The sequence below is a fragment of the Falsiruegeria mediterranea M17 genome (assembly GCF_900302455.1).
Taxonomy (GTDB): domain Bacteria; phylum Pseudomonadota; class Alphaproteobacteria; order Rhodobacterales; family Rhodobacteraceae; genus Falsiruegeria; species Falsiruegeria mediterranea.
The window spans coordinates 1-55,147 of sequence record NZ_ONZG01000008.1; the positions used below are offsets into that span (position 1 = coordinate 1).

Below are 55,147 nucleotides of genomic sequence, written 5' to 3' on the forward strand. Positions count from 1 at the left end.
TACAAATCCACGTGCTTCAATCCCGCCCTCCGTCAAAACGAAGAGCCTAACAGGACAGGCCAATCAGCCCATCTGCAGCAAGACAATCTCGCCGCTTACGTGGTGCAGTATTCCACCGGCGTTCTCAACGGCCTTTGAACTGGATTTCAACAGTAGGGTTTGGGTGTGTTTTGCCCTTGCAAGGGGCTGTAGTGGCGCTGGTCTCGACCTATGTCGAGACCAGCAGAGGAGATGACTTGATGTTGGAATTTCGGATCAAGAAACACCGCAACGGGACCTTTGAAGTGGACGGCCAGACCTTTCCAGACGAGGCCACAGCAGTGAACATGTGCATCCGGATGGCCCAGGACCTGGATAAGCCGTACCGCATCTACTACCCCCTCTGAAGCTCAGCCTTCAGCTCATTGAACGCGCGCGCTGCAGCCAGTGGCATCACCCCGTTAACGGCCGCAGCGGATCGGTCCAACCCGAAGGCCAACCCATCAACAGGTCGGTAAAGCGAGGGTTTAAGGACAGGCCATCGGTCGAGTGTTTCGCCCCACAGCTCACATTCACCCAGGCCCGGTGCGAAGGGCAGGGTGCGACGTGGTTGCTCAGGTGGCGCTTCCGGGCGTTATCGCATTGACGCGGGCGGCGGGGGATGGTCACCCTGCGGGCATGACCACACCGCTGCATATCTCCCGCACGCCCCGACCTTTTGACCCTGACCTTGGCACCGAGACGCTCGACCGGTTTCCTGCATTATCGTCTGAACGCGCGGCGCTTATATCGGGCACTGCGGGCAGCAGCCCGTATCTGAAAGGTGTGCTGGAACAAGAGGCCGAATGGCTGGCCGAGGCGCTGGATGACCCAGAGGGCGCGGTGGCGCGGGTTTTTGCGGACTGTCGGGCGTTGCCCTTCGATCAGCTCAAGCCGGGGCTGCGGCGGGCCAAACGGCGGATCGCGGGGCTGACTGCCCTGGCCGATCTGTCCGGCGGCTGGCCATTGGAGCGGGTGACAGGCGTTCTGACCGACTTTGGCGCCTTGGCGGCGGATGTGGCAGCCAAGGCCGAGATTGCCAATCTGATCCGGCGCAAGAAACTGCCGGGGCAGACCGAGGACGACATCGAGACGGCGGGCGGCATGGTTATTCTGGCCATGGGCAAGATGGGGGCGCATGAGCTGAACTACAGCTCGGACATCGACCTGATCGTGCTCTTTGACGAGACCCGCTATGACCCCGATGATTTCTATGAGGCGCGGCAGGGGATGGTGCGGGCGACGCGGAATTTTTGCGCCGCGCTCAGCGACCGGACGGCGGATGGCTATGTGTTCCGCACCGACCTGCGCCTGCGCCCCGATCCGGCGGTGACGCCTGTGTGCCTGGCGACCGAAGCCGCCGAGCGGTATTACGAGAGCCTGGGCCGCACCTGGGAGCGGGCGGCTTATATCAAGGCGCGGGCCTGCGCCGGTGACATCGCGGCGGGGGAGCAATTCCTGAAGACGTTGACACCCTTTGTCTGGCGGCGGCATCTGGATTTCGCCGCTATTCAGGACGCCCATGACATGCGCCTGCGGATCCGCGAGAACAAAGGCACTGGCGGGCCGATTACCGTGCCGGGTCACGACATGAAGCTGGGTCGGGGCGGCATACGCGAGATCGAGTTTTTCACGCAGACTCGTCAGCTGATCGCCGGTGGGCGTGATCGGGACCTGCGCGTGCGAGGAACTGTGCCGGGGTTGGCGGCATTGGCAGCCAAGGGGTGGATCCCGCAGGATGTGGCCGAAAAGCTAACCGATCACTATCGCGCGCATCGCGACGTCGAGCACCGCATTCAGATGGTCCACGACGCGCAAACCCACCGTGTGCCTAAGTCTCAGGACGGGATGGAGCGGGTGGCCTGTCTGATGGATCTGGACCTTGCTGGCCTTCAAACCGACCTCAAGGAACGCCTGACCGAGGTGCATGACCTGACCGAAGGGTTCTTTGCGCCTGACGCGGCGCCAGCCCCCGCACATGACCCCGCGCCGGTGGAGTTTGACACCGATGTCATTGCCCGCTGGCCGACGTATCCCGCACTCCGGTCCCAACGCGGCGCGCAGATTTTCGAACGAATCAAGCCCGAGTTGCTGTCGCGCCTGTCGCGCACGGCCAAACCGGACGAGGCGCTGATGGCTTTGGACGGGTTCCTGGCGGGGTTGCCTGCCGGGGTGCAGCTTTTTTCCCTGTTCGAGGCCAACACACAGCTCATCGACCTGCTGGTCGACATTGTCGGCACCTCTCATACTTTGGCCAGTCACCTGTCGCGCAACGCATCCGTGTTCGACGCGGTCATTGGCGGGTCGTTCTTTGATGACTGGCCGGGGGAGCAGCTGTTGCAGGCCGAGCTGTCTGACGCATTGGGCGCAGAGGGAGACTATGAACGCCAACTCGACATGGCGCGGCGCTGGACCAAGGAATGGCATTTCCGCGTCGGTGTGCATCATCTACGCGGGCTGATCGACGGAGCTACGGCAGGGCGGCAGTATTCGGACCTGGCGAGTGCCGTGATCGCTGCGATCCTACCGATCGTCACGGCCCAGTTCGAGGCCAAGCATGGGCCCGCACCGGGGCGGGGCATGGCAGTTCTGGGCATGGGATCGCTGGGGGCCGAACGGCTCAACTCGACATCCGATCTGGATTTGATCGTGATCTATGACCCGCAAGGGGTGGAAATGTCCGACGGCAAGCGTCCGCTGTCGACACGGCCCTATTTTGCGCGCTTCACCCAGGCGTTGATCACGGCGCTGACGGCGCCGATGGCGCAGGGCAGGCTCTATGAGGTGGACATGCGCCTGCGCCCCTCGGGCAGTCAGGGGCCGGTCGCGACCAGTTGGAGCAGCTTTACCAACTATCAGCAGAACGAGGCCTGGGTGTGGGAGCATCTGGCCCTGACCCGCGCGCGCGCGGTGGCCGGTGACGCAAGCCTTGGCGAAGATATCGAGGCGTTCCGCCAAGAGGTGCTGAAAGAGCCACGTGACCGCACGAAAGTTCTGACCGAAGTGATTGAGATGCGCGCGCGTCTGGCCGCTGCCAAGCATCCCACGGGTATCTGGGACGCCAAAACCGGGCCAGGACGGATGCTGGACATCGAACTGATGGCCCAAACCGGCAGTCTGCTGGCGGGCAATTCGGCGCGGGACGTGCATTCCGGTTTGGACGCGGCGGTCGCTGTTGGGGCGCTGAATGTCGCGGATGCCCAAACCCTCAAAGACACCTATGACCTATGCTGGTCGGTGCAAACGGCGGCGCGGCTGCTATCGGGGCAAGGCATCGAGGTCGAAAAGATCGGCGAAGGCGGCGGCGCATTCCTGTGCCGCAGTGCCGGGTTTGATCAGATCACGGATCTTGAGGCGGCGCTGGCCGATGGGTACGCAAAAGCGGACGCCGCGATCACTGCGACATTGGAGAAGGGGCAGGGATGACAGGTGAACGGGACATGCTGGACCCCAAGGGGTTGATCCGAGAGTCTTATCGGATCGAGGGTATCGTGGCATCGCAATGTCGCAGTATCTTTCTGGATTGGGCGCTGAGCCTGCCAGACGGTCAGGATTCCCGCGATGCCATCGCTGCGCTTCTGGATCGCTATGCAGACCAGCCCGAGGACCATCCGATGTCCGTCGTTCTGCGTCAGGGGCTGGCTGAAATGAAATCTCCTAAGCGTCGAGGCGGGTGGCGTTCTCGACCAAGAGACAATGTTTGAGTTTGTTTATCACTCCGGAAACAATCCTTTAGAAGGTCCGAAATTGTTCCAAAACCTCTAAATCGGTCGGAAATTGTCTCAAAGTTGCCTCAATTGAGGACGAAACCTTGATGCATCAAAGGTGCAAAGAGTCTCAGTGAGGGGCTCGTTCAAGGAGAAGAGACAATGAAATCCATGCGACTGATTATGCTGATGGGTTTGGGACTGACTGTCTCGGCATGTGCTGCTGTCGACGTGCCGACGCGCAACGCCCCTTACGAGCAACTGCCCGATGGCGCCGTTGCGGCCCCCGCAGGCTATGAACTCACACAAGTTGAACGCCAGCCCATTCCCACCGCTGCCGTAGGGCAGGTGGCCATCGCCGCATCGCGGGCTGCAACCGATGATGCCTCGACCGGTCTGGCCAATGCGCTTACCATCGTACCGGGCCAGGCTCCGGTGTCCGTCAATACCGTGACCGTGCTGGTCCCGCGCGCGCTGAAAGTGTCCGAAGCAAACCGGTATCTGCCGCGTGGCGACATCGTATGGCGCGAAGATCCCATTGGTGACCGTCACGCTCAGGTCCAGAAAATCGTGCAGGCTGCCATCGTTCAGGGTGTGACCCCGCTGAACGGTCCCGCGTCGGTTGACGTTGTCATTCAAGTCAAGCGTTTCCACGCGCTGACAGAAAAGGCCCGTTACACCACCGGCGGTGTCCACTCGATCACATTCGATCTGGTGCTGAAGAACCCTAAAACCGGCGAGAATGTCGTGCCGGTCCGCGAAGTGCGCGCCGATCTGGACGCATTCGGCGGTCAGCAGGCCCTGCAGGCCGAAGCCCGTGGTCTGACCCAAAAGGTCCGTATCACCAACCACCTGGCCGAAGTGATCCGCCAAGAGCTGACCAACCCCGAAGGTTACAAGAACGCTTCGCTTGGCTTCTTCCAGGTGCTCAACAACATCTGAGCCTTTCACAGCCAGACCAATCTTAGTAAGAGGGCGCCATGACAGCGCCCTCTTTTGCATCTCAAAGCCCCGCAGATCGCCCAACCGTCCGCATGAAGCCCAAGACCAACGCCCGCGCCGTGCGGCATGGTTTCCCTTGGGTTTATGCCAACGAGATAGTCACTGACCGCCGGACCAAGAAACTGGCCCCTGGGACGCTGGCCGTTCTCGAGGATGAGACGCGCCAACCTCTGGGGCTGGTCTCGGTCAATCCGAACTCTAAAATTTTCGCGCGGATGCTGGACCGCGATCCAGCTGCCGAGCTGACCGCCGCCTGGTTCGAGGCGCGTTTGAGCAAGGCACTGAACCTGCGCGAACAGCTCTACGATGCACCGTTCTATCGTCTGGTTCACGCCGAGGCCGATGGGTTGCCGGGCGTGATCATCGACCGCTTCGGCGATGCCTGCGTTCTGCAACCCAATGCCGCCTGGGCTGACGTACATCTCGATCTGCTGTCTGAGGCACTGGCCAAGGTCACCGGGGTCACCACCATCCTGAAGAACGCTTCGGGTCGTACACGTGGTTTGGAAGGGTTGGATGATGTGAATGCGGTGCTCAAGGGCGCCGCGCCGGACGCGCCGGTACATGTGCCGATGAACGGGGCGACTTATATGGCGGACCTTACTGGCGGTCAGAAGACAGGTCTTTTCTTTGATCAGCGCGAAAACCACGCCTTTGCAGCGCGGTTGGTACATCCTGGCGCCAAGGTGCTGGATGTCTTTTCGCATGTGGGCGGTTTTGGCCTGGCCATGCTTGCCGGTGGAGCAGGCGAGGCGCTGTCGGTTGATGGTTCGGCAGCAGCCTTGAGCTTGGCAGAGCAGGGCGCTGAGGCGAGCGGGGTGGGTGATCGTTTCACCACGCGCAAGGGGGATGCCTTTGACGTGCTGACTGCGCTAGCGGATGAAGGGCGAAGCTATGACGTCGTGATCTGCGACCCGCCTGCCTTTGCACCGTCGAAACAGGCGTTGGAGGCCGGACTGCGCGCCTATGAACGTGTGGCCCGACTGGCCGCGCCTCTGGTGCGAGAGGGGGGATATCTGGGCCTTTGCTCCTGTTCCCACGCTGCTGACCTGGGCAAGTTCCGCACCGCATCGGCGCGCGGCATCGGACGAACCGGGCGCAGCGCTCAGCTGCTTCACACTGGATACGCTGGCCCGGATCACCCGCAACTGCCGCAACTGGCCGAAAGCGGATATCTCAAGGCGGTCTTCTTCCGCCTATGAAGGCTGTTCTGGACACCTGCGTCATCTACCCCACTGTGATGCGCGAGATGCTGTTGGGCGCGGCCAAGGCGGGGTTCTACACCCCGTTGTGGTCGGCCCGGATCCTGGAGGAATGGGCACGCGCCAGCATCAAGCTGGGTCCCACGGGTGAAGCGCAGGCCCGGTCCGAGATTGCGCTTGCCCGCGCGAATTGGCCAGGGGCCGAAGTTGCGCCGGCACCGGGCATTGAACAACGCCTCTGGTTGCCTGATGCGGCGGATGTCCACGTGTTGGCCGCAGCGGTTGCTGGATCCGCAGATCTGATCGTTACCGTCAATCGCCGCGACTTTCCGCGTCACCTGTTGGCGGAAGAGGGGCTGGACCGCATCGACCCCGATACATTGCTTATGCAGTTTTGGCAGGACCAGCCCGATCAGATCGCCTTGGTCGCGGCAAAAGTGCTGGACGAGGCCAATCGCCTGTCCGGGGACGCATGGGAAATGCGCCCGTTGTTGAAAAAGGCGTGCCTGCCGCGATTGGCAAAAGCTCTGTCGATCTGATCGCAGTTTCCGGGCCTTTGGGTGCCTCATTCGCCAATTGGCGGAAAACTGGTTAAGGTGTCACTATTTGACACTTTGTTAGTCAGGGGGACTCCATGTCTACCAACGCAGCCAATTTTGTCGGAGATATCCCACACCACTATGATACGGGTTTGGGACCAGCGATTTTTCACGACTATGCGGATCGCTTGGTCGAGAGATGCACCGCAACAGGGGCCACTGATGTTATCGAGATGGCGGCCGGCACCGGAATTGTTAGCCGCAAGCTTCGCGATCACCTTGACCCGGACGCAGCACTGACAGTTACCGATCTGAATGCGCCCATGTTGGACATTGCGCAATCCAAGTTTTCAGAGGGCGAGAATGTTCTGTTCCAAACGGCCGATGCGATGCAACTGCCATTTGACGACGACAGCTTTGATTTAATGCTGTGCCAATTCGGCGTGATGTTTTTTCCTGACAAGCCCGCGTCCTTCCGTGAGGCAAAGCGTGTTCTAAGACCCGGTGGACGCTATGTGTTCAACGTTTGGAGCGCGATGTCTGAAAACCCGTTTTCCGAGGTCGCGCATACGGTTGCAGCCAGCTTTTTTCCTGATGATCCGCCAGGCTTCTACAAGGTTCCGTTCCATTATGGTGACCCGGATGTCGTTCGTGCGGATTTGGCTATTGCAGGCTGGTTGGACGTGGAGCATTTGACCACGAGGATAGACAAGGTGGTGGCAGACCCCCAGGGTTTTGCGACCGCTTTGGTCTATGGCAATCCCCTGATCGAACAGATCAGGGAGCGGGGCGGCGTTGATCCGGATGAGGTGGCAGATGCAATGTTGAGCGCGCTTCAGGGCCAGTTCGGCATGGGCGAAATGACGATGCCCTTGTCCGCAACCTTGTTTGACTGCCGTATGCCCTGACCGCAGCAGTCGCACAAAATACGACACCCGCGCCAAGGCTGGCGCGGGTGTACGAGCGTTGGGGGGCTGTTTTACGACCCTGCGCCCGGTTGGCAGGGGGTGAATTCGATCATCCGGCGACCTTCGTTGGCCTGGGCCATCGCGTCGGCGCAGACCTGACCGCCGTTCAGTTCATGGGCGATCTTGGCATCGGTGATCGAGTAGCTGATCTCGGCTGCAGTCGAGAAGTCGCGCACCGTCACCACATCATCACCCAGGATCGTCCGGCTGGTCTGCCAAGTGGTGTAGGTGTCCCCGATCGTGGGGTCGATGACCTGCGCCGGGACACTCGCGCCGCTGTCGTACATGGTCTGCACCGTGCCAAGCGCTTCGGCCTTGGACATGCCCTCGAGCGTGATGTTCTGGTTCAACCAGGCCAGACGCAAGTGACGGCTGGGCGAGGAGATATCTGCGGGCACATTGGCGGCCGTCTTGCCATCTTCGGCGTTGAACTGGGCGATGTTTGCGCGGTGCTCTTGCAGCAGCGGGGCGTTGGCTTTGACGCCAAGGTCGCTGTCTTGAACATTGCCGGTGTAGACCATGACCTTGCCGCCCTCGTTCACCTGGAACAGGGTGACGTCGCCGTTGGCATCAACTGCCGAAACGTGAACGCCGTGCTGTCCGGCTGCGCCCAGATCTGCGGACCACGCAAGCTGGAACTCTCCGGCCTCATAAGCGGCGGCGATCTGCGGGGCGGTGTCGTACATCGCAACAAGATAGCCGGGGGCGTCGGCCAGGTTCACAGCAGGGGCGTCCGTATCTTCATACGCGCCGATGAAGTCTGCACTGACGCTCATGTAAAGCGTGTCGGCCACCATCCCCTTGTCGTTGAAGGCCTGCGCCTGCACCCCGTAGAAAGCATTGTTTTCTACCCAGGCTACGGTGAAGTTGCGGGCGTTTCCGTCCGCCTGTGCCGTGTAGCCGTCGGCCGTGTAGGTGGTGACATCGTCGCCCACGCCAAAGGTTACAAGGTCCATTCCGGTTTTCTTGCCCCAGTCGACCGAGCGTACATAAGCGACGCCGTGGTCCGAGGGTTTGGCCAGACGCGAGCAGGCGCCAGCGGCAGTGGCGAGAGCGGTCGAGGTCATCAAGGTGGCCATCATCAGTTTCGAAAGGAAGGTCATGGCGGTTCTCCGTCTATCTTGGTGGATTGATCATCGTTCTGATGCTCAGATAGACGGTTGATCATCGCCTTGCAACGGTTTGGCGTGCGATTTGATTGCATGGCTGCTATGCATCATTTGGTCGATGAGGTTGAAAACCGAAATGTTCGGCGTTAGGTCGAGGACGTTAAATCATCGCCACTTGAGGAAATGACGTGCATTTCAAGGATGACGCCGAACTTGGCAAACATATCGCAAGCAAGATCGCAGCCCTGATCGAAGAGCAGGGAACCAACCCCGGTGCCGTGGCGCGCGAGGCGGGGCTAGGGGTTACGTCCGTGCGCGATATCCTGAGTGGTCGGGCCAAAACGCCTAACGTGGCCACTTTGGTGAAGATTGCGCATGTCTTGCATGCCGACCCCGGCGATCTGATCACGCCGATGCAAAGCGACCCGCAGGCCAATGCGCTCTACTTTGCGTTGGACGAGGACAATCAGCGCCGCGTGCGCGCGATCATGCGGGCGCTGCTCAGCGATCAAGAGGCGCGCGGCTAGGCCTGATCCCAGCGGGTTTCCAGCACCTCGAGCGCGGCGATGCGCTCGTGGGTCTTGGGGTGGCTCATCAGCCAAGCAGGCGTGACGCCTGCGCGCTGGCCGGTCAACTCTTCGAGCTTGTGGAACAGGGATTTCTGCGGGCCGATGCCGATGCCCGCCTTGGTCAGCAAGGCGGCTGCGTATTCATCAGCTTCGTATTCATCCGAACGGGACAGGCGTGCGGCCAAAAGGGACGTCAGACCGCCTGCGATCCAGGCTCCGATGAAGGGGATAAACCGGCTCAGAATAACGGCCAAAGCAGTGCGCATGGCGTTCTGACCGGAAAAGTCGATCATCCGGCGGCGCGAATGCCCAAGCGCCACATGCCCCATCTCATGTGCAATGACCGACGCCATTTCCGGCCCCGTGATCTCGCCGTTCTTGTACTTGCGGTAAAACCCGCGCGTGATGAAAATGCGACCGTCCGGGGCGGCCAGCCCGTTCACCGGATCGATCTCATAAATGTAGACCGGAATGCGATGCAGATCGAGCGCTGCTGCCAGCCGGTCGGTCAGTGCCTTTAGGCCAGGATCGGCCAACTCGGTCGATCGTGCGTCAAGCTCGCGGTTGGTGCGCCACACGGAAAACCGGTACATGGCCAGCGCATACAAAATGGCCAGCAGGATTGGGGTGAACCTGATCATGTCTCAAAGATGGGGCCAACGGGCGGGCAGGGCAAGGGACCTGCCCGCATTGTGATCACCCTTCGGGTGCGTACCAGATGGGCGAAGTATAGGCGCGCTCTTGTCCAATGCGGACCGCATCAGCGGGAACCTCGGCGCCCAGGCGCACCTGATCATAGAGCACCCAACGGGGTGTGGGGATCTCCAGAACGCGCGCGTAGTAGAACGCCTGCTGGCCTGCATCGAAATCAGGATCGGTCCAGACGGTGGCCAGCTCTGATGCGCCGATGGTGTTGGTCCAGCTTGCGGCTTGCTCATCGACTGTGTTGCCGACGGGCGGAACCTGTCCGTTGGCGTCCGGTTCGCGATCGTCGGACCAGGCAACGTCATAAACCTTTTCGTGCAGCGCACCGTCTGAATCCATCCAACCCTTGACGATCTGCACCCGGTCCAGATTGGCTCCGATGGGGTCGCGCAGGGCATAGACCATGAATGTGGGCGCGTCCGAGGTTGCCGCGCGCAGGTCACCACCCATGGGCACGCCCTTGTCATAGCCAACAAAGGCGGGGTTGCGGGTGCGCAGGTCCGCATCCGAGAACTTCCACCCGCCAAAGAAGCGCACCGCCATGCGGGGGCCGGTGGTGGCGTAAACCTCGCGCCGGACCATAGCGTCCCAGATAGAGGCGCGGGTGTTTTCCTCAGCCCAGACCCCGGTGTAGCCCGAGGCGACCAGCGACCAGCCCGGGAACTCGCCCTGATCGGTCTCGGTGAACGGATGCGCCATGCGGGTGGGCGACGGTTCGGCGTTGGTGGCCTTGCCGAAATAGTTGTCGCTGTCGGCAGTCGCGAGCGATGTGTGGCTGTCGGTGGCGCCCGAAAAGCCAAAGCGATAGGGGTTGATGCCGAACTTTTGCTCCAGCGCAAAGCCCTGCTTCAATGCCTCGCGGGCGTATTCACCGCGCAACATCTCTGGGGTCTTGGCCTCGCTCAGGTCCAGATTGCCGGCATCCCAGGTTTCGTAATCGGCAAATTCGTCATCCGGGCTCAGAACCGGATGGGTCTCGCCATCGCCCTTGATCTGGGTGATCTCGTACAGCGGTTCCCATTTTGCGCGGGCGGTGACATAGGCCTCGTCGACCATATCGCCGGTAAAGCGCTCGTCAGTGGGAAACATGATCCCGTTGGATAGGTTGCCGTTGTGGGCCAGGGCAAAGGCCTGACCGCCGGTTTTGGCCTCATAATCCTCTAGCCAGGCATATAGCCCCATGGGGTCCGTCGTACCGCCCGGTCCTTGGGTGACCATCGGCTCGACCTGCTGCGCCTTGTTGGCACCATCGCGCAGGATGACGTTGCGGTGGAGGTTGTTGCCCTTGTCGAGCGACGTCCATTCAAAGCCATGAAAGGCAGTGAACCGACCGGGCTCGTTATAGGTCTCGGCTGTCTGAATCAGATCTTCCCAGACTGAGGCATAGATGGGGGAGCCCGGCGAATAATCCGCAATCAGTTTGGGGTCCATCTCGCCTTGGGAAAAAGTGGTGATCAGGTCGAGTGTGGCTTTGACCGACGCCTCTCCGCCCTCATTGATGGCCTCGCTCCAGCGTCGGCCCTGATCGGTGGCCAGAACGTTTGGCGCGCCGTCTTTGAGGTCAAAGATCATGCCCATGCCATCGGAGTGTTCGGTCACGACCAGCCAATCCAGTGGGCGGGCCAGCTTGACCGGTTGGCCCGAGGCGGCGGTGACTTCCTCGCCACGCGCGAACTTATAGGCAGTATCTGGGCCGGTGGTGTTGCCAAAGAGGCCCGCATCCATCGAATAGCCGGTGTGCAGATGCGTATCCCCCCAGAATACGCGACTGGGGAATGAGCGCTTGGCGTAGGGCGAATAGGCCTTGCCGGGATATAGCCCCTGAAGCGATTCCTGTGACGGGACAAATTGTGCAGCGGCGGGGCCGGTCAGGGCCACGGCGGCGGCGGAAAGAAGTAAAATACGTCTCATGAATACCCCCATGAGTCTGAAACAAAGTCATAGCAGTGATGGCCACAGCTTTGCACGTAAGGGGCAAGATACGAAGGAGAATTTTCCGCGAAGCGGGTTAGCGCGTCAACTCGCGCATGCCCTGTTCCAGACCGGAGAGGGTCATTGGCACCATGTTGTCGGCAAAAATCTCGCGGATCATGCCGATGGAATGGGTGTAGTCCCAGTATTTCTTGGGCACCGGGTTGATCCAGAGGTTGGAATTCCACTGATCGCGCGCGCGTTCCAACCAGACCTGACCGGCTTCGGGGTTCCAATGCTCGTTGGCACCACCGGGATAGGCGATCTCATAAGGTGACATGCTGGCGTCGCCGACAAAGATGCACTTGTAGTCCGGCCCATAGGTGCGCAGCACCTCATGCGTGGGCATCTGCTCGTCCCAGCGGCGGCGGTTGTCGCGCCAGACGCCCTCGTACAGGCAATTGTGGAAGTAGAAGTACTCCAGATGCTTGAACTCGGTCCGAGCGGCGGAAAACAGCTCTTCCACCACCTTGATATGGGGATCCATCGAGCCACCAACATCGAGAAACAGCAATACCTTGACCGCGTTGTGACGCTCGGGGCGGGTTTTGACGTCCAGATAACCGTGCTCGGCCGTGGCGCGAATGGTGCCGTCCAGGTCCAGCTCTTCATGCGCGCCTTCGCGGGCCCATCGGCGCAAGCGTTTCAGGGCCACTTTGATGTTGCGGGTGCCCAATTCGACGGTGTCGTCCAGGTTTTTGAATTCGCGCTTGTCCCAGACCTTGACCGCGCGCTTGTGGCGGCTTTCCTTCTGGCCGATGCGCACGCCCTCGGGGTTGTAGCCATAAGCGCCAAAGGGCGAAGTACCGGCCGTGCCGATCCACTTGTTGCCGCCCTGATGGCGACCCTGTTGTTCCTTTAGCCGCTCTTGCAGCGTCTCCATCAGTTTTTCAAAGCCACCCATGGCCTCGATCTCGGCCATCTCTTCGGCGCTCAGGTGCTTTTCGGCCATCTTTTCCAACCAGTCGCTGGGAATATCGACCGCCTCGATCACCTGCTGAAAGCTGATCTCTTCCAAACCCTTGAAGCTGTGTGCAAACGCCTGATCGAACTTGTCGATGTTGCGCTCGTCTTTCACCATCGACACGCGAGCGAGGTAATAGAACGCCTCGACATCGTATGTGGCCAGACCCCGTTTCATCCCCTCCAGAAAGGTCAGGTATTCGCGCAAGGAAACGGGAATGCCAGCTTTGCGGAGGTTTTCGAAAAAGGGCAGGAACATGAGATCAGAGCGCCAGTCGGTGAAGGATAAGTGTTGCTACCACCCCAACAAGCGCAAAAGCAATTCCGTAACCGGCGGCATACTGGGCTATATCGGCCCGTGTGCCGTTACGTTTTTTGGCGGTCATCCCGCCCAGAACCGCCCCCACAAGGGCAAATCCGATAATGATCATCTGCGTTTAGCCGCCCGCTCGATTGTTGGGGTTCAACGCCGAGATTTCACGCATCCGGGCGCGAACCGCGTGGTCCGAGCCAAAGCCGTATCGTGCCCAACCCAGACTGTCCAGTCTGACGGCGCGTGCCTCGCTGCCGCGGCCCTGCATTTCAAGCGCTTCGGCCTTGAGCAGCATCAGCATCGACATGAGCGAGGCATTTTCAGCCCGAGCCGCGGTGGCGATGGCCGGATTGATCTGACGCAAAGCCCCATCGGCGTTTCCGCGCGAGATTTCATAGGCCGAGGTATAGGTGGCGATGTTGGCGGTGTGCAGCTCTGTCCCCGGCGTGCGGGCCAGGAACTGTTGTGCTGTGCCGAAATACTGCTGGGCCTTGACCGGATCGGTGGCCTGCGTCACGCGGCCGAGATTGAACAGGCTGAACGCGTGGCGGTGATCCTGCCAGCCTTCACGCTGGGCAATGGCGACCGACTTTGTGGCCGCTGATTTTCGCTGTGCAGGTGACGACCCGGGGCCGAATGTCTTTTGCACGGTGTCGATCCAGGCGCGCGGCGTCGGCGTGATCGGCTGTGCCGGGATCGAAATTCCGCGCGGGTTCATCTGGGCCAGTATGTCGGGCAGGATACGGGCCACCTGTTCGCGGCTCATGCCAGTGCGCAGCTCGGGCGCGTATGTGGCGCGCAAGATCAACATGTCGAAACCGGTCAGGACGGTGTGGATGTTGTCGTCGTTGAACACCGAATCCGGCAGGCGATACAGGTCATTCAGCGGTCCGATGGCCTGTGCCAGCTCTTCATGGAGGCAATCGCGGATTTCCTGCGGGCTGGCGTTGTAGGGCAGGAAGATCCCCAATCGTTCGCGCGATGTGATCTGCAACCAGTTGGTGCGGGGCTTGCGGCGATCCCGGCGGAATTCGGCAAGGCTCGAGACGTTTGGCACCACAAAACAGGCCGCCTGAGGCAGGGCGCGGCGGATTTCATCGCGGCTGATCGCCTCGATCGTGATGTTGGCGGGCTGATCCGAACGGACGTGAGTGATGTTGATTCCGGCCTCGTGGCGCAAACGACCAAGCAAACGCCCAAGATCGCCGTTCAAGGTCGACGACGGCTGACCGGTCACGCGCACGGTGATCGGCGTCTCGAACCGGGTGAACATCGGCAACGCGCGCCCGCTTTCAAGCTGGAAATGAAGCGACAGGAAATCCTGGGCGATGTTGCTGTTGGATCGGATCGGGGCTGTGGGGTGTGGGGTCACAAAGGCTTTGATCGGCGGCAGTGAGCTGTCGGCAATCTGGGCGCGTGTGGGCGTGTCTTCGAGGGGCACAGTGTTGCAGCCGGCTAGAAATACAGCCATGGCCAGCGCGGATTTGCGGATCATCAAGTTACCCCCAAGCATCAGACGGACGTTGCCGTCGTCCGGTCACAATAAAATTGTTCAAACACGTAAAATAGCGCACATGGCCGCAAGGCCAGCCTTTTCCGGTCAAAAGCGCCCAAGGCGCGGGATTTGTGCAATCTGATCACTCTGGGTCCGGTCCAATTGGCGTGAAGTACGAATTTGCTTAACCTGTAGCGCCTTCGCGTCAGCAGTATGGTCGCATTCTGACACTGTTAAGGCAAGGCGCCGCCAGATTGCAACGCATGATGCAAACACGCGGGGCAGACACAAAAAAGCCCGCAACCTGTGGTGCGGGCTTTGATGAATGATTGCCGGGATTTAGCGCTGGCCGCGCGCCATGAACGCGAGGCGTTCGAACAGATGCACGTCCTGCTCGTTTTTCAGCAGTGCGCCGTGCAATTTGGGCAGGGCACTGGCGCCATCGCGCTTCAGATCCTCGGCTGTCAGATCTTCGGCCAGAAGCAGCTTGAGCCAATCCAGCACTTCTGAGGTCGAGGGCTTTTTCTTCAACCCCGAGGTTTCGCGGATCTCATAGAACTGCGTCAGCGCCGTGGTCAGCAAGCCCTCTTTGATGCCGGGGTGGTGGACCTCGACGATCTTGCGCATCGTGGTCTCATCGGGGAAGCGGATGTAGTGAAAGAAACAGCGGCGCAAAAAGGCGTCGGGGAGCTCTTTTTCGTTGTTCGAGGTGATGATCACAATCGGGCGCTGTTTCGCCTTGATGGTGTCGCCGGTCTCGTAGACGTGGAACTCCATCTTGTCGAGTTCCTGCAACAGGTCGTTGGGAAATTCGATGTCGGCTTTGTCGATCTCGTCAATCAACAACACGACCTTTTCATCCGCCTCAAAGGCCTGCCAGAGCTTGCCCTTCTTGATGTAGTTGCTGACGTCGTGGACCTTTTCCTCGCCCAACTGACTGTCGCGCAGACGGCTGACTGCGTCATATTCGTAAAGACCCTGCTGCGCGCGGGTGGTCGATTTGATGTTCCATTCAATCATGCGCAGACCCAAGGCACCTGCGACCTGTTTGGCCAGTTCGGTCTTGCCGGTCCCCGGTTCGCCCTTGACCAGCAAGGGACGTTCCAGCGTCACGGCGGCGTTCACGGCAATCGTCAGATCATCTGTCGCCACATATTCGGCGGTTCCCTGGAAGCGTGCGGTCATATTTGGCCCTCTTTCACTCGGATATCGTGGCGCAGTGCGCGTTGCCCCATTGGGTAGTTTGGTCGGGGTGGTTTGACAAGGTGCGCCGCTGCGTCCCCTTGTCGGTATTTCTGCGGAGAATTTCAGCTCTGGGGCAAATTACGGGCTCTTTGGTGTTTCCGTTTGAGGCTGAGTCGCAAAGTGATAGTTTATTCCGGCCAATTCTGTCGGAATTCCGGTCAGGGGCGGACCCGACCGGTAACTGTTGGGTAAACAATAGGGGGCACAATGGCCAAATTAAATTGGGGTTTGGCCCGCTTTTGCCACAGGTCGGGCGTTCCCGGTTCCGTGATTGTGTTTGTGTAGTGACATTCTTAAGAGCGTCAGATAAATGCAGCGGCAGAAGGGGGAGCCAAATGTCTGGAGAAGCAAGATGACGGACGTTGTGGGCCATACCGAGGGAGCCAAGATGAAGCAGGAAGTTTTTCTGCCGGAGGACTACCGTCCGGCCGAAGATGAACCTTTTATGAATGATCGGCAGCTTGAGTATTTCCGCCGCAAGCTGTTGAACTGGAAAAACGAACTTCTGGCGGGAAGCCGTGACACCATCGAAGGTCTGCAGGACAGCACGCGCAACATCCCTGATGTTGCCGACCGCGCGAGCGAAGAAACCGACCGCGCACTTGAGCTGCGCACCCGGGACCGTCAGCGCAAGCTGGTTGCCAAGATCGACAGCGCCCTACGCCGGATCGACGAGGGCGAATATGGTTACTGCGACGTAACGGGCGAGCCCATCTCGCTCAAACGTCTGGACGCCCGTCCGATTGCCACCATGAGCCTGGAAGCTCAGGAACGGCACGAGCGGCGCGAAAAAGTTCACCGCGACGACTAAGGTCGTTTCGCGGGTTGCAAGATCAAACGCCGGGGCTTGTCGCTCCGGCGTTTTTCGGTTCAAGAGGCCCGTATGGAACTGAACGGTCAAAAGATCATCGTTGTTGGGGCGGGCGTCGGCGGTCTGGCCGCGGCTCTGGCCTTTAGACAACGCGGCGCGGATGTCACCGTGCTGGAGCAGGCCGAAGCCATCACCGAGGTTGGCGCGGGTCTGCAGATCAGCCCAAATGGCGGCGTGGTTTTGGACGCGCTTGGTCTGACCGACGATCTGGCGCAGCGATCGGTCAAGGCCGAGACCGTTCAATTGCGTGACTATCGGCGGGGCGCGCCTGTGGTCGCATTGGATCTGGCCAGCCATGCAGCCGATCAAACCTATCTGTTTGTGCATCGGGCCGATTTGATCGACGTGCTGGCCACAGCCGTGCGCAAGGCGGGCGTACATGTGCGGCTGTTGCAAAAGGTTGATCAACTCGTGCCAGGGCGCGTGCCTGTCGTGTCGCTGGCCAACGGGGCGCAGATGCAGGCGGATCTGGTCGTGGGCGCGGATGGGCTGCATTCCAAGGCCCGCGTGGCTCTGAATGGTGAGGCCGAGCCGCAGTTCACCGGCCAAGTTGCTTGGCGCGCAACCGTGCCCAACGACCTGGAACTTGGATCGCAGGCCCAGGTCTTCATGGCGCCGCACCGGCATCTGGTGTGTTACCCGCTGCGGGGCGGTGATCTGGTCAACATCGTTGCGGTACAAGAGCGTGCCGCCTGGGTCGCCGAAGGGTGGAACCATCAGGATGACCCAGAGGTGATGCGCGAGGTGTTCCGGGACTTTGGCGGGCAGGCGAAACACCTGCTCGGCCGCGTTGAACAAGTGCATTTGTGGGGGTTGTTCCGCCATCCAGTGGCCGAGCAGTGGCATGGGGACGGCCTGGCCATCCTGGGGGACGCTGCGCATCCGACGCTGCCGTTTCTGGCACAGGGCGCCAATCTTGCGTTCGAAGATGCCTGGACGCTGGTCGACAGCCTTGTCCGGGCCGGATCACAGGGTGAGGGGCTGAAGCTCTACCAAAGCCGCCGCCGAGATCGCGCCGTCCGCGTGATCGAGGCCGCCAATGGCAACGCGTGGAAATATCATCTGAGCTTTCCGCTCCTTCGCTTTGCCGCCCATACGGCCATGCGCTTGATGGGGCGGTTTGCCCCCGAAAAGATGGTCAAACAGTTTGACTGGCTCTATCGCCACGATGTGACGGATCAGAGATCCAACTCGACCCAGACCGGCACGTGATCTGACGGTTTCTCGCGCCCCCGCACTTCGGCGTCGATCTGGCAGTCTTGCAGCAGGTCGGCCGCTGTGGGTGTCAGCAGGAGATGATCGATGCGGATGCCGTCGTTGCGGTTCCAGGCTCCGGCCTGATAGTCCCAGAACGAATAATGCCCTGGACCTTGTGTGCGGGCGCGGAATGCCTCGGTAAAACCCAGGTTGACGATCCGACGATAGGCCGCGCGGCTTTCAGGTCGATGGAGCGCATCTTCCAACCAGGCTTGGGGGCGTTTGGCATCCTCGGCCTGTGGGATGATGTTGTAATCGCCCGCCATCAGGGCAGGGGTCTCATCCGCGAGCAGTTCTTGCGCGCGAGCGTGCAGCCTGTCCATCCAGCGCAGTTTGTAGTCGTATTTGCCACCGGGCACCGGTGTGCCATCGTCCTGCAGCTCGACCGGGTTGCCGTTGGGCAGGTACAGTCCACAAATCCGCAGCGCCTGCTTGCCGACCACGGTCGCCTCGATCCAGCGGGCCTGTTCGTCGCTGTCATCGCGGGGCAACCCGCGAGAGACATCCTCGAGCGGCAATTTCGACAGGATCGCCACCCCATTGAAACTCTTTTGCCCGTGGGTCTCGACGTTGTAGCCGCGCTCTTCGAACAGCTCACGCGGGAAGGCCTCGTCCACGGATTTGATCTCTTGCAGCAGCACGACGTCCGGCTGCGCTTCGTCCAGCCAAGCGGGCAGGGCCTGGGCCCGGGCTTTGATGCCGTTGATGTTGTACGTGGCGATTTTCATGGGACGATCTCCGGCTGACTGCAGTTTGATCTATCGCCGATGTAGGGGGGCAGGGCAAGCGTGGGATTGGGGGGAATCGGATCCGGGGATTCGGCGGAAATGGGGCGGAAATATGGCCATAGTATTATGTGATTCGTTTTCAATCAGGGGTAGATACGTGTAAAAACACCTAAAAATCAGGCCTGTGGATAAGAAATTGTGTTCGATCCCAGATTTTTCAAGAGTCGAGGTTTGCCATATTCCTGCCCAATTTTCTTAATGTGGATAACTTCAGTTACTCACACCCCTGAATTGAAAAACCAGTTTTAGACTCTCGGTTAAGCTGCAAGCGTGAAAGGGCATTCAACTTCGCAAAATGAGGAATTGACCATGTCTGCTCAGCACAAGATCACCGCCACCACCGAAGCTCTGATCACTGGCCGTAATAGCCTGTTTGATGGCGAAGGCACTGCCATGTTTTCGTCCGGCTCTGCCCCCACAATGACCACCGATGCCTTTGGCGGTGACGCAACCGAAATGTTCTCGTCCGGCTCCGCACCGACCCTGACAACCGAAGCTATCACAGGCGACGCGGTCGAGATGTTCTCGTCGGGTTCCGCGCCTGTCACCACCTCTGCCACAGCTGGTGATCTGGTGCAAATGTTCTCGTCAGGGTCGGCACCTGCCGCCAGCGCCGATGTCATCACCGGCGAAGGAACTCAGATGTTCTCGTCCGGTTCCGCGCCGTCGGCCAGCGCTGATGCGACTACTGGTGAAGGTACTCAGATGTTCTCGTCCGGCTCGGCTCCGTCGGCCACCGCCAATGCCACCTCTGGTGAAGGCACTCAGATGTTCTCGTCGGGCTCCGCTCCGGTGGCCAAAGCCGACACAACCGCAGGCGATGGCACCCACATGTTCTCGTCGGGCAGCTGATCTGACGCGCACGTGCGTCTGAAGTTGAAACGGGGGCGTTCAGGAAACGCCATTTGAAACGGAGACTACCCCATGACAAATGTCATCCACCTGAACGCGCCTGTTCAACGTCTGGACCCAAAAGTGCGCAATGCCAATCTGGTGGCCGGGTTCGCCCGCCACCGGAGGGTCGGCGACGATGTGTTCTGGCTGAAAGAGAACGCAGAGCTGCTGAACATTCTGGAATGCACCGGCCTTTCACTTTCCGATGACGCCCTGGCCCCACATCATGGCTTCTACGACCGGATCGAACAGCGGTTGGGATTTTTCCCGCAATATTACCGCTTCTTGCTGTCGATCTGCCTGGATCTGGAGGATCTTGGCATTGCTGGCACAAAGGGTGAAGCTTTATGCCATTGGATCGCCCGTGAACGTTTGGCCGAGGCCGAACTGTCGGATCTGCAACGCGCCGAAGCCCGGCGTTTGTTGGCGCGACGGGGGGTGGACAGTGGTGCAGACGACGGGTTGACCGAGCGCCTTCATGCCTTTGTTAACCGTTCTGTAACTTTTGCGCTGCCCAATAAGAAGGCGGCGTACGAACTGACCCACATCCTGTTCTACCTGAGCGAATACGGCCGCCGCGACCCACAGGTGTCAGAGCAGGCGATTACCAGCTTGGAGTATGCCGGATTATTGGCCTATCTCGATCAAAATGCCGATCTGCTGGCCGAGGTCTGTGTCGCCCTGCGGTATGCCGGGGCCACGCCTTCGCCGATTTGGGAGGGATGGATCGCGCGCGAGGTTGCGCGTTTTGCCGTCCAAACCGAAGATCACGCAGATCCGCAGGATGATTACCACGACTATTTCGTCTGCAACTGGTTGTTGGCCATGTCCGGAAAAGAGGCATTCAAACACACCGCAGATGACACGCGGATGAGCTTTCATCGCGCCAGCCACTGGCCGGGTCCGCTGAGAGACATCTCCGAATGCCTGTTCCAACTGGATGACCACCGCTGTGATGACTGGCAGGTGATGCGTCTGAGGATTGAGCCGTCTCTCAGCGAGATGGGCCACGACATCCTGGCCGAGGCTGAAGAGAGCTCTGATAAATTTGACAGCTTTTTCAGGGCCTTCTCGCGGACCGGCCTGCGTGGAGCTGCTCTATGAGGGCCTCACTAATTGGCGCGGCTCTGGTCGCGCTTTACACAATTCTGATTTCATCCGCCGACGCGATCACCAAACTGATCGCGGGTGGCTATGCGGCGCCTCAGCTGTTTTGCCTGTCCGGGCTGATCGTTGTGGCGCTGAGCCTGTTGATGGATCGCTTGCCCTCACAACAACAAGGTCTGCGAACCCGCAGTCCCCGGGCGATGGCAGTGCGATCTGGGGCCACGGTGTTGGCGGCGGTCTGTTTCTTCAACGCTTTTGGGGCGCTGCCCTTGGCCGATGTCTTTCTGTTCATCGGGTTGATGCCGCTGTTGTCGGGGTTGATGTCAGGCCTGATCCTGCGCGAGCAAGTGCGCCCCTCGGCCTGGTTTGCGCTGACGGCGGGGTTCATCGGGGTGCTTAGCCTTTTCCCAGGCGGTTTGCAGGCGGTGACGACTGGCCATCTGTTTGGCCTGGGCGCTGCCGTGTTCGGAACGCTGTCGATTGTGATGTCGCGTTACATCGGCCGACATGAGTCGAACGTGTTGGCGCAGGTGTTTTACCCGAACCTCGCGCTTTTTGTGGCGATGGGGGCGGTGTTGCCTTTTGTCTGGGTGCCTATGCCGCTGTTTGATCTGGCGTGGGTGGTGGTCTACGCCGCCGTGCTGTTTTCGGCCCGTTGGGTCCTGGTCTTGTCGTTGCGCAAACTTGCGGTCTATGTGGTGACGCCGCTGATGAACCTGCAATTTGTCTGGATGGTGATCCTGGGGGCGGTGTTTTTTGGCGAACTGCCGACAACCGCGACCCTTCTGGGCGTGGCCATTGTCATGGTCTCGGGCCTCTATCTGGTGTGGGAGCAATTCGCCCCGGAACAGGCAGAGGATACCTTGGTGCGAAACTTTAAGACAGATCCGTAACGGTCTGGTTTACATCGAGAATGATGTTCCGCAACCACAAGAAGATGTGGCGTTGGGGTTTTCGATCACAAAGCGCGCGCCGATCAATTCTTCGGTGAAATCGATCACTGCGTTTTCCAGAAACGGCAGCGATACGGCATCGACGACAACCTTTTCGCCCTGACCCTCAAGGATCAGATCGTCGGTGCCGGGTGCGTCCAGCGCAATCTCGTACTGAAAGCCCGAACATCCGCCACCTTCGACGGCCACGCGCAGGGCTTGACCCTGATCGGACGCGCCGATTTCGGCAAGGCGGGCAAAGGCGCGGTCTGTGACTTTGGGAGGCAGATTCATGCCGGACTCCAACGGTTTCTTTATGCTGCGTTGTGCAATATAGAAGTCTCAAGGACAGGCGACAAGGACGAGGCTGCACATGAGGGCAGGTTTTGCCTCGGATCCGGACCGGGCGCGGGGGCGTTTGGTTCCTGAGGAGGAGAGCAGTTTTCGCTCCTGCTTTATGCGGGACCGGGACCGTATCATTCATGCAAGCGCGTTTCGGCGGCTCAAGCACAAGACGCAGGTCTTTGTCGAACATGAGGGCGACAATTACCGCACGCGGCTGACGCATTCGATCGAGGTGGCACAGGTGGCGCGCACAATCGCGGGCGCTTTGGGGTTGAACCCCGAACTGACCGAGGCGGTGGCGCTGGCCCATGATCTGGGCCACACGCCCTTTGGCCACACCGGTGAGGATGCGCTTCACGAGATGATGCTGCCGTATGGCGGGTTTGATCACAATGCGCAGGCCATCCGCATCGTCACCAACCTGGAACGGCACTATGCCGAGTTCGATGGTCTGAACCTGACGTGGGAAACCCTTGAAGCGATTGCTAAACACAACGGACCAGTGACGGGGGAACTGCCCTGGGCTCTGGCCGAATGCAATACCGGGTTCGACCTAGAGCTGCACACCCATGCCAGTGCCGAGGCGCAGGTGGCGGCGCTGTCAGATGACATCGCTTACAACAATCACGACCTGCACGATGGGCTGCGGGCGGGGTTGTTCACAGATGACGAGATCGCCGAACTGCCCATTGTCGGCGCGTGTTACGCCGAAGTCGACCGGATGTATCCCGACACTGACGCCTACCGCAGGCGGCACGAGGCGCTGCGGCGGGTGTTTGGTGTGATGGTGAGCGATGTGATCGACACCTCTCGGGCGCTACTGGCAGGTTCCGGTGCTGAAAGCGTCGAAGATGTGCGCCTGCTGGGGTATCCGGTGGTGCAGTTCTCACCTCAGCTTTGGGCGCAGCTCAAGGTGATCCGCAAATTCCTGTTTACACGCATGTATCGCGCGCCATCGGTCATGGTGAAACGGGCCGAAGTGTCCAAGGTCGTTGAAGAGCTGTTCCCGATTTATCTGAATGATCCCAAGCAGATGCCCGCACGCTGGCATGCCGACATCGAGGCTGCCGGTGATGAGACGGCATTGGCGCGGATTGTCTCGGATTACATCGCGGGCATGACCGATCGCTTTGCGCTGCAGGACCACGCTCGTCTGACCGGGAGCGATCCTGCGCGGGTCTGATCACTCGATCCCGATATAGGCGATGGCCCAGACCTGCTTTGCGGGAATGGCCTCTGCGTCTTCGGCATTGTCGGTGGGTGGAAAGACCACCATTGTCGGACCATAGCTGCCAATCCCCATCGGCGCGCCGTCCGCATGCGTGGCCAGGATCGGGTTCAGACGCTGGATCATGTCCCAGGGGATCTCGGTCTGATAGCCATCCATGGCCATCGGCAGGGCCGATTTGCCGCTTGCCCCGGCCAGGGCCATTACATCCGCCAAAGAAGGCCCGGAAAACGCGTACTCCCGCTGACTGTCTTCAGGGCCATAAAGGATTGAGATTGTGTGCTGTGGCAAGCTGCCCAGCATGGCCGTATCCAGACCAACAGCTGTGTCAAATGCGACCTCGAGAAATCCGAACAACCCGCCATCATCCACACCGCGCGCGGGCAGGTTGCTTTCGCCAACCGCACCGCCCAGTGTCACCAGAACGGGACCAGAAGGCGCAGCAATCTCGGCCACAATGTGCAGGGGGGACAGCAAGGCGACGCAGAGGGCTGCCGTTCGTGCAAATGTCATGAAACGCTCCATTCGGTTGACTGGTCCTGACCCTAACCGGGAAATGGCACAGGCCAAGTGAAACCTTATGCGCGCTGACATTGACCTTGGCGCTTTGCGTGGTAAACCGCCATCCAAGCAAAAGGACATCGCAATGAACCTGTTTTCCGAGATCCGCAGCCTCGTGCTGGACGCGCTTGCGCAAATGCAGGCCGAAGGGACCCTGCCTGAGGGGCTGAGCTTTGACAATGTCGCGGTGGAGCCGCCGCGCGATGCCGCCCATGGCGACATGGCGACCAATGCCGCCATGGTGCTGGCCAAGCCTGCCAAGATGAAACCGCGCGACATAGCGGATGCTCTGGCCGCCAAACTGGCTGATGATGCGCGCGTGACTTCAGCCGAGGTTGCTGGCCCGGGCTTCCTGAACCTGCGTCTGGCCGACAGCGCCTGGCATGGTGTTCTGTCCGCGATCCTGGAGCAGGGCATGGCTTATGGTCGCTCAGGCATGGGGCAGGGCAAAAAGGTTAACGTCGAATATGTCTCGGCCAACCCCACCGGTCCGTTGCACGTGGGCCACACCCGTGGCGCGGTGTTTGGTGATGCTCTGGCGAGCCTGCTGGATTACGCAGGCTACGACGTGACCCGCGAATACTACATCAATGACGGTGGCGCGCAGGTCGATGTCCTCGCGCGGTCTGTGTACCTGCGGTATCTGGAGGCGCACGGTGAAGCGGTCGAATTCCCCGATGGCACCTATCCGGGTGAGTATCTGGTCGAAGTTGGTCAGACGCTTAAGGACAAGGTGGGCGATGCCTATGTCGGCCAGGGCGAAGAGGTTTGGCTCGAAGAGATCCGCAATTTTGCCACCGACGCGATGATGGATCTGATCCGCTCGGATCTGGCGCAGCTTGGCATCGAGATGGATGTCTTCTTCTCGGAAAAATCGCTTTATGGCACGGGCCGGATTGAGGCTGCGTTGGAAAGCCTAGACAGCAAGGGTCTGATCTATGAAGGCGTGCTGGAGCCGCCAAAGGGCAAAAAGCCCGAGGATTGGGAACCGCGCGAGCAGACGCTGTTCAAATCTACCGAACATGGCGATGACGTCGACCGTCCGGTTAAGAAATCCGACGGCAGCTGGACCTATTTTGCGCCAGACATTGCGTACCATTTTGACAAGGTTTCCCGTGGGTTCGACGAACTTATTGATGTGTTCGGGGCTGATCATGGCGGTTACGTCAAGCGGATGAAAGCGGCTGTTTCGGCGCTGTCGGATGGCAAGGTGCCGCTGGACATCAAGCTGACGCAACTGGTGAAGCTTTGGAAAAACGGCGTGCCGTTCAAGATGTCCAAGCGTGCTGGCAACTTTGTCACCCTGCGCGATGTGGTCGATCAGGTCGGCTCGGATGTGACGCGGTTCGTGATGCTCACTCGCAAGAATGACGCGTCGCTCGATTTCGATTTCGACAAGGTGCTGGAGCAAAGCCGAGAGAACCCGGTGTTCTACGTGCAATATGCGCATGCCCGGATCCAAAGCGTTCTGCGTCGTGCCGCCGAGGCCGGAATAGCAACGGATGAGGCGACTTTGAAAGCGACCGATCTGGCCAAGGTGGGGCATGAGGCCGAGCTGGCCGTGGCCAAGAAGCTGGCCGAATGGCCACGCCTGGTCGAGATTGCTGCCCGCACCAACGAACCGCATCGCGTTGCCTTCTACCTCTATGAATTGGCTGGCGATTTCCACGCGCTTTGGAACCGTGGCAACGGATTGCACGAGCTGCGATTCATCCAGGATGGCGATGCCGCCACAAGTCAGTCAAAAATTGCGTTGGCACAGACAGTTGCCGTTGTGATTTCGGCTGGCCTTGGTATTCTTGGGGTGAAACCGGCGCAAGAAATGCGATAAAAAACTCGCCAAGCCGCCGGTCTGAGGCAGACGACAAGAGAACCTGAGCACGGCAACGTCCGTGCAATCGGGGCAGTGAGGCGGACATGGCTAGTTTTGATTACTCGGGGCAGGTGCCCCCGCAACAGGTGAATTACACCTATCAGATGCCCCAATTGGAGGCGTCGGAGTATGTTGAGGACATCTATCCCGAACCCGAGGGTGAATCAGGGAAATTCGGCCAGATCGCCGCGTTGATGGGGGCGGTCGCCTCTGTGGCGTTGGTGGTCGGCGTGGGCATCTGGGGGTACAAACTGGTCAGCCGCGATGTAAGTGGCGTACCGGTTGTTCGTGCCATCGAAGGGCCGATGCGAGTACAACCTGCCAGCCCCGGCGGCACGCCTGCCGATCATCAGGGCCTGGCCGTCAATACCGTCGCAGCCCAAGGCACAGCCGCCCCGCCGCCAGACCGCCTGGTTCTGGCCCCCAAACCTGTCTCGCTTAGCGAAGATGACACCCCAATGGGCGATCTGGAGCCGACACCGGTCGCGCTGCAGGACCCAGGTCAGCCCGTTTCTCAGCCTGTTTCTCTGTCCGAAGAGGCTGTCACATCGTTCCAGAATGGCGCCGTTGATGCGCTGGTCGCTGAGCTGACCCAAGGGGTCGAGCCGCTGGTCGAAAGCAGCGATCCTGCACCGACCGAGGAGACGCAATTGGCCGCCATCGAGCAGCCCAACCCGGTCTCTCTGACCGATGTGATCGAAAATGATGTAGCCATTGATCCGGTCGATTTGGCCGCGTTGCAGCCTGATCCGGCCGTTGTGAATGCGCCGGGTCTACGTCAATCTCTGCGCCCGCAAGTGCGCCCGGCCCGCGCTGTGCCGTCTACAGCGACGGAAACCGCGACCCTGAATGCGGCCATCAATGCGGCCGTGGAAACCGCAGCCGGTCTGGATGTAGACCCCGAAAGCTTGCCGGTCGGCACCCGCCTGGCCCAGCTTGGCGCCTATGACACGCCCGAAGTGGCCCGTGCTGAGTGGGACCACCTGAATACCCGATTTGGCGACTACATGGACGGCAAGAAGCGCGTGATCCAAAAGGCCAGCAGCGGCGGACGCACCTTCTATCGCCTGCGCGCTATGGGGTTTGATGACCTGAGCGACGCACGCCGGTTCTGTTCGGCCCTGGTTGCGGACCGCGCCGACTGTATCCCGGTCACCACCCGATGAGGTTTGGCGCCTCGATCCTCGGGGCCGAGGGGCTGCGCCTCACGGACGAGGAGAAAGCCCTGTATCGCGCGGTGAACCCCTTTGGGTTCATCCTGTTTGCCCGAAACATCGACACTGCCGACCAAATCCGCGCGCTCTGTGATGAGTTGCGCGAAACGGTGGGTTACAACTGTCCGATCACCATTGATCAAGAGGGTGGACGCGTGCAGCGCCTGCGCCCGCCGTTGGCCCGCCAATGGTTGCCGCCGCTGGACCACGCACAGATCGCCGGAGGTCACGCCGTGCGGGCCATGTATCTGCGGTATCGTCTGATCGCGCATGAACTTTTTTCGATGGGCATCGACAGCAATTGCGCGCCGATGGTCGACATCGCGGTCGATGAAACTCACGAATTTCTGCGCAACCGCTGTTACGGCGAAACACCCGCTGACGTATCCAATTTGGGCCGCGCGGTTGCCGACGCGCATCTGGACGGGGGCGTTCTGCCCATCGTCAAACACATTCCTGGTCACGGTCGGGCGACGCTCGACAGCCACTATGATCTGCCGCGCGTGGATCAGGAACCTGAAGAGCTATTCGATACCGATTTTGAGCCGTTCCGTGTGCTCAACGATCTGCCTCTGGGTATGACAGCGCACCTCGTGTACGGCCGCATCGACCCGCAACCGGCCACGATCTCGAACCGCATGATGCAGCTGATCCGCGAAGACATCGGTTTTGATGGGCTGATCATGACTGATGACATCTCGATGCAGGCGCTTGAGGGGACGCTGGCCGAACGCGCGCGCGCCTCAATTGCCGCGGGCTGCGATGTGGTTCTGCATTGCAACGGTCCGTTGTCGGATCGCACTGAGGCGGCAGAGGCCGCCGGAGAGATGACGGATGCCGCGCAAATCCGCGCTGACCGCGCCCTGGCCGCGCGTCGAAAGCCCGATGAGCTTGACATAGAGGCCGCCGAGGCGGAACTATCTCAGCTCATGAACGGGCAGGTGTATGACGGATAACCTTTTCACCGAAGATCAGACATCGGTGGCCGAACGGCTTGCAGCCGAGGCGCTGATTGTCGACGTGGACGGGTTCGAAGGGCCCCTGGATGTGCTGCTGACACTGTCACGCACGCAAAAAGTAGACCTGCGCAAAATTTCCGTTCTGGAGCTGGCACGGCAGTACTTGGCCTTTGTGGAAAAGGCCAAGGAGTTGAGGATCGAACTGGCAGCGGATTACTTGGTGATGGCAGCTTGGCTGGCGTTCCTCAAATCCCGGCTGCTGCTGCCACCTGATCCCACCGAAGAGGGACCAACGGGAGAGGAGCTGGCGGCTCATCTGGCGTTTCAGCTGGAGCGACTGCAAGCCATGCGCGATGCGGCCGCCCGATTGATGGGGCAAGATCGACTCGGGCGCGACTTTTTTGCCCGCGGGCAGGGCGAGGATGTGACCCGAATTCGTACCGTGACCTATTCCGCGACCCTACTGGACTTGATGCAGGGCTACGCGCGCATCCGTACCCGGGATGAATTCCGCCCGTTTGTGATGGATCGCGACTCGGTCTTCACGATGGAGCAGGCGCTGGACCGGATGCGGGGTCTGATCGGATTTGCGGGCAGTTGGACGGATATGGTCAGCTACCTGCCCGAAGGTTGGGGCGCGGATCCGATGCGCCGACGCTCGGCCACGGCGGCAACCTTTGCGGCCTCGCTGGAGTTGGTCAAGGAAGGACACCTGGAGATCAAGCAATCGGACAGCTTTGCCCCGATCCACTTGCGGAAAAGGAAAGACCAAGCGTGACGGACAAGACCGAAGGCGAAATTGACAGCCTGTTCGAAGCCCCACCTATGGCCGAGCAGGAACGGATGGTCGAGGCGGTGCTGTTTGCCAGCGCCGAACCGGTGACCGTGCGAGATCTAGAGCACCGAATGCCGCATGGCTGCGATGCAGGGCAGGCGCTGGAGCATTTGCGAAACCGCTATGAAGGGCGCGGCGTCCGGGTTGTCCGCGTGGGCGAGGCTTGGGCCGTGCGCACCGCGCCGGATCTGGGCTTTTTGATGCAGAAAGAGACGGTCGAGACCCGCAAGCTCAGCCGGGCCGCGATCGAGACGCTGGCAATCATCGCCTATCATCAACCCTGCACCCGTGCCGAAATCGAAGAGATTCGTGGCGTGTCAGTGTCACGCGGTACGATCGACCAATTGATCGAGATGGAGTGGGTCCGCCTGGGGCGTCGCCGTATGACACCGGGCCGACCGGTGACCTTTGTCGTGACGCCTGTGTTTCTGGATCATTTCGGTTTGGAGAGCGCCCGCGACCTGCCTGGGCTCAAGGAATTGCGTGCTGCGGGTCTGCTCGAAAATCGTCCCCCGCCCGGGTCCATGCCGTTGGGTGAGGATAGAAACGAGGATGACGCTGATGATGGTCAGCCGGAGCTCTTCGAAGAAGAGTGATCGGTTCTGCATGGAAAATCGGCCGGATCCGTGTAGATTGAACGTGAGCAGACATCAAAGGCAAATGCCATGAACACGAACCAGATCATCAATATGATCATGCGAACGGTGATGCGTCGTTTGATCAATTCCGGCGTGAATGCCGGGTTCGATGCCGCCGCAAAGATCGGCAAACCCAAAGCACCCAAACAGGCGAAACCCGGCGGTGAGACCGAACTGACACCAGAACAGCAAGAACGCGAACGCATTCGCGCCATCCGTCAAGCCCGGCGCGCGGCGCGGAACAACTCGCAAGGATGAAGGCCACGTTAGGGTGTTCCGGGGGCGCTCCCGCCCGTCGTCATTGTTTCTGACGAAACATCTCCTCCCGTTGGGCCGGGCCTCGCTGCGCTCGGAGGTTGGTGTCTCTGGCCATTGGGGTCGCGTCTTGAGCTCCAATTTTTGCTTGGAAGTGAGGGTGTTATCCAGCGCTTTTGAAGTGCTTGGACAGTTTCAACCCCTGGCCCTGATAGTTCGACGCGATCCCTGCACCATAGAGCTGTGTGGGTAGCTCTGACATCCGTTCATAGACCAAACGTCCAACGACCTGACCGTGTTCCAGCACAAACGGTGCCTCATGGCAGCGGACTTCGAGCACGCCACGCGACCCGGTGCCACCGGCTGCAGCGTGCCCGAAGCCGGGGTCGAAGAACCCTGCGTAGTGCACCCGAAACTCACCAACCATCGCCAGATAGGGTGCCATTTCTGCGGCGTACTGCGGCGGGATATGCACCGCCTCGCGGCTGACCAGAATGTAGAACGCGCCGGGGTCCAGGATGATACGGCCGTCGCTGCTGCGCACCTCTTCCCAATATTCGGCCGGATCGTATTGACCAATCCGATCCAGGTCGATGACACCGGTATGAGGCTTGGCGCGGTAACCCACCAGATCGGTGTCTTGCAGGCGCAGGTCGACCGAAAAGCCCAACCCGTCCTGAATCACAGCCTCGCCATCCACCAGTGGTGTGTCTGCGTGCAGCGCGGTCAGCTCGGCGTCCGACAACACGGCCTGACCCTGGCGGAACCTGATCTGATTGAGACGCATGCCGGGGCGCACCAGCACAGAAAAGGAGCGGGGGCAGATTTCGGCATAGAGCGGCCCTGTATAGCCTGCTGGCACCCGGTCGAACTCGGTCCCGCCATCGGTGATGGTCCGCGTCAGCAGGTCCAATCGTCCGGTTGAGCTTTTGGCATTTGCCACAGCGCTCATGTCATTTGGTAGGGCCAGAGATTCGAGCAGCGGCACCAGATAGACGCAGCCCTTTTCCAGAACCGCGCCTTGGGTCAAATCAATGCGGTGCATCTCAAACTCACGCAGGCGGTCCGCGACGGTGTTGCCGTCACCGGCCAGGAATGAGGCGCGCACGCGGTAAGCCACTGTACCCAAACGCAGATCCAGGCTTGCGGGTTGGATCTGTTCAGGCAGAACGGCAACCTCGGCACCGATGGCACCACTCGCAATCATGGTTTCGATTTGCTGATTTGGACACACGCCTGTCATCCGGCCTCTCCCCCTTGGCAGAGGCCCCGGCACCCGGTCCGGCTCCCCATTCGGGGTCGCCTCAGATTGTATCGTCGGTGTGATTTGGTCGGGCTAGCAGGACTCGAACCTGCGACCTTCCGTCCCCCAGACGGACGCGCTACCAGGCTGCGCCATAGCCCGACGATGTGAGCTTCATAATGGTTTTCACGGCAGGGGCAAGAGGAAAACATTGCCTTTTTTCATCCAGCCGAAATTGCCTCTTGCCGCTCGATCCAGGCGCGCAACTCAATCGCCAGGGGCTTGAGCTCACCTGCTTGTTGGGGCGTCAGTGTTTCGAGAGCTACAAGATTGGAAAGCAGACCTGGGTCGGCCTCAATCGCGTCATCAGCGGGAACGTTAGCCACCTGAACGATGAGGGGCCTGGGCTGAGGAGCAGGAGAGGGCACTGCAAGGTCATCGACCGATTCTTCGATCGCCGGGATTGCAGATTCGGCTTCGACCACCTCCTCGGCCGGTGCAGGCTCTGATGTCGCATCGACCACCGGGTCGATTTCAAGCGAAGCCTGCTTAGGCTCTGCTGCGGGTTCAGACGGCAATTCGGTCTTGATTCGGGACGGTTTGGTCAGGAACGAAGGCAGCTCTTGTTCCAGAGGCTCGACCGCGGTGTCCGGGGCAGGAAGGTCCATGCCCATCTGACCGTTTGTCGCCTCCTCTGGCACGCCTCTGGCGTGCAGTTGCACAACGGTGTCGTCTGCAACCTGGATCGGTTCGGGCGCGGCGGTCTCGTCCAAGCCTTGCGACAGCTCGGACACATGGCCCACGCCCTGTTCACGCAAGATCTTCTGGACGCCCTTGATGGTCAGCCCGTCATCATGGAGCAGCCGTTTGATGCCACCAAGCAGCAGCATGTCGGCTGGGCGATAATACCTGCGCCCGCCTGCACGTTTGACAGGTTTGACCTGGGTGAACTTGCTTTCCCAAAATCGCAACACATGGGCCTGAATCCCCAGCCACTCCGCAACTTCGCTGATGGTGCGAAAGGCATCAGGTGATTTGCTCATGTGTACGAATTCCTAAAGCTATTTTCGATTTCCGGCCGCGACCCGGTCTTTCATCAAATGCGAAGGCCGAAAGGTCAGAACGCGGCGGGGCTGAATTGGCACCTCTTCGCCCGTTTTCGGGTTCCGACCGATGCGGGCCGATTTGTCCCGTACGCTAAAGGTACCGAATGAAGAAATCTTTACCTGTTCGCCACGGACCAGAGCGTCCGACATATGTTCGAGCATGCTCTCGACCAGTTGTGCGCTTTCGTTGCGCGACAGGCCAACTTCGCGGAAAACCGCTTCGCTCAGATCCATCCGTGTGAGAGTTTTTTCACCCATACCATCCCCCATGTTCTTGCCAGAGCATAGGGGGTCGGGAATTTCCCTGTCAATATCAATGAATTGCGTCGGGCGCTTTGCGCTGCATCGCGCCACGTTTCCGCAAGGTCATCTGTGCTGGATCACCAGCGCAGAACAACCGCGCCCCAGGCCAGACCGCCGCCGATGGCTTCGGTAACAATCAGATCGCCGGATTTGATCTGACCGCGCGATTTGCCAACCGACAAGGCAAGCGGGATCGAAGCAGCCGACGTGTTGCCGTGGTCCTGAACCGTGACGACCACCTTGTCCATGGGCAGGCCCATCTTCTTGGCGGTGCCCTGGATGATGCGAATATTGGCCTGATGCGGTACGATCCAATCGACGTCGGTGCTGTTCAGGCCTGCCTTATCCAATGCCGATTCGGCAGTTTTGGCCAGTTTTTCAACGGCATGCCGGAATACTTGATTGCCTTGCATCCGCAGGTGACCGGTGGTGTGGGTCGAAACACCACCGTCGACGTAGAGCAGATCTTTGTAGCGCCCGTCAGAATTCAGGTCGACTGACAGGATACCGCGATCTTCGTTGGTACCGGGGCTGTCTTGCTTTTCCAACACCAGCGCACCGGCGCCGTCGCCAAACAGGACACAGGTCGAACGATCGGTCCAATCCATGATGCGAGAAAAGGTTTCGGCCCCGATGACAAGCACCCGATCCGCCTGACCGGACACGATCAACGCGTTGGCGTTGCTGAGCGCATAGACAAAGCCCGCGCAAACCGCTTGGACGTCAAAGGCAAAACCACGGGTCATGCCAAGCGCTGACTGCACCATGGTGGCCGCAGAAGGGAAGGTCAGGTCAGCCGTCGATGTGGCCACCACGATGGCGTCGATGTCGTCGGCCTCAAGCCCTGCGTCGGCCAAAGCCGCGCGGGCCGCGTTGGCCGCCAATTGCGACGTGGTCTCGCCTTCGGCTGCGAAATGCCGCCGCTCGATGCCGGAACGGGCGCGAATCCATTCATCGGACGTATCTAGGGTCGCCTCGAACTCGGAATTGGGAACGATGCGTTCGGGCAAATAGTGCCCGACTCCTGTGACGACTGCACGGCCTGTCATGGGTTGTTATTGCCCTTCTTGTCCTTTTGCGTCTGCTGACGCTGGGTGAGCTTCATCTTGGGTAAGCTCGACGGTGGATGCAACCCGTGCAGCCAGTTTTTCGGCGAATCCCGATTGCGCCAGCGTAAACGCCAGCTTGACGGCAGAGGACACGCCGGTGGCGTCCGCGCTGCCGTGGGATTTCACCACAGTTCCGTTGAGGCCCAAAAAGACCCCTCCATTGACCCGGCGCGGATCAATACGTTTTTTCAAGCGGTTGAGCGAAGTAATAGCCAGTACCGAAGCCAGGCGTGACAGAGGTGAATACTTGAATGCTTGGCGCAGCAGTTGTCCGATCAGGCTGGCGGTGCCTTCGCCTGTCTTGATCGCAACATTTCCGGTGAAACCGTCAGTCACGATGACGTCAGCCTTGTCGCCGGGAATGTCTCCGCCTTCGACAAAGCCCACGAATTCGAAATTTGCCGCTTCGGCAAACTCCGAGATCATGGCGTGCGCCTCTTTCAACTCGGGTCGCCCCTTGTGCTCTTCGGTGCCCACATTCAGCAGGCCGATGCGCGGGCGCATCAACTCCAGCCCATTGCGGGCGTAAGACGCACCCATCAGCGCATATTGCAATAAATCCTTGGCGTCGGCCCGAATATCCGCGCCCACATCCAGCATCACATTGAACCCCTGCGGGTTGGTCGAAGGCCACAAAACCGCGATGGCAGGACGGTTCACGCCTGGCAGCTTGCGCAGACGCATCATGCTCAACGCCATCAGGGCGCCCGTGTTGCCACAAGAGACCGCGCCGGCGGCTTCGCCGCTGCGCACCGATTCCAGCGTCGACCACATCGAGGTGCCCTTGCCATGGCGTACAACCTGACTCGGCTTGTCCTCCATTGTGACAACGTCCTGAGAATCGCGAAAAGCGACGCGTCCATCTAGGATGCGTCGCTTGGCGACCAATGGGCGCAATGTGTCCTCGGGGCCGTGCAGGATGAACCCGATGTCAGGGTTCTTGTCTGCAGACTGTGCAATACCTGCCACCACGACCGACGGACCGGCGTCTCCGCCCATTGCGTCAACCGAGATAATGATGCGCCCGGCGGGAGTGCCGATCTGATCGGGCTGAGCAGTCATTAATGCGTGGCCTGTACCTGCAAGGACTTAGGCTGCGTCGTCTTCCAGATCGATCTCGTCGGCCTGTGCAACGACTTCACGGTCGTCGTAGTGGCCGCACGATGCGCAAACGTGGTGGGGGCGTTTCAGCTCACCACAGTTGGGGCATTCGTTCGGGTTAGCAGCAACCAGCGCATCGTGCGCACGACGGTTGTTGCGGCGCGACTTGGATACTTTGTTCTGTTGGACAGCCATTGTCTCAACCTTTGTCTCAGAGGGCCTGGGAAACACTTCCTTGGGCCGAGTTTCAGTGTTCGTTCTCTTGGTGTGACGCGCGTTTAGGCCTGAGCCGCGGCAATGTCCAACCGTAAATCCGATGAGCGCGCGAAAATACTGCGATTCTCGATTTGCGCAAGGGTGTTTTTCTGCAGGCCTGCTATGACAGCTTTCACAGGCCCTGTCATTCCTCTTTTTTCAGCTTATCGCGCAAATCTGCAAGACCCGCAAAGGGTTTGACGTCCTCGTCGGTGAGCGCCGCCTTGCCGGGTTCGGTGACATTCAACTGCCCCAACTCGGCCCCATCCGCGCGTGGATATTCAGGTAGACTTAGCGCCAGAGCCTCGACCATCATTGCAAAGACGTCGATTTCCGTGCCCAATTGATCGGCTTCGTCATCTTCGGCCATTTCGACCTCGGCCTCTTCGGGGGCGTCCCATTCGGCCAGAAGAATACGCCGCACGAGCGTGTCCAGACGCGTGGTCACAGGCTCTAGCGTGACGACACAAGGTTGCACGACAGTGGCGCCCAGATCCGCGCGAATTTCCCAGTCTTTCTTGCCGCTGGCGGTGATCTTGCCTGCAAAGCTGAGTTTGCGCAGCCCCAGCAGCCCCAGCTGGTCCTGGATCTGGCGCAGGGTGTCGGCGTCAGGGCGCACAGCAAAAGAAGTTGGGGCGTTCTGCGGCAGATCCGCGACCCGCCACACGGTTTTGTCGGTCATGAAACAACTTTCGTTGGTTGAACCAGAGGCTCGGTTTCTATAATCGGGATAAAAGGCGCACTTAGCCAAGGCAAGAGGGCAGATATGTTCAAGACCGCAGACCTGCTGAAACCGGCGTACCGTATTGCAATTCTGGGTGCAACGGTGGGGGTCCTGACAGCCTGTACCTCGATTTATCGCAACCATGGCTATGTTCCATCCGAAGAGGATCTGGCGCAGGTGCAGGTTGGCGTCGACACCCGCGACAGCGTGATTCAGGCCGTAGGGGCTCCGAGTTCTGCGGGCATTCTTGAAGAGAGCGGCTACTATTATGTCTCGACCCGGATGCGCCACTATGGCCCTCGCAAGCCGGAAGTGGTTTCGCGCCAGTTGGTCGCGATCAGCTTTGATCAACGCGGCGTGGTGCGCAACATCGAACGGTTCAGCCTGGCTGATGGCCGCGTGGTTCCACTGGAACGCCGCGTGACGGATTCGAGCATCGAGGACAAGACATTCCTGCGTCAGCTGCTTGGCAACCTGGGCAACTTCAACCCGGGCTCGGTCCTGAACCAGTAACCCCAAAGGTCGTCACCACGGTGTCACATCTTGTATGCTAGGCGAGGCTTGGCTACGGTTTTGACGTGATCGTGCGGAGGAACGGGATCTTGGCATCTGGGACACTTCTGAGCGGAGGTCGGTACCGCGCCCGTGTTGGCCATGGGGCTGACGATGTTCTGGCGGCACAACGGCTGCGCACAGGGGCCTTTGGTACGGATGCGCTGGACCGGGACGATTTCGACGACATTTGTGCGCACATCCTGATCGAGGATACCGAAACAGGCCAGTTGGTGTGTTGCTTCCGTATGCTCACCATGGCGGGCGGGCATGAGGTTGCCCGCAGCTATTCTGCCCAATTCTATGACCTCTCTGCGCTTGGCGGCTTTCAGGGCCGTATGGTTGAAATGGGGCGGTTTTGCATCGACCCCACACTCAACGATCCCGATATCCTGCGTGTGGCCTGGGGTGCGATGACAACCTTTGTCGATGACAACGGAATCGAGATGCTGTTTGGCTGCTCGTCCTTTGCAGGCACCGCGACAGAGGAGTATCTGGACGCCTTTGCGATGCTCAAGCACCGCCACCTGGCCCCCAAACGCTGGTTGCCACGGGTCAAGGCGCCCAACGTGTTCCGCTATGCCGCCCGGCTGCGGCGCAAGCCGGACGCCAAAAAGGCGATGCTTCGGATGCCACCCTTGCTGCGCACTTATCTTATGATGGGCGGCTGGGTCAGCGATCATGCGGTTGTCGACAATCAGATGAACACGCTGCACGTCTTTACCGGGGTTGAAATCCAGGCGATTCCACCAGCCCGCAAGAAACTGCTGCGCGGTGTAGCGGGCAGCGCCACCTGATCTTGTTGCAACGGGCCTTCTGCTGACATAGTCAGCAGTCATGTCTACGATACCTCTTTTGCAGATGTCCGGAATTTCGCTGACTTTCGGCGGCAACCCGGTGTTTTCCGAACTCGATCTGGTTGTTCAGCCGGGCGACCGCGTGGCTCTTGTGGGCCGCAACGGCTCGGGCAAATCCACCCTGATGAAGGTCATGGCCAGCTTGGTGGAACCGGATGAGGGCACCATCGTTGTGCCGCCCGGTAAATCCGTCGGTTACATGGAGCAGGACCCCACGATGGAGGGGTTTGCCACCTTGGGTGACTACGCCACCAGCGCACTGGAACCGGGTGAACTTTATAAGGTGGAACGCGCGGGTGAAGGGCTGAAATTCGACCCCGCACGCGCGGTCGAAACGGCCTCGGGTGGCGAACGCCGCCGTGCGGCCCTGGCCAAGCTGATGGCCGAAGCGCCCGATCTGATGCTGCTGGACGAACCCACCAACCATCTGGACATCGAAGCGATCGCCTGGCTCGAGCGCGAAATGGGCGCGACGCGGGCGGGCTATGTCCTGATCTCGCACGACCGCGCGTTCCTGCGAGCGCTGACCCGCGCGACTCTGTGGATTGATCGGGGACAGGTACGGCGGCAGGAGAAAGGGTTCGAAGCCTTCGAGGCCTGGCGCGATCAGGTCTGGGAAGAAGAGGACATGCAGCGCCACAAGCTGAACCGCCTGATCAAATCCGAGGCCCGTTGGGCCGTCGAGGGCATCAGTGCACGCCGCAAACGCAACCAGGGTCGGGTGCGGGCCTTACAAAATCTGCGCGCAGAACGAGCCAGTCAGATCAAAAGGCAGGGTACTGCGGATTTTGCGCTGGATTCAGGCCCCAAATCGGGTCGCAAGGTGATCGAGGTTGAGGGCATCGCCAAATCTTATGGCGAAAAGCAGATCGCACGCGACTTTGACCTCAAGGTGCAGCGTGGCGACCGGATCGCATTTGTTGGTCCTAACGGCGTCGGCAAGACCACGTTGCTCAAGGTTTTGTTGGGGCAGGAACCCCCCGACGAAGGCACGGTCAAGCAGGGCACCAACCTGGAGATTGCGGTCTTTGATCAGGCCCGCGCGCAGCTCGACCCGGACATGAGCCTGTGGGACAGCCTGACGGGCGATCCGGACATGCGGGTGTCGGGCAAGGCCGATCAGGTCATGGTGCGTGGTACGCCGAAACACGTTGTGGGCTATCTCAAGGACTTTTTGTTCGACGAACGTCAGGCCCGCGCGCCTGTTCGGTCATTGTCGGGCGGTGAAAAGGCACGGCTTCTGCTGGCCAAGCTGATGGCTCAAAGCTCGAACCTGTTGGTGCTTGATGAACCGACGAACGACCTGGACGTCGAAACGCTCGACCTGCTGCAAGAGTTGCTAGATGACTATGACGGGACCGTCCTGTTGGTCAGCCACGATCGTGATTTTCTGGACCGCGTTGCGACAACCACAATCGCGATGGAGGGCAATGGCCGTGCCACCGTGTATGCAGGTGGCTGGAGTGATTATATCGCACAACGTGGTCCATTGGAGGGCGAAAAACCTGCAAAGTCAAAAGCTAACAAGCCGAAGACCAAGCAAGAGGCCAAGCCGAAATCGGGCCTGTCCTACACCGAAAAACACCGCCTTGAAAAACTGCCTGCCGAGATCGAGCGCCTGGAGGCCGAGATCGCCAAGCTCGAAGAGCTGATGGCTGATCCTGAGCTGTTCACCCGCGAACCGGTCAAGTTCCAAAAAGCGACCGATGCTTTGGTGCAGCGGCAGGAAAAGCTCGCCGCCGCCGAAGAGGAATGGCTGGAACTGGAAGAAAAGGCCGAAACATGACGCAACCGACCCGACTGGCCACACAAGACGACGCCCCGGCGTGCGCCGAGATCGTGAACAGTTGGATCGACGCAACGCCCTGGATCGAGCGGTTTCACAGTGCTCAAGCCATCGAGGATATGATCCACGCTGGCATCCCATTGCGCGAGTTCTGGGTCGCGGGCGATCCGGTCGCGGGCTATCTGTCCTTCAACGTGGAGGAGGGCTGCGTCATGGGGCTCTATACCGCTGCGCCCGGATCGGGCGTTGGCAAGGCGCTGTTGGATCAGGTGAAACAGGGGCGGGACCGCGTGACGCTCTGGTCGCATTTGCCCAACACCGGAGCGCATCGGTTTTATCGGCGCGAAGGGTTCGCGCCGACCGGCGCTCGGCGGGATGGGGACGACGGGTTGGTCGAGATCGAATTAGCCTGGGAGCGGTAAGTGGCGCAGGTCATCCTTTTGAACGGTCCTTCCAGCAGCGGCAAATCCACCTTGGCGCGGGCTGTGCAAGCAAAAGCTGACCCGCCGTTCTGGCACATCTCGCTCGATCATCTGCGCGACGGTGGCATCCTGCCAATGGATCGGTTCCGGTCAGGTGATCTGGATTGGAAAGCGCATCGGGCCCGCGTGTTCGACGGGCTGCATGCAATGGCCTCTGCCGCAGCAGATGCAGATAACAATCTGATTTTCTATCATATTTTGGAAGAGCAAGTGTGGATCGACACGCTTAAGACCAGCCTTGCGGGGCATGATGTGCTCTTTGTTGGCGTTTACTGCGATCTGGATGTGCTCAATACGCGTGAGCGCGAGCGGGGAGACCGTCCGATTGGCAGCGCGGCGCTGGATCATGCATTGATCCATGTCGGTCGAACCTATGACATCAAGGTGGACGGGACGGCTCCAGTTCAAACGAATGTCGATGCCATCCTGAAGGGCTTGAACGGTGGGCGGCGCGTATCCGAGCTTCACACCGCCCGCTGACATCACCGCATCCGCAGCGCGCCGTCCAGGCGGATCACTTCGCCGTTCAGATAACCCATCTCGACCATGAACCCGGCCAGACGCCCGTATTCCGCCGGATCGCCCAGGCGGGCAGGGTTCGGCACATCTGCGGCAAGCGATGCCTGAATCTCTTCGGGCAGACCTGCCAGCATCGGCGTCATGAATATGCCCGGCGCGATGGTGTTCACGCGAATGCCGGTCGAGGCCAGATCGCGGGCCATCGGCAGGGTCATGCCCACGACACCCCCTTTGGAGGCGGAATAGGCAGCTTGGCCCTTTTGGCCGTCAAACGCGGCGATCGAGGCGGTGTTGATGATCACGCCGCGCGCGCCATCGGGCTCCGGTTCGTTCCGGCCCATTTCCATCGCGGCCAGACGCGCGACGTTGAATGTGCCCACCAGGTTGATGTCGATGGTGCGCTGAAAGGCATCCAATGGGTGTGGGCCATCCTTGCCGACTGTCTTGATGCCGTAGGCAATGCCGGCGCAGTTCACACAGGCGGTGATCTTGCCCATCTTGTCCATCGCATGTGCGATGGCTGCTGCCACGGATTCTTCGTCGGTGACGTCAGTTGCGGCGAAATAGCCACCAATCTCTTCGGCGACCTTGGGGCCGCGTTCGGCGTCGCGGTCCAGGATGGTGACCAGCGCGCCCTTGCTGGCAAAGTGGCGGGCGGTGGCTTCGCCCAGGCCCGAAGCGCCGCCAGTTACTACTGCGGCCGTAGTGGACAGTTCCATTTTGGGTTCCTCTCCCCGTGATATGAACATGTGTTCAAATAATCACGCGGATGTCAGCCTGTCCAGCCATCACGCATCAGCTTGGCGTCCCACGCGGCGAGGGGACGCAGCGTTTTGCCCAGTGGCGGCCACCATATCCAGGTCCCGCCAAGTTTGCGGGGTTTGGCCCCGGTGCCCAGTTTGAACCGCACCAGCCCCGGCGCGTCCTCGGTCGAGATCAGGCCCAGGTCAAACCGCTGCGCACCTTTGCGCGCAGCCCAGGTCATCGCCGTCCACAAGAGCAGGTTCTGCGCCGAATGGTGTCGCCCGCGCGCCGTCGTATGGGACACGTGATAGGTGACCACCGGGCCGTGCCGCAGCAGCAGAAGCCCCGCAATCGGGGTCTTGTCGGCGAAGGCCGTGAACAGCTTGGCCTTGCCAGGGTTCGTTTCGGCAAACGCACAGGTCAGCGCAACAGGCCAATTGCGATAGCGACGCTGACGTTGCCGGGTGGCATCTTCGCGCAGCAGCCAGTGGTCCTGCTCGATGAGCATGTTCTGGCGGGTCACTCGCAGATTTTGCTGTTCCGCTTGCTTCAACCGATTGCGCCATTTCTGATGCAAGCCTGCGCGCAGATCGCCCGTCAGGTCCAATTCGGCGCAGGTCGCGGGGCTGACAATGGGCAATGCCCCGATCTGCGATAGATCTGGACCCGAGTAGTCTGGGTTCAACAAGATCGGTAGGTGTACACCCGCCAGCTGCGTCGGCAAGTCCTGGACAGCTGTCTGAAACCGCGACAACATCAAACACGGGCCACGCTTCAGAGCCAGTGTCCCATCGTCTAGCCGCAGCGGAGACCTGCCAAACCGCGTGAGCACTGCGGCGAACTCTGGGCTTTGTTGCAATGCGGGCAGGGGGGCAGAGACAGCGAAATCGAACATGGCCCCGATTAACGCATCAGAAACCTAAATCGCGGTTAATGACCTACATGATACGCGTGTATGGCAAATCGGCCCCCAGTCCCCGAATGACCAAGGTTGCAGCCCTGTTGTTGGCGATCGGACTGTCGGTACCTGTCTTTGTGGTGCTGAGCCTGATCGATTGGCTTTGGCTTTAACCAAAGAAAAACCGCCGCCCGTGAAAGAGCGGCGGTTTTGCGCTTGTCGAGTTTTGGTCAGCCCAGCTGCACCAGCGCGTGACGTTTCTTGCCCGCGCTCAGCTTGATCGGCGAGGACAGCGCGCCCGCGTCAATCATCAACCCGCCATCGGTCAAGGGGGCATCGTCCAGCTTGGCACCGTTTTCGGCGATCAGGCGCTTGGCCTCTTTGCCCGACTTGGCCAGACCGGATTTGACGATCAACTGAACGATCGAAACAGGCAAATCGCCCTCGGCAAGGGTCAGGGTGGGCAGGTCGTCGCCAACACCGCCCTTTTCGAACACTTCGCGCGCAGTTGCCTCGGCCGTAGCTGCCGCATCCGCACCATGACACAGCTTGGTGACTTCGTTCGCCAAGACGATCTTGGCATCGTTGATCTCGGACCCGGCCAACGCCCCCAGACGCTCGCATTCATCGATGGGCAACTCGGTATAAAGCTTGAGGAAGCGGCCCACGTCAGCGTCCGTGGTGTTGCGCCAGAATTGCCAGAATTCGTAAGGCGAGCGCATGTCGGCGTTCAGCCAGACCGCGCCATCCTGGCTTTTGCCCATCTTTTTGCCGTCGCTGGTGGTCAGCAGCGGCGACGTCAGGCCAAAAACCTCTCCTTCGATGGTGCGGCGGGTCAGGTCGATGCCGTTGACGATGTTACCCCACTGATCCGATCCGCCCATCTGCAGGATACAGCCATAGCGCCGGTTCAGCTCCATGAAGTCATAGGCCTGCAGGATCATGTAGTTGAATTCCAGGAACGACAGCGATTGCTCGCGATCCAGGCGGGATTTCACGCTTTCAAACGACAGCATCCGGTTGACCGAGAAATGCCGCCCGATGTCGCGCAGAAACTCAAGGTAGTTCAGATCGTCCAGCCACTCCGCATTGTTCAGCATCAGGGCCGCGTTTTCTGCGCCGCTGTCATAGTCGATGTAGGCCGAGAACACCTTTTTGATGCCCGCGATATTGTCGTCGATCTGCGCTTCGGTCAGCAGCGGGCGTTCGTCAGCCCGGAATGACGGATCGCCAACCTTGGTGGTGCCGCCGCCCATGAGCGTAATTGGCTTATGGCCGGTCTTTTGCAGCCACCGCAGCATCATGATCTGGATGAGAGAACCCACATGCAGCGACTTGGCCGTTGCATCAAAGCCGATATAACCCGGTTGCACACCCTTGATCAGTGCCTCATCAAGGCCCTGATAATCGGTGCAGTCAGCCAAAAAGCCGCGCTCGATCATCACAGCGATGAAATCCGATTTGGGATGGTAGGTCATGTCTTGCCTCGGGTTTGTGTTGCGGGGCAGTGTATAGAGCGCAAAGGCACGAGAGGGAAACCATTTTCCGTCTGTTTTTGTGGGGTGGGACAACAAAGGATAAGGCCATGAGCAGGGCCATCAGACAAGGCGGGCCGATCCGGGCCTTGGGGGCGATGTCGGGTACCTCACTCGATGGGGTGGACGCAGCCGTGGTCGAGACCGACGGCGCGCGCATTTTCGGATTTGGGCCAAGCGGTTATCAGGGCTACACCCCTGAACAGCGCGAGGTTCTGCGGGCAGGTCTGGGGCAATGGACCGGCGACGCAGTCGATGCGGCCGGAGAGTTGGTGACGCAAGCGCATGCCAAGGCCTTGTCGGACTTCGACGACGTAGAGCTCGTGGGCTTTCATGGTCAGACCCTGGCGCACGATCCACAGGGGCGGCGCACCCTGCAGGTCGGCAACGGGGCAGAGCTGGCGCAGGCTCTGGGTCGTTCGGTTGTCTGGGATTTTCGGTCCGATGATGTTGCCATGGGCGGCGAGGGTGCGCCGCTGGCGCCATTCTTTCACTTTGCCTGTGCCAAGTGGATTGGGGCGGACGCTCCGCTGTGTTTCCTGAACCTTGGCGGGGTTGGCAACCTAACTTATGTCGACCCCTCTTTTGACAAGCCGGAGCAGCCCGGTGCCTTGCTGGCGTTTGATACCGGCCCGGCGAACGCACCTATCAATGATTTGGTGCAAGCGCGTCTTGGATTGCCGATGGACAAGGACGGCGCCGTTGCTGCGGGCGGCGAAGTGGAAACGGGCGCGCTGGAACTGTTTCTGGCAGAGCCATATTTCTCAAGAATGCCGCCGAAGTCATTGGACAGGAACGATTTTGCCGAAATGATTGGTTTGGTGGCCGAGTTGGGAGACGCCGACGCCGTGGCCACTTTGACAGGTATGTGCGCCGCTGGCGTGGTTCAGGGGATGGAGCATTGCCCCAAACCGCCCACCCGTGTTCTGGTCACCGGAGGCGGCCGTCAAAACCCCGTGCTGATGGAAATGCTGCGCGTTTCGCTGGATTGCCCAATTGAACCGGTCGAGGCTGTGGGGCTGGATGGCGACATGCTCGAGGCGCAGGCCTTTGCCTTTCTCGCGGTGCGCGTGGCGCGAGGCATGCCGACGTCCTGTCCCGGCACCACAGGCGTTGGTGCTTTGGTTGGTGGCGGGATCGTCAGTGTTCCGGAGTTTGGATAGCAAGTAAGGAGCGCTGCCCCCGTCGCTTTGAGACTCCCCCGGAGTGTTTTTGAAAAGGTGAAAAAGGTAGATCAGCGCGTCAGCGCGCGGGCGTAATCTGCCGTGAACTCGGCATAGCCGTTTGAGGTGGATTTCAGATGCTCTTGGGTCCAGCGGTGAAAGGCCGGGAGTTGGTGGAACGGCACGTTGGGAAAGCTGTGATGTTCCGCATGATAGGGCATGTTCCACGCCAGAAACCGAACGATCCGGTTGGTGAAGGTGGTGCGTGAGTTTTCCAGCATGTTGGCCACGGGCGGGCAGAGCCCGTGTTCGGCCAGCAGATAGAGCCGCAGAACCGGCTGGCCCACGATCAGCGGCAAGAGCCAGGCCCAAAACAGCACCGGTGACCAGATCAGGCTGAGGGCACCAAGCGCATACAGGCCGAGCAGAACGCGCGCTTCGCGTCGCATCGCACCGTGCTGACGTTCCGGCAGATAGGGGGCATCCAGCTCTCCCCGTGCGTTGGCGACAAGTGTTTTTGCCATTCCGGTCCAATAGAACCAGCCGCTGAGGTAGACCAGCATATCGGGCCAGTTGCCCGGGCGCGGTTTGCCCGCCAATTCCGGGTCACGGTCCGGGTCGTTGGTCCATTTGTGATGGGCCAGGTGAAAATAACGGAACCAGACAAAGGGCAGGGCGATCAGAAGACCGACGACGTGGCCCACCACCTCGTTCAGCCAACGGCTTTTGAACGGGGTTTGGTGGGTGCACTCGTGGCTGAGCGTGAAAAGGAACACCAGCAAGATGCCCTGCGGCAGAATCAGCAAGCCCCAGAGCGGGACCTGCGTTGCGATGCCAAGGGTGCAAAGTCCCAGGGAGACGGCATACAGACCCAGGTGTTTCAATCCGGCCCAATCAGACCGTTCGGTCAGCTTGGCTTTGGCCTCGGGTGGCAGGCTGGAAATAAGCGCGCGGTGATCCATGAAGGCACCCTGTCAGCGGCTTTTGGGTTTGGCAAGCACCTCATGCGCGGGGAATGTCGAACCCTTTGTCCGCCAATTCGAACCCCTCGAATTGGAACCCTGGAGAGACGGTGCAACTGACCAGCGTGTAATCGCCAGTTGTACGCGCAGCCTGCCAATGGCCTTCGGGCACGATAAGCTGCGGCGCCCCCTGGTTCAGATCGGGGGTCAGCAGGTGATCCTGCGCTGGACCCTCATCCCTGGCGCTCAACGACAGGATCAGCGGGGCGCCCGCGTGATAAAGCCAGATCTCGGTGGCGTCGACCCGGTGCCAATGGCTGCTTTCCCCCGCCTTCAGCAGAAAATAGATGCATGTGCCCGTGGCGCGGCCTTCATTTTCTGCCACCCAGGTCTGACGGTACCAGCCGCCTTCGGGGTGGGGGGACAGGTTCAGGTGGTTGATGATCTGCTCGGGTGTCATGGGGCCCTCGGGTGTTGGTTTGGTGCGACTATGCCGGGGACGGACGGAATGTGCTATGGCAATCGTGGGTTCAGGACTTATGTTGCGGCGCATGACACTGATGATCCCCTTCGACAACTCATATGCTCGCCTACCGGGCGTGTTTTACTCCAAACAAACGCCGGTCCCAGTGCGCGCGCCGAGGCTGGTGGCATTCAATACCGATCTGGCTGCCGTGATGGGCATCACCCCCGGCGAGGTCGAAGAGATGGCACAGGTCTTTGCCGGCAACCAGGTGCCCGAGGGCGCCGACCCGATCGCACAGCTTTATGCGGGGCATCAGTTCGGCCATTACAATCCACAGCTTGGTGACGGCCGCGCGGTTCTGCTGGGCGAAACCGTGGGGTCGGATGGCCTGCGGCGTGATCTTCAGCTTAAGGGATCGGGCCGCACGCCCTATTCGCGGCAGGGCGACGGGCGCGCCTGGCTCGGGCCGGTGCTGCGCGAATATGTGGTGTCCGAGGCGATGCATGCGCTTGGCATTCCAACGACCCGCGCCTTGGCAGCTGCCGAGACCGGTGAGACGGTTCTGCGAGAGGCGCCGTTGCCGGGTGCCGTACTGGCGCGCGTGGCCTCCAGCCACTTGCGGGTGGGCACGTTTCAGGTCTTTGCCGCGCGCGGCGAGATGGGCAGCCTCAAGCAACTGACTGACTATGCCATTGCCCGGCATTACCCGCTCGCGGATGGCCCCATGGGCCTGCTACGCGGGGTAAGGGATGCGCAGGTTAAGCTGATCGCGCAGTGGATGGGGGTGGGTTTCATTCACGGGGTTATGAACACGGACAACAGCTCGATTGCCGGGGAAACCATCGACTACGGTCCATGCGCCTTCATGGACAGCTATCACCCGAACACGGTCTACAGCTCGATCGACCGTATGGGGCGTTATGCCTATTCCAACCAGCCCGATATCGCCGTGTGGAACATGGCGCAGCTGGCTACCTCGCTGATCCAACAGATGCCCGACCGCGAGGCCGCCGTGGAAGAGGCGACCGAGATCGTTCACGCCATGCCCGATCTGCTGCAAGAGGCCTGGCAGGCGCAGTTCCGGCGCAAGCTGGGGCTGACTGAGGCGCAGGAGGGCGATGCCGAACTGATCGCGGACCTGCTGCAACGCATGGCGCAGAACCAGGCGGATTTCACCAACACCTTTCGGAATTTGGGACGGGCTGAAGCACGAGATCAGTTCCTTGATCCGGTGGCCTATGATGATTGGCTGGTGAAATGGCAGGCAAGAGCAGAGGCTGACGCCCTGGAGGTGATCGCTGCGACAAACCCGGCCTTCATCCCCCGCAACCACCGGGTGGAGCAGATGATCCAGGCGGCGGTTGATGGGGATTATGCGCCCTTCCAAAGACTGCAAAAGGTTTTGGTTGCGCCCTACAAAGATCAGCCAGATCATGCAGATCTGCAAAGCCCACCGGCTGAGACTGAGGTCGTGCAGGCGACGTTCTGCGGAACCTGATCCTTGCTTGCCGCGTGTCACAAGCCTCTCGTTCTGCAGTGACGCGCCTCGCCACAGGCGAGGCGCCCGGCCCAACGGAGCAAGGGCCCGTCAGGGCATGATGCGAGGGCGGGAGCGCTTCGAGTATTCAAGGACGGTTGATCAGATAAATACCGGCGGCAACCAGCGCGAGTGCAGCCCAAATCTGCAACCCGATTTCTTCGCCAAGCAAGGCCCAGCCAAGCAGAACCGCCAGGATCGGCGACAGAAAACTGAACGATGCGACGCCACTGGCCTGATAGATCGCCAGCAGGCGGAACCAAGCCATAAAGCCAAGCCCCACCACTCCAATGGCCTGAAACGCCAGACCCGCCAGGTGAAGAGGCTGCACATCGCGCACCAACTCGCCAAACAAAGGGGCAGCTAGCAGTAACAGCGGCGCCGAAACCACCAACTGACACATCAGCTGCATCTCGGCGCTGGCCTTCGACAGGTCGGTCATTCGCACCACCAATGCGATCCCGGCCCAGCACATGGCGCCAAGTAGCGAATAGAGATCTCCTGCAAGACTCACTTGCCCGCTGTCGCGCTCAGCAAAGGCCACGACGATGCCACCCATGGCCAGCACCAGCCCCAAAATCCGCACTGAGCTGAGTTTCTCACCCGGCAACAGCAGATGCCCCGCCAGCGTCAGCCAGACAGGCATCGAATAGAACAGGATCGAGGTGCGGGACACGGTTGTCACATCCAACGCGGAATACAGGCTGATGAACTCGATCGTGAACAGCAACCCAGTCACCAATCCACCCCAAAGGGCCGTCCGTGGCAATTCGATACGTTTGCGAAACACCCACATCCAGCCAAGCAGAAACACCAAGGCGATGGCTGAGCGCAGCCCGGCTTGGAACACTGGGCCAAACCCGGTGCCAGTGACCTTGATCACCACCTGGTTGAAGGCAAGCAACAGCGCGATCCCGATCAGGGCGGCTGCACCAGTGGCATCGATGGGGCGTCTTTGATCCATGTGCCCACAGGATGTGCAATGTGTTGTTGTGTCAACAGGAAACGAACCCCTGCCATGGGTGAGACCTTGCGTCCCTTGAACCTATCCCGCAACATCGCACAGATTGCGGACATTCTCATTTCGGACCCTTCTTCATGCTTCGATTGGCCAGTTACAATATCCAGAAATGCGTCGGTCTCGACTTTCGGCGATTGCCGCGCCGCATTCTGCAGGTTCTGGACCGGATCGGTGCGCAGATCGTGGTGCTGCAAGAGGCGGACAAACGCTTGCCACCACGCCCTGCAGCGCTGCCGCATTTCGTCTTGGATGAAGCAGGCTGGAACATTGTCGATCTGGGCGGAGCCGGCAGTCTGGGGTGGCACGGCAATGCCGTCATTTGGCGGGGCGAGGGGCTGCGCGAGCTTGAAACCGGGCAAATGTCCTTGCCCGGGATGGAGCCGCGCGGCGCGGTTTGGGTGTCGTTTAGCACGCCCATCGGTCCGCTGCGGGTTGTGGGGGCACATCTGGGCCTTTTGTCCCATTCCCGCCAGCAACAGGTGATGCACATCAGCCGTCACATTCAGAACCTGCCCGAAATGCCCACCGTCTGGGCCGGAGATTTCAACGAATGGTCGCGCCAGCCGGTGCTGGACCATCTTGCGCCCAAGATGCGGTTCCTGCCGCCGCTTCCCAGCTTTCCTTCGCCTCAGCCCATCGGTCCGCTAGATCGGATCGCGCTTGGGCCGGGGCTTAAAGCGACTGGACATGGGGTGCACTCGGACCGTCCCGCACATATCGCTTCGGATCATCTCCCGATCTGGGCCGATCTACTGGCGAGTTGACGGTTGTCTGTAACAGGGTTCTTCTTTGTTTCCTGCGCTACACCTCGTTGTCCGAGCCTTGTTCCGCGCAAATAGCCTCTTCCTACAACAAGACGGTCAAAAGTCTCGACCCTTCCCAATCAACAAAACTGATTGTGCCAGCGCATCTTGTCCTTTTGAGTTCGGTGTCAGCCGACTATCCGCTTTGGGTTGAGCGGCTCGAACGCAGTAAGGATCAAACGTTGCACGTCGCGGCGTCGAACAGCACATATCAGACACCTCTCGTCGTCGGTTCGCAGAGAACGCGCGGGAGACAAAGTTACTGAAAAATGGCATTTTGCGTCCTCCAGAAAGCATCTTTTGCTAGGGTCTCATTGCTGAAAGGCTTGCGATAGTAACACCCCGACATCAGCTCGCTACGCTTTTGGGACTGGACTGGAAAACCTAGAGGGGGCTAGCCTTGCGGCAGGGGGATGTGATGACATCAGCAAAGCCATATGGCCTTCTTTGTCCTGTATCCAAAGCCTGCGACGTGCTTGGAGCGCGTTGGACGCTGCCGATCCTTTGTGAAATGTGGGCCGGAGAAACGCGGTTCAATGACATTTGGCGGGCTGTTGGCGGCGTCTCTCCAACCGTTTTGTCACGACGTTTGACTGAAATGGAGCAAGCTGGTTTGGTTGTACGTGTCAAAGACCCGGCATCAGGGACGATTGACTATATGCGAACCCAAAAGGCAATTGACCTTGAACCGGCGTTGGTTGCGTTGGGGCGCTGGTCTCAGCGCAACATCGACGCTGAAATGGCGTTGTCCTATGATCTGTCGACGCTCATGTGGGCCATGCGTCGACTGGACACCAGCAGTTTTCCAAACAGACGGATCGTGATCCGTTTCAAGTTCAACGAAAGCTCGGGAGCGCATGACAAATACTGGCTTTTGTTTCGCCCGGGATTTCCACTGGAAATCTGCGTCGATGTTCCCGGCTTTGATGTCGATGTGTTTGTTGAAACAACCGAGCATTCGTTTGCCGCCGTCATATTGGGACGGTCCACGATTGAAAGAGAAATTGGTGATGAGCGGCTATTCATAACCGGTGATGCGTTCATGATGGAGAATCTGTCTGACTGGTTCCCGCGCTCAAACTACGCAAATACAGGCGATGTTTTGCAAACTCGGGGTGCAACACACACCGTCGGCTCTTGTTGAGCGGTTGGGCTTGCTCATCAGGCTGAGTGTAGAAACGGGATGAAAAAAGCGCGCCCGAAAAGGAGCGCGCTTTGTTTCGGGCATTATGCAGCTGAGCGAGGTCCGCTTTTGGCACCGCGCTTTGGACCGCGACGCCGACGGTTGTTGCCACCAGCAGGCTTGGCGCCGGCACCACCTTGCGGGCCGCCACGGTTGCCACCCCGGTTGCCGCCGCGGCGCGGAGCTTTGCCGCGCGCAGGTTTGGCCTCTTCTTCGACCGGCTGCCACGGACGGCCCGACGCGACCGGGATCTGCTGGCCGATCACCTTCTGGATGGCCCGGAACTCGTCCATCTCATCCGGGGCGCAGAACGCAATCGCCGCACCGTCCTTACCGGCACGCGCGGTGCGGCCAATCCGGTGCACATATGCGTCTGGCACATTGGGCAGATCATAGTTGTAGACGTGTTTGACGTCAGGAATGTCCAATCCGCGCGCCGCTACATCTGTTGCCACCAACACTTTGACTTCGCCTGACTTAAACGCGGCAATGGCGCGCTCGCGCTGGCCCTGACTTTTGTTGCCGTGCACTGCTGCGGTTGCGTATCCGGCTTTTTCCAGCAGGCGAGACAGCTTGTCCGACCCATGTTTGGTGCGGCCAAAGACAATTGCGCGTTCTTCACGATGGCCATCCAGCAGCTCGATCAACAGCTTGGACTTTTCGGCCTTGGCGATGAAATGGATTGCCTGCGTGACCTTATCGGCGGTTTTGCCGGGGGGCGAAACCTCGATCCGCTTGGGGTTGCTCAGATAGCTTTGCGCGATCTCGTTCATCTGTTTGGGCATGGTGGCCGAGAACAGCATGGTCTGGCGATCCTTGGGCAGCACGCCGGCAATCTTGCGCAGCGCGTGGATAAAGCCCAGGTCCAGCATCTGGTCGGCCTCGTCCAGCACCAGGAAAGAACATTCTTCCAGGTCCACCGCCTTGCGGTCCATCAGGTCCAGCAGACGGCCAGGCGTGGCCACCAGAATATCGACGCCGCGTTCCAGGCGCTTGATCTGCGGGTTGATCGAAACACCACCCACAACGATCGCAACCTTGATCGGCGTGTTTTCGGTGAGTGCTTTCAGCGTCTCGGCAATTTGCTGGGCCAGTTCGCGCGTCGGGGCCAGGATCAGGCTGCGTACGACTCCATGCGCGGGCTTGCGCCCGTATTTTAGCATCAAAGTGACCAACGGCAGGCCAAAGGCTGCCGTCTTGCCGGTGCCGGTTTGGGCCAGCCCCATCACGTCTTCGCCGTTCAGAGCGTGCGGAATGGCACGTTTCTGGATCGGGGTAGGGTCGGTGATGCCCATATCGGTCAGGCGGTTCACCAGGACCTTGGGCAGGTCCATCATGTCAAAATCGCTCACTTCATATCCTTTCACGCCTGCCAACACGGCAAACGCAACATGGCCGCCCCTTATGGGCGACCTCTTGGGGCGCGCGGAGCCTCGGGCTTGCGGGGCCGAATGCCCTTCAAGCCGGTCCGGCGCTTTGCCCCACGCGTGATTTTGGGAACAGCAGGTTCAGGTCCATGACTGCGATCCGGGTCTTGGATCGGGCGGTTCAGCCGCTCTTTGGTCTTATCTGCTCACGCGGCAGAGGACAAAAACCTGTGGCTCACATGGAGGGCCCAGTGGGTTTTGTCAAGCCATGGGTGGCAGAACGCATTTGACCTGAGGCGCGAAGCACCCACCGCCGCATGGCAGGGAGAGGGCGTTCAAAAACAGCGGCAAAGGCATAGCAGATTAACACCGTGGTTGTGAAAAGCGCCAGATTGCTCAAGCCAGGCAGGCTCGCATCAAGCCACTGCAGCACAGGGTAATGCACCAGATACAGTGAGAAACTCCCACCAGCGCACCAATTCGCAAAGCCTGCAAGGCGCGACAGATCGGCTTGACGTGCCAATCCGGCTGCGCCCAACAAATGCATTGTGGTCAGCGCTCCCAACAATGCGTTCCACAGGTATTCATCAGAGAACCGCAGATCATGCGCACCAAACATGGGTTGCACGGTGCTTTGCACAATCCCCGACACGTCGATCGCCAGGCACAAGGCATAGGTTGCGACGGGTCCAAGGGTCATAAGCATCAGAGCCTGCGCGGACAGCCCATTGATCAGATACAGCTTACGGTAAAGCCACACACCCATCAGCCAGGCGGGCATCAGCAGCAGCACGTTCAGGCCAAAGAGCAGGCAGAACAGCACCAGCAACGCCGCGCGGCGCAACCCATTCAGATAGAAGCAGACAGCAAAAAGGACATAATAGGCAGCCTCATAGCTCAAGGACCAGAAGGGGCCGTTGCTACCCAGCCGCGCGCTGAGGCCCGACCATTCGTTGGAAAAGCTCAATCCCCGTGCCAGCATTTCCCACAGGGGCAGGGGCGCGTAGTAAGGTGCGAAATAGCTGGCCGGGTCAGCGGTGCTGCCCATGCGGTCCAGCACCAAGGTCAGCACCAAAGCAGGAACAGCGACCGAGATCAGGCGGGACAGGCGCGAAAATGCAAAACGTCCCATCGTGTCGTCTTTGCGCTCGGCCGTCAGTGCAATAACAAAGCCTGATAGCACAAAGAATATGACAACCGCGTCCGAGCCCAGGTTCAGCTCGCGCACCCACATCCAATCTCCGCCCGAAAATCGTGGATAGGCAAAGTGGGACAGCAGCACAACCATCGCCGCGCCAAAGCGCAGCAGGTTGAGGTATGTGGAAAAGCCTGGGGTCATGTGTTCACTCGGCCGGGGTAACAGTGGGCTTGGCGTCCTTGCGGCGCAGCTTTTTGCGGATTTGGCGCAGGCTGTCACGGATGGGCACAACCAGGGCCGCTGTCAGGCTGTCGTGGCGTTGTGTCAGGCGGTTGCCCTGGGCATCACCCAGACCAAATTCCAGCTTCTCGGCCGTCTGCGGGACGTAAAGCGTGCCGAACATCCAGTCCCAGATCGCCAGAACTTCGCCATAATTGGTGTTGTGATGGGCAGGATCGATGGAATGGTGGATCTGGTGCTGCGCGGGCGAGATCAGGATGTGTTCCATCACCCGGCCATAGCTGAGCCAGATGTGCGTGTGGCGGAAATTGGCTCCCAGCATGTTGAAGAGCAGATAGCCTGCATTCACACCCAACAACATGCCCATGGTCACGCCACCGGGGAACATCGCCAGCAGGACACCTTGGGTCAGGCCGATCATGGCGCCGTGGATCACGGATTTGGTCAGGTCATAAATCGGGTGTTTGCGGTACACAGTCACCGGCGTCATCACCTCGGCCGAATGGTGCAGCGAGTGAAATGGCCAGAGGATGTGAACCTCATGATGCAGGCGGTGAACCCAATAGGTCGCGAAATCACTGACCACCAGCAAAAGTGCGGCAATAACAAAAGGGTGGGGCGTTGTCTCGGCCACTTGCGGCAGGGGCAGATGTGCCGCCACAAAGGGCGCCACTATCGTGCCGAGCGCGATTACGTTGAATGCACCAGCCACCGTTAAAAGCCGAGACAGCGCAAAGACCTTTAGGTCAACGATATGCGAGGGGTGCAGCCAGACGGCTTTGGGCATCAGCCATTGCAGAAACGGCTGGCGTTCGCTCCGCAGTCGGTAAAGCGCCGCGGCAATCACCAGCGTCGCGATCAGATAGAGCGGCCAAAGCCGACTTTTGTTGCCAAAACTGGCATCCCACAGATCCACCCCGATCCCAGATAGATATTCCATATCACCACGTCCGACTGCTCTTTTGTTATGCACACAGACTAGATGGCGTTTTCGTCAGCAATATGGCGCGATTTCCGGTTTTCCTGTGACCTGTTATGGCTTAAACCGGAAAGCCACTTGACCTCTGGGGGCCGCATACATGCCGGACACAATCATTTCGCGCTGCGAAGCCAAAGGGCTGCGCATGACCGGTCAGCGGCGTGTGATCGCCAAGGTCCTGCAGGAAAGCGACGATCATCCGGACGTCGAAGAGCTTTATGCTCGTGCCAGCGCGCTTGATTCCGCGATCTCGATCGCAACGGTCTATCGTACGGTCAAACTGTTCGAAGAAGCGGGCATTCTCGAGCGGCTGGAATTCGGCGATGGCCGCGCCCGGTATGAGGATGCTGAACGCGATCATCATGACCACCTGATCGACATGAACTCGGGCGAGGTGATCGAGTTTTGCGACCCCGAGATCGAGGCATTGCAGGAAAAGATCGCAGCAAAGCTGGGGTATGAGCTGCGCGGTCACAAGCTGGAACTCTACGGCGTGCCGCGCAACAAGGATTAATCCTTGATCGTTCTGTCGTAGCAGTACGCCCGCGCCTGAGCCGAGCTGAGGACGTTACCCACCAGATCAACCGTGTTCGAAGCCGAGGTGACTGCGCCCTGTTGTGGCGGTGTCAGGCTGAATTGCACGGATGTTTTGCCAGGCTCGCCAACGCTGGCGCCGCGACCCCTCCAGACAAAGATGCGGTCACTGGAGGATCTTGACAGCTGCGAGATCACATAGACCCCGGCACCACACCAATAGTCGCCGGGGGCGCGGCCACTTTTAACCACCACTTCGAACACGTTTGCAGCGACGGGATAGACGTTGAAGTTGTTGGCGTACCCGGCCTGGGCCATGTGGCCCGGCACCATGAGACCTGCCAGTAGGGCGGCTTTGATCATGTTCATGTTCTCTCTCCCTTTTGGTGTGCTTGTTACGCATCACGGCGGGGGACGGATCACTTGCGCGCGCGGTTCACGGCCTCGCGGTGAAAGATGTAGAGCGATGAGGCGATGATGATTGCGGCCCCGAGCAGGGTCATCGCATCCGGTATTTCGGCAAAGAAAAAGAACCCAAAAGCTGAGGCATAGATCAGCTTCATGTATTGAACATTGCCGATGATGCTGGCCTCTCCCAACCGCAACGCCTGCACGCCCAGCCATTGCGCCACGGTTGCGATCACGCCAAGGGCGATCATGAACAGCAGATCATCCATGTCCGGTGTCTGCCAGAGCCAGATCAGGGGAATTCCTGCCAAAAGCCCCACAAAAAACGACTGATAGATCAGCAAGGTCGCGGTATCCTCGGTTTGTGACAACTTGCGGATGCACACGCCCGCGGTTGCTGCTCCCAAGGCGCCCACGACGGGGATCAGGGCATAAGGATCGATGAACCCATCCAGCCCGGGTCGCATGGCCACGAGAACACCCAGGAAACCCACCCCAATGGCGGCGATACGATGTCGGCCAACGTTTTCGCCCAAGAAAAATGCGGCCAACAGCGCCAGAAAGAACAC

59 protein-coding genes and 1 tRNA gene (1 of these 60 cut by a window edge) are annotated in these 55,147 nt (G+C 60.0%); 31 read left to right on the plus strand and 29 right to left on the minus strand.

The genetic code is table 11. The features are described 5' to 3' along the window. Positions 1–239 precede the first annotated feature (239 nt). From TRM7615_RS25580 to TRM7615_RS15450, 7 genes are all read left to right on the plus strand, one after another. Entirely contained in the window at positions 240–386 is a 147-nt protein-coding gene (locus TRM7615_RS25580; protein ID WP_165821450.1) for a hypothetical protein, read from the plus strand. A gap of 271 nt (positions 387–657) precedes the next feature. Next, positions 658–3,444: a bifunctional [glutamate--ammonia ligase]-adenylyl-L-tyrosine phosphorylase/[glutamate--ammonia-ligase] adenylyltransferase gene (gene glnE / locus TRM7615_RS15425; protein WP_108789590.1), complete on the plus strand. Its 2,787-nt coding sequence runs from the start codon at positions 658–660 to the stop codon at positions 3,442–3,444. Further along, a complete protein-coding gene (locus TRM7615_RS15430; protein ID WP_108789133.1) occupies positions 3,441–3,722 on the plus strand; it encodes a hypothetical protein in 282 nt (93 codons plus the stop codon). Before glnE ends, TRM7615_RS15430 begins: the two co-directional genes overlap by 4 nt. Positions 3,723–3,887: 165 nt before the next feature. Further along, a complete protein-coding gene (locus TRM7615_RS15435; protein WP_108789135.1) occupies positions 3,888–4,667 on the plus strand; it encodes a DUF6778 family protein in 780 nt (259 codons plus the stop codon). Between the two features lie 38 nt (positions 4,668–4,705). Then, positions 4,706–5,929 (plus strand): RSP_2647 family RNA methyltransferase, encoded by a 1,224-nt coding sequence (locus tag TRM7615_RS15440; RefSeq protein ID WP_108789137.1) that lies wholly within the window; start codon positions 4,706–4,708, stop codon positions 5,927–5,929. Further along, positions 5,926–6,468, plus strand: coding sequence for an RSP_2648 family PIN domain-containing protein (locus TRM7615_RS15445; RefSeq protein ID WP_108789139.1), 543 nt, complete (start codon positions 5,926–5,928; stop codon positions 6,466–6,468). The genes TRM7615_RS15440 and TRM7615_RS15445 overlap by 4 nt, the downstream gene beginning before the upstream one ends. Positions 6,469–6,563: 95 nt before the next feature. After that, a complete protein-coding gene (locus TRM7615_RS15450) occupies positions 6,564–7,376 on the plus strand; it encodes a class I SAM-dependent methyltransferase (RefSeq protein ID WP_108789141.1) in 813 nt (270 codons plus the stop codon). Positions 7,377–7,447: 71 nt separating this feature from the next. Here the strand turns inward: TRM7615_RS15450 and TRM7615_RS15455 are convergent, their stop codons facing one another. Beyond that, complete coding sequence (locus TRM7615_RS15455; protein WP_108789143.1) at positions 7,448–8,539, minus strand: Ntn hydrolase family protein; 1,092 nt, start codon at positions 8,537–8,539, stop codon at positions 7,448–7,450. Between the two features lie 194 nt (positions 8,540–8,733). On the opposite strand from TRM7615_RS15455, the gene TRM7615_RS15460 reads away from it, so the two are divergent. After that, on the plus strand, positions 8,734–9,072 hold the full coding sequence (locus tag TRM7615_RS15460) for a helix-turn-helix domain-containing protein (RefSeq protein ID WP_108789145.1): 339 nt from the start codon (positions 8,734–8,736) through the stop codon (positions 9,070–9,072). On the opposite strand, the gene TRM7615_RS15465 is transcribed toward TRM7615_RS15460, so the two are convergent. From TRM7615_RS15465 to TRM7615_RS15490, 6 genes are all read right to left on the minus strand, one after another. Further along, on the minus strand, positions 9,069–9,755 hold the full coding sequence (locus tag TRM7615_RS15465; protein WP_108789147.1) for a M48 family metallopeptidase: 687 nt from the start codon (positions 9,753–9,755) through the stop codon (positions 9,069–9,071). The two genes, TRM7615_RS15460 and TRM7615_RS15465, sit on opposite strands and share 4 nt — an antisense overlap. A gap of 55 nt (positions 9,756–9,810) precedes the next feature. Continuing rightward, positions 9,811–11,730, minus strand: a complete 1,920-nt coding sequence (locus TRM7615_RS15470; protein ID WP_108789149.1) for a DUF3604 domain-containing protein — start codon at positions 11,728–11,730, stop codon at positions 9,811–9,813. Between the two features lie 97 nt (positions 11,731–11,827). After that, positions 11,828–13,012 carry a vWA domain-containing protein gene (locus TRM7615_RS15475; protein ID WP_108789151.1) on the minus strand — a complete coding sequence of 395 codons (1,185 nt, stop codon included), beginning with the start codon at positions 13,010–13,012 and terminating at the stop codon, positions 11,828–11,830. A gap of 4 nt (positions 13,013–13,016) precedes the next feature. After that, positions 13,017–13,184, minus strand: coding sequence for an apolipoprotein acyltransferase (locus tag TRM7615_RS15480; RefSeq protein WP_108789153.1), 168 nt, complete (start codon positions 13,182–13,184; stop codon positions 13,017–13,019). 6 nt (positions 13,185–13,190) lie between these two features. Continuing rightward, complete coding sequence (locus TRM7615_RS15485) at positions 13,191–14,561, minus strand: DUF2927 domain-containing protein (protein WP_108789592.1); 1,371 nt, start codon at positions 14,559–14,561, stop codon at positions 13,191–13,193. A 339-nt stretch (positions 14,562–14,900) separates the two neighbouring features. Continuing rightward, the gene (locus TRM7615_RS15490) at positions 14,901–15,746 is read right to left on the minus strand and encodes an AAA family ATPase (protein WP_108789155.1); all 846 of its coding nucleotides are present in this window, start codon (positions 15,744–15,746) and stop codon (positions 14,901–14,903) included. Between the two features lie 448 nt (positions 15,747–16,194). On the opposite strand from TRM7615_RS15490, the gene dksA reads away from it, so the two are divergent. Both dksA and TRM7615_RS15500 read left to right on the plus strand, forming a co-directional pair. After that, a complete protein-coding gene (gene dksA, locus TRM7615_RS15495; RefSeq protein WP_085796397.1) occupies positions 16,195–16,617 on the plus strand; it encodes an RNA polymerase-binding protein DksA in 423 nt (140 codons plus the stop codon). Between the two features lie 72 nt (positions 16,618–16,689). Then, positions 16,690–17,889, plus strand: a complete 1,200-nt coding sequence (locus TRM7615_RS15500) for an FAD-dependent monooxygenase (protein ID WP_108789157.1) — start codon at positions 16,690–16,692, stop codon at positions 17,887–17,889. On the opposite strand, the gene xth is transcribed toward TRM7615_RS15500, so the two are convergent. Continuing rightward, a complete protein-coding gene (xth, locus tag TRM7615_RS15505; RefSeq protein WP_108789159.1) occupies positions 17,856–18,662 on the minus strand; it encodes an exodeoxyribonuclease III in 807 nt (268 codons plus the stop codon). The two genes, TRM7615_RS15500 and xth, sit on opposite strands and share 34 nt — an antisense overlap. 369 nt (positions 18,663–19,031) lie before the next feature. Between xth and TRM7615_RS15510 the strand changes: the two genes are divergently transcribed. The 3 genes from TRM7615_RS15510 to TRM7615_RS15520 all read left to right on the plus strand — a co-directional run bounded on the left by TRM7615_RS15510 (position 19,032) and on the right by TRM7615_RS15520 (position 21,616). After that, a complete protein-coding gene (locus TRM7615_RS15510) occupies positions 19,032–19,574 on the plus strand; it encodes a DUF6749 family protein (RefSeq protein WP_108789161.1) in 543 nt (180 codons plus the stop codon). Positions 19,575–19,646: 72 nt separating this feature from the next. Next, a complete protein-coding gene (locus TRM7615_RS15515) occupies positions 19,647–20,720 on the plus strand; it encodes a DUF6902 family protein (protein WP_108789163.1) in 1,074 nt (357 codons plus the stop codon). Further along, positions 20,717–21,616 carry a DMT family transporter gene (locus tag TRM7615_RS15520; protein ID WP_108789165.1) on the plus strand — a complete coding sequence of 300 codons (900 nt, stop codon included), beginning with the start codon at positions 20,717–20,719 and terminating at the stop codon, positions 21,614–21,616. Before TRM7615_RS15515 ends, TRM7615_RS15520 begins: the two co-directional genes overlap by 4 nt. A gap of 9 nt (positions 21,617–21,625) precedes the next feature. Here TRM7615_RS15520 and TRM7615_RS15525 read toward each other — a convergent pair whose 3' ends face one another. Further along, on the minus strand, positions 21,626–21,949 hold the full coding sequence (locus TRM7615_RS15525) for a HesB/IscA family protein (RefSeq protein WP_085795818.1): 324 nt from the start codon (positions 21,947–21,949) through the stop codon (positions 21,626–21,628). A gap of 79 nt (positions 21,950–22,028) precedes the next feature. Here TRM7615_RS15525 and TRM7615_RS15530 point away from each other — a divergent pair, with 79 nt between their 5' ends. Then, positions 22,029–23,183 (plus strand): deoxyguanosinetriphosphate triphosphohydrolase, encoded by a 1,155-nt coding sequence (locus tag TRM7615_RS15530; RefSeq protein WP_108789167.1) that lies wholly within the window; start codon positions 22,029–22,031, stop codon positions 23,181–23,183. Here the strand turns inward: TRM7615_RS15530 and TRM7615_RS15535 are convergent, their stop codons facing one another. Further along, a complete protein-coding gene (locus TRM7615_RS15535; protein ID WP_108789594.1) occupies positions 23,184–23,741 on the minus strand; it encodes a putative pterin-binding protein in 558 nt (185 codons plus the stop codon). A 133-nt stretch (positions 23,742–23,874) separates the two neighbouring features. Between TRM7615_RS15535 and argS the strand changes: the two genes are divergently transcribed. The 6 genes from argS to TRM7615_RS15565 all read left to right on the plus strand — a co-directional run bounded on the left by argS (position 23,875) and on the right by TRM7615_RS15565 (position 29,566). Further along, positions 23,875–25,620: an arginine--tRNA ligase gene (argS, locus tag TRM7615_RS15540; RefSeq protein WP_108789595.1), complete on the plus strand. Its 1,746-nt coding sequence runs from the start codon at positions 23,875–23,877 to the stop codon at positions 25,618–25,620. An 86-nt stretch (positions 25,621–25,706) separates the two neighbouring features. Beyond that, a complete protein-coding gene (locus TRM7615_RS15545) occupies positions 25,707–26,828 on the plus strand; it encodes an SPOR domain-containing protein (protein WP_108789169.1) in 1,122 nt (373 codons plus the stop codon). Continuing rightward, entirely contained in the window at positions 26,825–27,832 is a 1,008-nt protein-coding gene (gene nagZ / locus TRM7615_RS15550; protein WP_108789171.1) for a beta-N-acetylhexosaminidase, read from the plus strand. The genes TRM7615_RS15545 and nagZ overlap by 4 nt, the downstream gene beginning before the upstream one ends. Next, positions 27,822–28,613: a segregation and condensation protein A gene (locus TRM7615_RS15555; RefSeq protein ID WP_108789173.1), complete on the plus strand. Its 792-nt coding sequence runs from the start codon at positions 27,822–27,824 to the stop codon at positions 28,611–28,613. The genes nagZ and TRM7615_RS15555 overlap by 11 nt, the downstream gene beginning before the upstream one ends. A 47-nt stretch (positions 28,614–28,660) precedes the next feature. Next, complete coding sequence (scpB, locus tag TRM7615_RS15560) at positions 28,661–29,266, plus strand: SMC-Scp complex subunit ScpB (protein WP_181892916.1); 606 nt, start codon at positions 28,661–28,663, stop codon at positions 29,264–29,266. Positions 29,267–29,335: 69 nt separating this feature from the next. Beyond that, positions 29,336–29,566, plus strand: a complete 231-nt coding sequence (locus TRM7615_RS15565; protein WP_108789177.1) for a hypothetical protein — start codon at positions 29,336–29,338, stop codon at positions 29,564–29,566. A 160-nt stretch (positions 29,567–29,726) separates the two neighbouring features. Here TRM7615_RS15565 and TRM7615_RS15570 read toward each other — a convergent pair whose 3' ends face one another. From TRM7615_RS15570 to TRM7615_RS15605, 8 genes are all read right to left on the minus strand, one after another. Beyond that, positions 29,727–30,806 carry a 2'-deoxycytidine 5'-triphosphate deaminase gene (locus TRM7615_RS15570; RefSeq protein ID WP_108789179.1) on the minus strand — a complete coding sequence of 360 codons (1,080 nt, stop codon included), beginning with the start codon at positions 30,804–30,806 and terminating at the stop codon, positions 29,727–29,729. 85 nt (positions 30,807–30,891) lie between these two features. Continuing rightward, positions 30,892–30,968: transfer RNA gene (locus TRM7615_RS15575), tRNA-Pro, on the minus strand. A 59-nt stretch (positions 30,969–31,027) separates the two neighbouring features. Continuing rightward, positions 31,028–31,849: a MerR family transcriptional regulator gene (locus TRM7615_RS15580; RefSeq protein WP_108789181.1), complete on the minus strand. Its 822-nt coding sequence runs from the start codon at positions 31,847–31,849 to the stop codon at positions 31,028–31,030. An 18-nt stretch (positions 31,850–31,867) separates the two neighbouring features. After that, positions 31,868–32,170 (minus strand): integration host factor subunit alpha, encoded by a 303-nt coding sequence (ihfA, locus tag TRM7615_RS15585; protein ID WP_085796394.1) that lies wholly within the window; start codon positions 32,168–32,170, stop codon positions 31,868–31,870. Between the two features lie 122 nt (positions 32,171–32,292). Then, entirely contained in the window at positions 32,293–33,264 is a 972-nt protein-coding gene (locus TRM7615_RS15590) for a beta-ketoacyl-ACP synthase III (protein WP_108789183.1), read from the minus strand. A gap of 6 nt (positions 33,265–33,270) precedes the next feature. Continuing rightward, complete coding sequence (gene plsX / locus TRM7615_RS15595) at positions 33,271–34,386, minus strand: phosphate acyltransferase PlsX (RefSeq protein ID WP_108789185.1); 1,116 nt, start codon at positions 34,384–34,386, stop codon at positions 33,271–33,273. 27 nt (positions 34,387–34,413) lie between these two features. Beyond that, on the minus strand, positions 34,414–34,620 hold the full coding sequence (rpmF, locus tag TRM7615_RS15600) for a 50S ribosomal protein L32 (protein ID WP_108789187.1): 207 nt from the start codon (positions 34,618–34,620) through the stop codon (positions 34,414–34,416). A 205-nt stretch (positions 34,621–34,825) separates the two neighbouring features. Further along, positions 34,826–35,362, minus strand: coding sequence for a YceD family protein (locus tag TRM7615_RS15605; RefSeq protein WP_108789189.1), 537 nt, complete (start codon positions 35,360–35,362; stop codon positions 34,826–34,828). A gap of 84 nt (positions 35,363–35,446) precedes the next feature. On the opposite strand from TRM7615_RS15605, the gene TRM7615_RS15610 reads away from it, so the two are divergent. The 5 genes from TRM7615_RS15610 to TRM7615_RS15630 all read left to right on the plus strand — a co-directional run bounded on the left by TRM7615_RS15610 (position 35,447) and on the right by TRM7615_RS15630 (position 39,561). After that, positions 35,447–35,917: an outer membrane protein assembly factor BamE gene (locus TRM7615_RS15610; protein WP_108789191.1), complete on the plus strand. Its 471-nt coding sequence runs from the start codon at positions 35,447–35,449 to the stop codon at positions 35,915–35,917. Positions 35,918–36,006: 89 nt separating this feature from the next. Then, entirely contained in the window at positions 36,007–36,753 is a 747-nt protein-coding gene (locus tag TRM7615_RS15615) for a GNAT family N-acetyltransferase (protein ID WP_108789193.1), read from the plus strand. 40 nt (positions 36,754–36,793) lie between these two features. Continuing rightward, a complete protein-coding gene (locus TRM7615_RS15620; protein ID WP_108789195.1) occupies positions 36,794–38,599 on the plus strand; it encodes an ABC-F family ATP-binding cassette domain-containing protein in 1,806 nt (601 codons plus the stop codon). Next, positions 38,596–39,021 carry a GNAT family N-acetyltransferase gene (locus TRM7615_RS15625; RefSeq protein WP_108789197.1) on the plus strand — a complete coding sequence of 142 codons (426 nt, stop codon included), beginning with the start codon at positions 38,596–38,598 and terminating at the stop codon, positions 39,019–39,021. Before TRM7615_RS15620 ends, TRM7615_RS15625 begins: the two co-directional genes overlap by 4 nt. Continuing rightward, entirely contained in the window at positions 39,022–39,561 is a 540-nt protein-coding gene (locus TRM7615_RS15630) for a chloramphenicol phosphotransferase CPT family protein (protein ID WP_108789199.1), read from the plus strand. Positions 39,562–39,563: 2 nt separating this feature from the next. Here the strand turns inward: TRM7615_RS15630 and TRM7615_RS15635 are convergent, their stop codons facing one another. Beyond that, entirely contained in the window at positions 39,564–40,319 is a 756-nt protein-coding gene (locus TRM7615_RS15635; protein ID WP_108789201.1) for a 3-hydroxyacyl-CoA dehydrogenase, read from the minus strand. Positions 40,320–40,372: 53 nt separating this feature from the next. Then, positions 40,373–41,239 carry a GNAT family N-acetyltransferase gene (locus TRM7615_RS15640; protein ID WP_108789203.1) on the minus strand — a complete coding sequence of 289 codons (867 nt, stop codon included), beginning with the start codon at positions 41,237–41,239 and terminating at the stop codon, positions 40,373–40,375. Between the two features lie 38 nt (positions 41,240–41,277). On the opposite strand from TRM7615_RS15640, the gene TRM7615_RS25585 reads away from it, so the two are divergent. Then, positions 41,278–41,415 (plus strand): hypothetical protein, encoded by a 138-nt coding sequence (locus tag TRM7615_RS25585; RefSeq protein ID WP_165821449.1) that lies wholly within the window; start codon positions 41,278–41,280, stop codon positions 41,413–41,415. Between the two features lie 57 nt (positions 41,416–41,472). Here TRM7615_RS25585 and tyrS read toward each other — a convergent pair whose 3' ends face one another. Next, a complete protein-coding gene (tyrS, locus tag TRM7615_RS15645) occupies positions 41,473–42,720 on the minus strand; it encodes a tyrosine--tRNA ligase (protein ID WP_108789205.1) in 1,248 nt (415 codons plus the stop codon). Between the two features lie 107 nt (positions 42,721–42,827). Between tyrS and TRM7615_RS15650 the strand changes: the two genes are divergently transcribed. Continuing rightward, on the plus strand, positions 42,828–43,940 hold the full coding sequence (locus TRM7615_RS15650; RefSeq protein WP_108789207.1) for an anhydro-N-acetylmuramic acid kinase: 1,113 nt from the start codon (positions 42,828–42,830) through the stop codon (positions 43,938–43,940). Positions 43,941–44,011: 71 nt separating this feature from the next. Here the strand turns inward: TRM7615_RS15650 and TRM7615_RS15655 are convergent, their stop codons facing one another. Together TRM7615_RS15655 and TRM7615_RS15660 are read right to left on the minus strand one after the other, a co-directional pair. Further along, the gene (locus TRM7615_RS15655) at positions 44,012–44,902 is read right to left on the minus strand and encodes a fatty acid desaturase (RefSeq protein WP_108789209.1); all 891 of its coding nucleotides are present in this window, start codon (positions 44,900–44,902) and stop codon (positions 44,012–44,014) included. 40 nt (positions 44,903–44,942) lie between these two features. After that, on the minus strand, positions 44,943–45,362 hold the full coding sequence (locus TRM7615_RS15660; protein ID WP_108789211.1) for a cupin domain-containing protein: 420 nt from the start codon (positions 45,360–45,362) through the stop codon (positions 44,943–44,945). 91 nt (positions 45,363–45,453) lie between these two features. On the opposite strand from TRM7615_RS15660, the gene TRM7615_RS15665 reads away from it, so the two are divergent. Next, a complete protein-coding gene (locus tag TRM7615_RS15665; protein WP_108789596.1) occupies positions 45,454–46,866 on the plus strand; it encodes a protein adenylyltransferase SelO in 1,413 nt (470 codons plus the stop codon). 127 nt (positions 46,867–46,993) lie between these two features. Here the strand turns inward: TRM7615_RS15665 and TRM7615_RS15670 are convergent, their stop codons facing one another. Next, complete coding sequence (locus TRM7615_RS15670) at positions 46,994–47,869, minus strand: DMT family transporter (protein ID WP_108789213.1); 876 nt, start codon at positions 47,867–47,869, stop codon at positions 46,994–46,996. A gap of 134 nt (positions 47,870–48,003) precedes the next feature. On the opposite strand from TRM7615_RS15670, the gene TRM7615_RS15675 reads away from it, so the two are divergent. Both TRM7615_RS15675 and TRM7615_RS15680 read left to right on the plus strand, forming a co-directional pair. After that, on the plus strand, positions 48,004–48,690 hold the full coding sequence (locus tag TRM7615_RS15675; RefSeq protein ID WP_108789215.1) for an endonuclease/exonuclease/phosphatase family protein: 687 nt from the start codon (positions 48,004–48,006) through the stop codon (positions 48,688–48,690). A gap of 457 nt (positions 48,691–49,147) precedes the next feature. After that, on the plus strand, positions 49,148–49,873 hold the full coding sequence (locus TRM7615_RS15680) for a winged helix-turn-helix transcriptional regulator (RefSeq protein ID WP_125133699.1): 726 nt from the start codon (positions 49,148–49,150) through the stop codon (positions 49,871–49,873). A gap of 83 nt (positions 49,874–49,956) precedes the next feature. On the opposite strand, the gene TRM7615_RS15685 is transcribed toward TRM7615_RS15680, so the two are convergent. The 3 genes from TRM7615_RS15685 to TRM7615_RS15695 form a co-directional block, all read right to left on the minus strand. Continuing rightward, a complete protein-coding gene (locus tag TRM7615_RS15685; protein WP_235824112.1) occupies positions 49,957–51,264 on the minus strand; it encodes a DEAD/DEAH box helicase in 1,308 nt (435 codons plus the stop codon). Between the two features lie 250 nt (positions 51,265–51,514). Then, complete coding sequence (locus TRM7615_RS15690) at positions 51,515–52,618, minus strand: acyltransferase family protein (RefSeq protein ID WP_108789219.1); 1,104 nt, start codon at positions 52,616–52,618, stop codon at positions 51,515–51,517. Positions 52,619–52,622: 4 nt separating this feature from the next. Continuing rightward, positions 52,623–53,597, minus strand: a complete 975-nt coding sequence (locus TRM7615_RS15695; RefSeq protein ID WP_108789221.1) for a sterol desaturase family protein — start codon at positions 53,595–53,597, stop codon at positions 52,623–52,625. 139 nt (positions 53,598–53,736) lie between these two features. Here TRM7615_RS15695 and TRM7615_RS15700 point away from each other — a divergent pair, with 139 nt between their 5' ends. After that, positions 53,737–54,150, plus strand: a complete 414-nt coding sequence (locus TRM7615_RS15700; RefSeq protein WP_085795788.1) for a Fur family transcriptional regulator — start codon at positions 53,737–53,739, stop codon at positions 54,148–54,150. Here TRM7615_RS15700 and TRM7615_RS15705 read toward each other — a convergent pair. Then, positions 54,147–54,539 carry a hypothetical protein gene (locus TRM7615_RS15705; protein ID WP_108789223.1) on the minus strand — a complete coding sequence of 131 codons (393 nt, stop codon included), beginning with the start codon at positions 54,537–54,539 and terminating at the stop codon, positions 54,147–54,149. The two genes, TRM7615_RS15700 and TRM7615_RS15705, sit on opposite strands and share 4 nt — an antisense overlap. Before the next feature lie 50 nt (positions 54,540–54,589). Then, positions 54,590–55,147: the 3' portion of a DMT family transporter gene (locus TRM7615_RS15710; protein WP_108789225.1), read on the minus strand. 306 nt of this gene lie beyond the right edge of the window; only the last 558 of its 864 coding nucleotides appear in the window; the start codon falls outside the window, past its right edge; it ends in the stop codon at positions 54,590–54,592.

Coding starts and splice junctions, on each gene's coding strand:
- TRM7615_RS25585 (WP_165821449.1), top strand. CDS start 41,278: ATGACCTACATGATACGCGTGTATGGCAAATCGGCCCCCAGTCCCCGA.
- TRM7615_RS15555 (WP_108789173.1), top strand. CDS start 27,822: ATGACGGATAACCTTTTCACCGAAGATCAGACATCGGTGGCCGAACGG.
- TRM7615_RS15480 (WP_108789153.1), bottom strand. CDS start 13,184: ATGATCATTATCGGATTTGCCCTTGTGGGGGCGGTTCTGGGCGGGATG.
- TRM7615_RS15500 (WP_108789157.1), top strand. CDS start 16,690: ATGGAACTGAACGGTCAAAAGATCATCGTTGTTGGGGCGGGCGTCGGC.
- xth (WP_108789159.1), bottom strand. CDS start 18,662: ATGAAAATCGCCACGTACAACATCAACGGCATCAAAGCCCGGGCCCAG.
- TRM7615_RS15525 (WP_085795818.1), bottom strand. CDS start 21,949: ATGAATCTGCCTCCCAAAGTCACAGACCGCGCCTTTGCCCGCCTTGCC.
- TRM7615_RS15705 (WP_108789223.1), bottom strand. CDS start 54,539: ATGAACATGATCAAAGCCGCCCTACTGGCAGGTCTCATGGTGCCGGGC.
- TRM7615_RS15470 (WP_108789149.1), bottom strand. CDS start 11,730: ATGAGACGTATTTTACTTCTTTCCGCCGCCGCCGTGGCCCTGACCGGC.
- tyrS (WP_108789205.1), bottom strand. CDS start 42,720: ATGACCTACCATCCCAAATCGGATTTCATCGCTGTGATGATCGAGCGC.
- nagZ (WP_108789171.1), top strand. CDS start 26,825: ATGAGGTTTGGCGCCTCGATCCTCGGGGCCGAGGGGCTGCGCCTCACG.
- TRM7615_RS15625 (WP_108789197.1), top strand. CDS start 38,596: ATGACGCAACCGACCCGACTGGCCACACAAGACGACGCCCCGGCGTGC.
- TRM7615_RS15655 (WP_108789209.1), bottom strand. CDS start 44,902: ATGGATCACCGCGCGCTTATTTCCAGCCTGCCACCCGAGGCCAAAGCC.
- scpB (WP_181892916.1), top strand. CDS start 28,661: ATGGCCGAGCAGGAACGGATGGTCGAGGCGGTGCTGTTTGCCAGCGCC.
- TRM7615_RS15535 (WP_108789594.1), bottom strand. CDS start 23,741: ATGACATTTGCACGAACGGCAGCCCTCTGCGTCGCCTTGCTGTCCCCC.
- TRM7615_RS15475 (WP_108789151.1), bottom strand. CDS start 13,012: ATGTTCCTGCCCTTTTTCGAAAACCTCCGCAAAGCTGGCATTCCCGTT.
- TRM7615_RS15695 (WP_108789221.1), bottom strand. CDS start 53,597: ATGGAATATCTATCTGGGATCGGGGTGGATCTGTGGGATGCCAGTTTT.
- TRM7615_RS15670 (WP_108789213.1), bottom strand. CDS start 47,869: ATGGATCAAAGACGCCCCATCGATGCCACTGGTGCAGCCGCCCTGATC.
- rpmF (WP_108789187.1), bottom strand. CDS start 34,620: ATGGCTGTCCAACAGAACAAAGTATCCAAGTCGCGCCGCAACAACCGT.
- TRM7615_RS15530 (WP_108789167.1), top strand. CDS start 22,029: ATGAGGGCAGGTTTTGCCTCGGATCCGGACCGGGCGCGGGGGCGTTTG.
- TRM7615_RS15635 (WP_108789201.1), bottom strand. CDS start 40,319: ATGGAACTGTCCACTACGGCCGCAGTAGTAACTGGCGGCGCTTCGGGC.
- TRM7615_RS15650 (WP_108789207.1), top strand. CDS start 42,828: ATGAGCAGGGCCATCAGACAAGGCGGGCCGATCCGGGCCTTGGGGGCG.
- TRM7615_RS15590 (WP_108789183.1), bottom strand. CDS start 33,264: ATGACAGGCCGTGCAGTCGTCACAGGAGTCGGGCACTATTTGCCCGAA.
- TRM7615_RS15665 (WP_108789596.1), top strand. CDS start 45,454: ATGACACTGATGATCCCCTTCGACAACTCATATGCTCGCCTACCGGGC.
- TRM7615_RS15675 (WP_108789215.1), top strand. CDS start 48,004: ATGCTTCGATTGGCCAGTTACAATATCCAGAAATGCGTCGGTCTCGAC.
- TRM7615_RS15510 (WP_108789161.1), top strand. CDS start 19,032: ATGTCTGCTCAGCACAAGATCACCGCCACCACCGAAGCTCTGATCACT.
- TRM7615_RS15515 (WP_108789163.1), top strand. CDS start 19,647: ATGACAAATGTCATCCACCTGAACGCGCCTGTTCAACGTCTGGACCCA.
- ihfA (WP_085796394.1), bottom strand. CDS start 32,170: ATGGGTGAAAAAACTCTCACACGGATGGATCTGAGCGAAGCGGTTTTC.
- TRM7615_RS15620 (WP_108789195.1), top strand. CDS start 36,794: ATGTCTACGATACCTCTTTTGCAGATGTCCGGAATTTCGCTGACTTTC.
- argS (WP_108789595.1), top strand. CDS start 23,875: ATGAACCTGTTTTCCGAGATCCGCAGCCTCGTGCTGGACGCGCTTGCG.
- TRM7615_RS15570 (WP_108789179.1), bottom strand. CDS start 30,806: ATGACAGGCGTGTGTCCAAATCAGCAAATCGAAACCATGATTGCGAGT.
- TRM7615_RS15435 (WP_108789135.1), top strand. CDS start 3,888: ATGAAATCCATGCGACTGATTATGCTGATGGGTTTGGGACTGACTGTC.
- TRM7615_RS15605 (WP_108789189.1), bottom strand. CDS start 35,362: ATGACCGACAAAACCGTGTGGCGGGTCGCGGATCTGCCGCAGAACGCC.
- TRM7615_RS15465 (WP_108789147.1), bottom strand. CDS start 9,755: ATGATCAGGTTCACCCCAATCCTGCTGGCCATTTTGTATGCGCTGGCC.
- plsX (WP_108789185.1), bottom strand. CDS start 34,386: ATGACTGCTCAGCCCGATCAGATCGGCACTCCCGCCGGGCGCATCATT.
- TRM7615_RS15700 (WP_085795788.1), top strand. CDS start 53,737: ATGCCGGACACAATCATTTCGCGCTGCGAAGCCAAAGGGCTGCGCATG.
- TRM7615_RS15660 (WP_108789211.1), bottom strand. CDS start 45,362: ATGACACCCGAGCAGATCATCAACCACCTGAACCTGTCCCCCCACCCC.
- TRM7615_RS15520 (WP_108789165.1), top strand. CDS start 20,717: ATGAGGGCCTCACTAATTGGCGCGGCTCTGGTCGCGCTTTACACAATT.
- TRM7615_RS15490 (WP_108789155.1), bottom strand. CDS start 15,746: ATGACCGCACGCTTCCAGGGAACCGCCGAATATGTGGCGACAGATGAT.
- TRM7615_RS15430 (WP_108789133.1), top strand. CDS start 3,441: ATGACAGGTGAACGGGACATGCTGGACCCCAAGGGGTTGATCCGAGAG.
- TRM7615_RS15440 (WP_108789137.1), top strand. CDS start 4,706: ATGACAGCGCCCTCTTTTGCATCTCAAAGCCCCGCAGATCGCCCAACC.
- TRM7615_RS15545 (WP_108789169.1), top strand. CDS start 25,707: ATGGCTAGTTTTGATTACTCGGGGCAGGTGCCCCCGCAACAGGTGAAT.
- TRM7615_RS15450 (WP_108789141.1), top strand. CDS start 6,564: ATGTCTACCAACGCAGCCAATTTTGTCGGAGATATCCCACACCACTAT.
- TRM7615_RS15565 (WP_108789177.1), top strand. CDS start 29,336: ATGAACACGAACCAGATCATCAATATGATCATGCGAACGGTGATGCGT.
- TRM7615_RS15455 (WP_108789143.1), bottom strand. CDS start 8,539: ATGACCTTCCTTTCGAAACTGATGATGGCCACCTTGATGACCTCGACC.
- glnE (WP_108789590.1), top strand. CDS start 658: ATGACCACACCGCTGCATATCTCCCGCACGCCCCGACCTTTTGACCCT.
- dksA (WP_085796397.1), top strand. CDS start 16,195: ATGAAGCAGGAAGTTTTTCTGCCGGAGGACTACCGTCCGGCCGAAGAT.
- TRM7615_RS15485 (WP_108789592.1), bottom strand. CDS start 14,561: ATGATCCGCAAATCCGCGCTGGCCATGGCTGTATTTCTAGCCGGCTGC.
- TRM7615_RS15580 (WP_108789181.1), bottom strand. CDS start 31,849: ATGAGCAAATCACCTGATGCCTTTCGCACCATCAGCGAAGTTGCGGAG.
- TRM7615_RS15680 (WP_125133699.1), top strand. CDS start 49,148: ATGACATCAGCAAAGCCATATGGCCTTCTTTGTCCTGTATCCAAAGCC.
- TRM7615_RS15690 (WP_108789219.1), bottom strand. CDS start 52,618: ATGACCCCAGGCTTTTCCACATACCTCAACCTGCTGCGCTTTGGCGCG.
- TRM7615_RS15610 (WP_108789191.1), top strand. CDS start 35,447: ATGTTCAAGACCGCAGACCTGCTGAAACCGGCGTACCGTATTGCAATT.
- TRM7615_RS15640 (WP_108789203.1), bottom strand. CDS start 41,239: ATGTTCGATTTCGCTGTCTCTGCCCCCCTGCCCGCATTGCAACAAAGC.
- TRM7615_RS25580 (WP_165821450.1), top strand. CDS start 240: ATGTTGGAATTTCGGATCAAGAAACACCGCAACGGGACCTTTGAAGTG.
- TRM7615_RS15445 (WP_108789139.1), top strand. CDS start 5,926: ATGAAGGCTGTTCTGGACACCTGCGTCATCTACCCCACTGTGATGCGC.